This window comes from Kitasatospora sp. NPDC001175, from assembly GCF_053598215.1.
Genome location: NZ_JBSFJU010000002.1, coordinates 56,979 through 113,813, shown reverse-complemented (window position 1 = coordinate 113,813; position 56,835 = coordinate 56,979). Strand labels below are relative to the sequence as shown.

52 protein-coding genes (1 of these 52 cut by a window edge) are annotated in these 56,835 nt (G+C 71.8%); 10 read left to right on the top strand and 42 right to left on the bottom strand.

All coding sequences use genetic code 11. From position 1 onward, the window contains the following. Positions 1–213: 213 nt before the first annotated feature. The gene (locus ACWDAK_RS02455) at positions 214–477 is read right to left on the bottom strand and encodes a hypothetical protein (RefSeq protein WP_427393176.1); all 264 of its coding nucleotides are present in this window, start codon (positions 475–477) and stop codon (positions 214–216) included. 51 nt (positions 478–528) lie between these two features. Beyond that, positions 529–825, bottom strand: a complete 297-nt coding sequence (locus ACWDAK_RS02450; protein WP_427393177.1) for a hypothetical protein — start codon at positions 823–825, stop codon at positions 529–531. Positions 826–1,173: 348 nt separating this feature from the next. Here ACWDAK_RS02450 and ACWDAK_RS02445 point away from each other — a divergent pair, with 348 nt between their 5' ends. Then, entirely contained in the window at positions 1,174–1,839 is a 666-nt protein-coding gene (locus tag ACWDAK_RS02445) for a rhomboid-like protein (RefSeq protein WP_344634024.1), read from the top strand. 224 nt (positions 1,840–2,063) lie between these two features. Here ACWDAK_RS02445 and ACWDAK_RS02440 read toward each other — a convergent pair whose 3' ends face one another. The 18 genes from ACWDAK_RS02440 to hisI all read right to left on the bottom strand — a co-directional run bounded on the left by ACWDAK_RS02440 (position 2,064) and on the right by hisI (position 22,098). Continuing rightward, complete coding sequence (locus ACWDAK_RS02440) at positions 2,064–3,521, bottom strand: aldehyde dehydrogenase family protein (RefSeq protein WP_344634025.1); 1,458 nt, start codon at positions 3,519–3,521, stop codon at positions 2,064–2,066. A 315-nt stretch (positions 3,522–3,836) separates the two neighbouring features. Continuing rightward, positions 3,837–5,297 carry a glutamate synthase subunit beta gene (locus tag ACWDAK_RS02435; protein ID WP_344634026.1) on the bottom strand — a complete coding sequence of 487 codons (1,461 nt, stop codon included), beginning with the start codon at positions 5,295–5,297 and terminating at the stop codon, positions 3,837–3,839. Further along, the gene (gltB, locus tag ACWDAK_RS02430; RefSeq protein ID WP_427393178.1) at positions 5,290–9,900 is read right to left on the bottom strand and encodes a glutamate synthase large subunit; all 4,611 of its coding nucleotides are present in this window, start codon (positions 9,898–9,900) and stop codon (positions 5,290–5,292) included. The genes ACWDAK_RS02435 and gltB overlap by 8 nt, the downstream gene beginning before the upstream one ends. Positions 9,901–10,504: 604 nt before the next feature. Beyond that, positions 10,505–11,248: a VIT1/CCC1 transporter family protein gene (locus ACWDAK_RS02425; RefSeq protein ID WP_344634028.1), complete on the bottom strand. Its 744-nt coding sequence runs from the start codon at positions 11,246–11,248 to the stop codon at positions 10,505–10,507. Between the two features lie 168 nt (positions 11,249–11,416). Beyond that, positions 11,417–12,394 carry a prolipoprotein diacylglyceryl transferase gene (lgt, locus tag ACWDAK_RS02420; protein WP_344634029.1) on the bottom strand — a complete coding sequence of 326 codons (978 nt, stop codon included), beginning with the start codon at positions 12,392–12,394 and terminating at the stop codon, positions 11,417–11,419. A gap of 104 nt (positions 12,395–12,498) precedes the next feature. Then, on the bottom strand, positions 12,499–13,356 hold the full coding sequence (locus ACWDAK_RS02415; protein ID WP_344634030.1) for a DsbA family protein: 858 nt from the start codon (positions 13,354–13,356) through the stop codon (positions 12,499–12,501). A 63-nt stretch (positions 13,357–13,419) separates the two neighbouring features. Beyond that, complete coding sequence (locus ACWDAK_RS02410; RefSeq protein WP_344634031.1) at positions 13,420–13,938, bottom strand: MauE/DoxX family redox-associated membrane protein; 519 nt, start codon at positions 13,936–13,938, stop codon at positions 13,420–13,422. Positions 13,939–14,095: 157 nt separating this feature from the next. After that, on the bottom strand, positions 14,096–14,365 hold the full coding sequence (locus tag ACWDAK_RS02405) for a hypothetical protein (RefSeq protein WP_427393179.1): 270 nt from the start codon (positions 14,363–14,365) through the stop codon (positions 14,096–14,098). Between the two features lie 214 nt (positions 14,366–14,579). After that, positions 14,580–15,389, bottom strand: coding sequence for a tryptophan synthase subunit alpha (gene trpA / locus ACWDAK_RS02400; protein WP_344634033.1), 810 nt, complete (start codon positions 15,387–15,389; stop codon positions 14,580–14,582). A 2-nt stretch (positions 15,390–15,391) separates the two neighbouring features. Beyond that, the gene (trpB, locus tag ACWDAK_RS02395; RefSeq protein ID WP_344634034.1) at positions 15,392–16,621 is read right to left on the bottom strand and encodes a tryptophan synthase subunit beta; all 1,230 of its coding nucleotides are present in this window, start codon (positions 16,619–16,621) and stop codon (positions 15,392–15,394) included. 55 nt (positions 16,622–16,676) lie between these two features. Further along, positions 16,677–16,826, bottom strand: a complete 150-nt coding sequence (gene trpM, locus ACWDAK_RS02390; protein ID WP_425557496.1) for a tryptophan biosynthesis modulator TrpM — start codon at positions 16,824–16,826, stop codon at positions 16,677–16,679. A gap of 9 nt (positions 16,827–16,835) precedes the next feature. Next, on the bottom strand, positions 16,836–17,648 hold the full coding sequence (trpC, locus tag ACWDAK_RS02385; protein WP_344634035.1) for an indole-3-glycerol phosphate synthase TrpC: 813 nt from the start codon (positions 17,646–17,648) through the stop codon (positions 16,836–16,838). 288 nt (positions 17,649–17,936) lie between these two features. Continuing rightward, positions 17,937–18,389, bottom strand: coding sequence for a DUF2752 domain-containing protein (locus ACWDAK_RS02380; RefSeq protein ID WP_427393180.1), 453 nt, complete (start codon positions 18,387–18,389; stop codon positions 17,937–17,939). A gap of 115 nt (positions 18,390–18,504) precedes the next feature. Beyond that, a complete protein-coding gene (locus tag ACWDAK_RS02375; RefSeq protein ID WP_344634037.1) occupies positions 18,505–18,762 on the bottom strand; it encodes an HGxxPAAW family protein in 258 nt (85 codons plus the stop codon). A 139-nt stretch (positions 18,763–18,901) separates the two neighbouring features. After that, positions 18,902–19,528: a TIGR02234 family membrane protein gene (locus ACWDAK_RS02370; RefSeq protein ID WP_427393181.1), complete on the bottom strand. Its 627-nt coding sequence runs from the start codon at positions 19,526–19,528 to the stop codon at positions 18,902–18,904. A gap of 34 nt (positions 19,529–19,562) precedes the next feature. Next, the gene (locus tag ACWDAK_RS02365) at positions 19,563–20,123 is read right to left on the bottom strand and encodes a Uma2 family endonuclease (RefSeq protein ID WP_344634039.1); all 561 of its coding nucleotides are present in this window, start codon (positions 20,121–20,123) and stop codon (positions 19,563–19,565) included. 39 nt (positions 20,124–20,162) lie between these two features. Then, on the bottom strand, positions 20,163–21,680 hold the full coding sequence (locus tag ACWDAK_RS02360) for an anthranilate synthase component I (RefSeq protein ID WP_427393182.1): 1,518 nt from the start codon (positions 21,678–21,680) through the stop codon (positions 20,163–20,165). A gap of 43 nt (positions 21,681–21,723) precedes the next feature. Then, positions 21,724–22,098 carry a phosphoribosyl-AMP cyclohydrolase gene (hisI, locus tag ACWDAK_RS02355; protein WP_344634041.1) on the bottom strand — a complete coding sequence of 125 codons (375 nt, stop codon included), beginning with the start codon at positions 22,096–22,098 and terminating at the stop codon, positions 21,724–21,726. 470 nt (positions 22,099–22,568) lie between these two features. Here hisI and ACWDAK_RS02350 point away from each other — a divergent pair, with 470 nt between their 5' ends. Continuing rightward, positions 22,569–23,138 carry a hypothetical protein gene (locus ACWDAK_RS02350; RefSeq protein ID WP_344634042.1) on the top strand — a complete coding sequence of 190 codons (570 nt, stop codon included), beginning with the start codon at positions 22,569–22,571 and terminating at the stop codon, positions 23,136–23,138. A gap of 47 nt (positions 23,139–23,185) precedes the next feature. Next, the gene (locus ACWDAK_RS02345; protein ID WP_344634043.1) at positions 23,186–23,827 is read left to right on the top strand and encodes a TIGR03085 family metal-binding protein; all 642 of its coding nucleotides are present in this window, start codon (positions 23,186–23,188) and stop codon (positions 23,825–23,827) included. A gap of 149 nt (positions 23,828–23,976) precedes the next feature. Here the strand turns inward: ACWDAK_RS02345 and hisF are convergent, their stop codons facing one another. Genes hisF through hisD form a run of 8 tightly spaced genes read right to left on the bottom strand, consistent with a single transcriptional unit; the run spans position 23,977 to position 29,862 of the window. After that, entirely contained in the window at positions 23,977–24,771 is a 795-nt protein-coding gene (hisF, locus tag ACWDAK_RS02340) for an imidazole glycerol phosphate synthase subunit HisF (protein WP_344634044.1), read from the bottom strand. Next, a complete protein-coding gene (locus tag ACWDAK_RS02335) occupies positions 24,768–25,202 on the bottom strand; it encodes a RidA family protein (RefSeq protein ID WP_344634045.1) in 435 nt (144 codons plus the stop codon). The genes hisF and ACWDAK_RS02335 overlap by 4 nt, the downstream gene beginning before the upstream one ends. Next, positions 25,199–25,924 carry a bifunctional 1-(5-phosphoribosyl)-5-((5-phosphoribosylamino)methylideneamino)imidazole-4-carboxamide isomerase/phosphoribosylanthranilate isomerase PriA gene (gene priA / locus ACWDAK_RS02330; RefSeq protein ID WP_344634046.1) on the bottom strand — a complete coding sequence of 242 codons (726 nt, stop codon included), beginning with the start codon at positions 25,922–25,924 and terminating at the stop codon, positions 25,199–25,201. The genes ACWDAK_RS02335 and priA overlap by 4 nt, the downstream gene beginning before the upstream one ends. 20 nt (positions 25,925–25,944) lie before the next feature. Further along, a complete protein-coding gene (gene hisH / locus ACWDAK_RS02325; RefSeq protein WP_344634047.1) occupies positions 25,945–26,580 on the bottom strand; it encodes an imidazole glycerol phosphate synthase subunit HisH in 636 nt (211 codons plus the stop codon). Between the two features lie 16 nt (positions 26,581–26,596). Further along, on the bottom strand, positions 26,597–26,749 hold the full coding sequence (locus ACWDAK_RS02320; protein ID WP_344634048.1) for a hypothetical protein: 153 nt from the start codon (positions 26,747–26,749) through the stop codon (positions 26,597–26,599). Then, positions 26,746–27,339, bottom strand: coding sequence for an imidazoleglycerol-phosphate dehydratase HisB (gene hisB, locus ACWDAK_RS02315; protein WP_344634049.1), 594 nt, complete (start codon positions 27,337–27,339; stop codon positions 26,746–26,748). Before hisB ends, ACWDAK_RS02320 begins: the two co-directional genes overlap by 4 nt. A gap of 7 nt (positions 27,340–27,346) precedes the next feature. After that, complete coding sequence (locus ACWDAK_RS02310; protein ID WP_344634050.1) at positions 27,347–28,555, bottom strand: histidinol-phosphate transaminase; 1,209 nt, start codon at positions 28,553–28,555, stop codon at positions 27,347–27,349. After that, entirely contained in the window at positions 28,552–29,862 is a 1,311-nt protein-coding gene (gene hisD / locus ACWDAK_RS02305; RefSeq protein WP_344634051.1) for a histidinol dehydrogenase, read from the bottom strand. The genes ACWDAK_RS02310 and hisD overlap by 4 nt, the downstream gene beginning before the upstream one ends. Before the next feature lie 92 nt (positions 29,863–29,954). Between hisD and ACWDAK_RS02300 the strand changes: the two genes are divergently transcribed. From ACWDAK_RS02300 to ybaK, 3 genes are all read left to right on the top strand, one after another. Further along, entirely contained in the window at positions 29,955–31,604 is a 1,650-nt protein-coding gene (locus tag ACWDAK_RS02300; RefSeq protein WP_427393183.1) for an oxidoreductase, read from the top strand. Between the two features lie 98 nt (positions 31,605–31,702). Then, the gene (locus ACWDAK_RS02295) at positions 31,703–32,431 is read left to right on the top strand and encodes an LON peptidase substrate-binding domain-containing protein (RefSeq protein WP_344634053.1); all 729 of its coding nucleotides are present in this window, start codon (positions 31,703–31,705) and stop codon (positions 32,429–32,431) included. 35 nt (positions 32,432–32,466) lie between these two features. Further along, entirely contained in the window at positions 32,467–32,958 is a 492-nt protein-coding gene (ybaK, locus tag ACWDAK_RS02290) for a Cys-tRNA(Pro) deacylase (protein ID WP_344634054.1), read from the top strand. A 12-nt stretch (positions 32,959–32,970) separates the two neighbouring features. On the opposite strand, the gene ACWDAK_RS02285 is transcribed toward ybaK, so the two are convergent. From ACWDAK_RS02285 to ACWDAK_RS02270, 4 genes are all read right to left on the bottom strand, one after another. Then, positions 32,971–33,726: a hypothetical protein gene (locus ACWDAK_RS02285; protein ID WP_344634055.1), complete on the bottom strand. Its 756-nt coding sequence runs from the start codon at positions 33,724–33,726 to the stop codon at positions 32,971–32,973. Between the two features lie 70 nt (positions 33,727–33,796). Then, positions 33,797–34,597 (bottom strand): ABC transporter permease, encoded by an 801-nt coding sequence (locus tag ACWDAK_RS02280; protein ID WP_344634056.1) that lies wholly within the window; start codon positions 34,595–34,597, stop codon positions 33,797–33,799. A gap of 79 nt (positions 34,598–34,676) precedes the next feature. Further along, on the bottom strand, positions 34,677–35,633 hold the full coding sequence (locus tag ACWDAK_RS02275) for an ABC transporter ATP-binding protein (protein WP_344634394.1): 957 nt from the start codon (positions 35,631–35,633) through the stop codon (positions 34,677–34,679). 215 nt (positions 35,634–35,848) lie between these two features. After that, positions 35,849–37,051 (bottom strand): NYN domain-containing protein, encoded by a 1,203-nt coding sequence (locus ACWDAK_RS02270; protein ID WP_344634057.1) that lies wholly within the window; start codon positions 37,049–37,051, stop codon positions 35,849–35,851. 186 nt (positions 37,052–37,237) lie between these two features. Here ACWDAK_RS02270 and ACWDAK_RS02265 point away from each other — a divergent pair, with 186 nt between their 5' ends. Next, entirely contained in the window at positions 37,238–38,014 is a 777-nt protein-coding gene (locus ACWDAK_RS02265; protein WP_427393184.1) for a hypothetical protein, read from the top strand. A 58-nt stretch (positions 38,015–38,072) separates the two neighbouring features. Here ACWDAK_RS02265 and ACWDAK_RS02260 read toward each other — a convergent pair whose 3' ends face one another. Beyond that, on the bottom strand, positions 38,073–39,104 hold the full coding sequence (locus ACWDAK_RS02260; RefSeq protein ID WP_344634059.1) for an aspartate-semialdehyde dehydrogenase: 1,032 nt from the start codon (positions 39,102–39,104) through the stop codon (positions 38,073–38,075). A gap of 188 nt (positions 39,105–39,292) precedes the next feature. Beyond that, entirely contained in the window at positions 39,293–40,165 is an 873-nt protein-coding gene (locus ACWDAK_RS02255) for a dihydrodipicolinate synthase family protein (RefSeq protein WP_427393185.1), read from the bottom strand. A 72-nt stretch (positions 40,166–40,237) separates the two neighbouring features. Between ACWDAK_RS02255 and ACWDAK_RS02250 the strand changes: the two genes are divergently transcribed. Continuing rightward, positions 40,238–41,131, top strand: coding sequence for a LysR family transcriptional regulator (locus ACWDAK_RS02250; RefSeq protein ID WP_344634061.1), 894 nt, complete (start codon positions 40,238–40,240; stop codon positions 41,129–41,131). A 90-nt stretch (positions 41,132–41,221) separates the two neighbouring features. On the opposite strand, the gene dnaE is transcribed toward ACWDAK_RS02250, so the two are convergent. The 4 genes from dnaE to ACWDAK_RS02230 form a co-directional block, all read right to left on the bottom strand. Then, positions 41,222–44,755, bottom strand: a complete 3,534-nt coding sequence (gene dnaE / locus ACWDAK_RS02245) for a DNA polymerase III subunit alpha (RefSeq protein ID WP_344634062.1) — start codon at positions 44,753–44,755, stop codon at positions 41,222–41,224. A 185-nt stretch (positions 44,756–44,940) separates the two neighbouring features. After that, positions 44,941–45,564, bottom strand: coding sequence for a dienelactone hydrolase family protein (locus tag ACWDAK_RS02240; protein ID WP_344634063.1), 624 nt, complete (start codon positions 45,562–45,564; stop codon positions 44,941–44,943). Between the two features lie 64 nt (positions 45,565–45,628). After that, positions 45,629–46,501 carry an ABC transporter permease gene (locus tag ACWDAK_RS02235; protein WP_344634064.1) on the bottom strand — a complete coding sequence of 291 codons (873 nt, stop codon included), beginning with the start codon at positions 46,499–46,501 and terminating at the stop codon, positions 45,629–45,631. After that, complete coding sequence (locus ACWDAK_RS02230; protein ID WP_427393186.1) at positions 46,498–49,275, bottom strand: alpha/beta fold hydrolase; 2,778 nt, start codon at positions 49,273–49,275, stop codon at positions 46,498–46,500. Before ACWDAK_RS02230 ends, ACWDAK_RS02235 begins: the two co-directional genes overlap by 4 nt. Before the next feature lie 272 nt (positions 49,276–49,547). Between ACWDAK_RS02230 and ACWDAK_RS02225 the strand changes: the two genes are divergently transcribed. After that, complete coding sequence (locus tag ACWDAK_RS02225; RefSeq protein ID WP_344634066.1) at positions 49,548–50,567, top strand: mechanosensitive ion channel family protein; 1,020 nt, start codon at positions 49,548–49,550, stop codon at positions 50,565–50,567. 37 nt (positions 50,568–50,604) lie between these two features. On the opposite strand, the gene ACWDAK_RS02220 is transcribed toward ACWDAK_RS02225, so the two are convergent. The 4 genes from ACWDAK_RS02220 to ACWDAK_RS02205 all read right to left on the bottom strand — a co-directional run bounded on the left by ACWDAK_RS02220 (position 50,605) and on the right by ACWDAK_RS02205 (position 53,348). Then, positions 50,605–51,060 (bottom strand): GNAT family N-acetyltransferase, encoded by a 456-nt coding sequence (locus tag ACWDAK_RS02220; RefSeq protein ID WP_344634067.1) that lies wholly within the window; start codon positions 51,058–51,060, stop codon positions 50,605–50,607. A gap of 1 nt (position 51,061) precedes the next feature. Beyond that, positions 51,062–52,000 (bottom strand): RluA family pseudouridine synthase, encoded by a 939-nt coding sequence (locus tag ACWDAK_RS02215; protein WP_344634068.1) that lies wholly within the window; start codon positions 51,998–52,000, stop codon positions 51,062–51,064. A 76-nt stretch (positions 52,001–52,076) separates the two neighbouring features. Then, positions 52,077–52,694, bottom strand: a complete 618-nt coding sequence (gene lspA, locus ACWDAK_RS02210; protein ID WP_425557507.1) for a signal peptidase II — start codon at positions 52,692–52,694, stop codon at positions 52,077–52,079. Between the two features lie 147 nt (positions 52,695–52,841). Beyond that, a complete protein-coding gene (locus ACWDAK_RS02205) occupies positions 52,842–53,348 on the bottom strand; it encodes a TraR/DksA family transcriptional regulator (protein ID WP_344634070.1) in 507 nt (168 codons plus the stop codon). Between the two features lie 666 nt (positions 53,349–54,014). Between ACWDAK_RS02205 and ileS the strand changes: the two genes are divergently transcribed. Further along, positions 54,015–56,835: the 5' portion of an isoleucine--tRNA ligase gene (gene ileS, locus ACWDAK_RS02200; RefSeq protein ID WP_344634071.1), read on the top strand. The gene runs 380 nt beyond the window's last position; 2,821 of the gene's 3,201 nt are visible here — the first part of the coding sequence; the start codon lies at positions 54,015–54,017; its stop codon lies off the right edge, out of view.

Genomic DNA, 56,835 nt, shown 5'->3' with positions numbered 1-56,835 from the left:
TGAGGGCATACAACAGCGACAACGGGGCCTCCTGGCGTGCTCAAGGTCTCGACAACCCCGAGTTGCACCAGAGGCCCTGCCTTCATGCCCGGCGGGCGGCAAGATCACCCGACCGAGCCACCGCAATCGAACTCACGCTCACCGCGATCGGCACGACAACGGCCGGCCAGCTCAGCGAGCCGGAGCCGGCCGTTGACAGTGCTCGCGGGTTCACTACCGGAGCTGCTTCGACCAGTCACCTCGAGGGCGATAGGCACGGCCGTCACCGACCTGCTTCATCCCGCCGGGAACGACGTCCCCGTGGTACGGGTACTGCTCCGTCACCGCCGCCAGCAGGAACTCCAGGAAGCCGCCCTCGAACAGGTCCCATTTCAGCATTGAGTCGAACTTGGCAGCGACCGGCCACCGGTCCGGGTTCGGGCCCCGCATCAGCCAGAAGAACTGGTCGGAGTTCCAGTTGTTGGCCCACTTCAGCAATCCGCCCTCGGCCGGGAACAGCGGGTACGGGCACTCGTCGTAGTCCCCGTCCTAGTAGGCCTGGGCCAGCATGCCGCAGTACCCGTAGGGCTCCGTCGTGTAGTACAGGAACCCCTCGAAACCGAGTGGCTGCCCGATCTTGGTAGTAGGAGCTGCCGACGGTGTGAAGATGTGCAACTCGCCACTGATACTGACCGCCCCGTACCGGTCGGCGAACGCCCGGTAGTCCGCGGGTAGTTGGAAACCGAGCTCCGCGGCCCCGAGGTCCCAGGGGACCGGGATCACCCCGTCCGCAGGCGGCGGCCCGATCACCGTGCCGAGCCGGTCCAGCATCTCCTCGATGTCCACGCCCACTCCCGTCAGCCGTCCGTTCCCGCCGGAGGCTATCCGCCTGCGGTGACACCGGAAGTGGGTAGGGCCCAGCCTGACGGTGTCTTGGCGCCCGAGCCGTGTGGGAGGCTCCACTTCCATGCTCACCCGACCGGGACAACATAATCGAACTCACGATCACCAGGCTCGATTGAGCAACAGCTGCTCAGTAGGGTCGGGGACTGGCGCGGTGGCTGATGCTCCGTTTCCAGTCCCCGACCCTACTGAGAACCGGGAGCGCCCACCCTGCGTCGTAGGCTGACGATGCTGCCGGGGTCCGGCAGCGGCCCGGCAGGGTCCGAACGGAAGTCAAGGGCGACAGGCACGATGAGAGATCGCGGCGGGACGAGTACCAGCAACCGCCCCGGCGCGGTACGGCGGGCGGCGTCCAACGACCCGGCCCTCCGGGCGCTCACCCGCCTCCCGCTGACGACGGTGTACGTGCTGCTGCTGACCGCGATGGCCTGGTGGCTCGCCGGCCAGAGCAGGGCCGGGCGGGCCCGGTTCGTCCGGCACAACAGCAGCAACGTGCACCACATGGAGGTCGGCAAGTGGTGGACGCTGTTCACCAGCGGTCTTGTGGTGGACGGTGTGCCCGCCTGGGCCGGCATCGTGGCGGTCGCCGTCGTGGTCGGGCTGGCCGAGTGGCGCTGGGGAGCCGCCCGCACCGCCGTGGTCTTCCTCCTCGGGCACCTGGGCGCCACCCTGCTCACCGAGGGTGCGATGTGGGTGATGCTCAGCACCGGAATCCCGGGCGCGCTCTCCCGCGCCCGGGACGTCGGCATCAGCTACGGCCTGGTCGCCACCGGCGGCTTCCTGCTCGCCCTCGGCCCCGCCCGGCTGGGGCGGTACGGGCTACCGGCCCTCGCCGTGCTGCTGGCGGTCGCCTGGGCACTCGACCAGGAACTCGCCGACGCCGGCCACCTGATCGCCCTCGGCATCGGCGTCCTGGCCTCCCGTTCACCCTGGCTGCGCCGGCCGCGCACCGCCTAGTACTCCAGCAGGACTTCGACCCCGAGTGCCTGAAGTTGCTCGCGCTGCTCGGCGCTCAGTCCGAGTGGTTGGTGCCGTCGCCGGCCGCCTACACGGCCGCCGCCGGAAGCGGCGCAGCACCCGCCGGCCCGGCCTCAGGGCCGGGCGGGCTGACCGAGCAGGCAAAACATCGAAGTCCTGCTGCGCCGCGGCACCGCCGCCCGGCTGCCGGGGGCCGGGCTCCGTCAGAACGGGAACCGGCTCCGCCCGTGCTGGATCGAGATCCACTTCACCGTGGTGAACGCCTCGACCGTCGCCTCCCCGTTCAACCGCCCGACGCCCGAGTTCTTCTCGCCGCCGAACGGCACGATGGCCTCGTCGTGGATGGTCCCGTCATTGACGTGGACCATGCCGGTCTCGATCCGCTTGGCCACCCGCACCCCGCGCTCGACGTCGCCGGTGTGCACCGCGCCGCTCAGGCCGAACGGCGTGGCATTGGCGATCCGGATCGCCTCCTCCTCGCCGTCGAAGGGCACCAGCACGACCACGGGCCCGAACAGCTCCCGCTGCAGGATCTCCGACTCGGCCGGGACGTCCGTCAGCACCACCGGCTCCATCAGCGTCCCGGTCACGCCGCCCCGCAGCAGGACCGTCGCGCCTTCCGCGACCGCCTCGTCCACCTGTGCGCCGATCGCCTCCGCCTGGGCGCTGTTGATCAGCGGACCGAGCTGGGTCTCCGGATCCGCCGGGTCCCCGACCCGCAGGGTGCGGACCTTGGCGACGAACCGCTCGGTGAACTCCGCCGCCACGCTCCGGTCGACCAGCACCCGGTTCGCCGCCATGCAGACCTGGCCCTGGTGCGCGAAGCGGCTGAACACCGCGGCGTCCACGGCGTAGTCGAGGTCCGCGTCGTCCAGCACGACCAGCGCGCTGTTGCCGCCGAGCTCCAGCACCGTCCGCTTGAAGTGGCCCGCCGCCACCCGGGCGACGTGCCGGCCCACCTGGTCCGAGCCGGTGAAGGCGATCACCTTGGGCACGGGGTGCTCCAGGAAGGCGTCGCCGATCTCCGCGATGTCGGTGAGCAGCACGTTCAGCAGCCCGCCCGGCAGCCCGGCCTCCTCGAAGACCTTCGCGACCAGGGTGCCGCCGGTGACCGGGGCCTCCTGGTGCGGCTTGAGGACCACACCGTTGCCGAGGGCGAGCGCGGGCGCGACGGCCTTGAGCGAGAGGAAGAACGGGAAGTTGAACGGGCTGATCACGCCGATCACACCCACCGGCAGCCGGTACAGCCGGTTCTCCTTGCCGTCCACCGGCGACGGCAGGATCCGCCCCTCCGCGCGCAGCGACAGCTGCATGCACTCGCGCAGCATGTCCTTGGAGAGCGACAGCTCGAACGCCGCCTTGAGCCGGGTGCCGCCGAGCTCGGCGATGATCGCCTCGGTGATCTCCTGCTCGCGCTCCTCGATGACCCGCAGCGCCCGCTCGAACACCAGCCGCCTGCTGTACGGGTTGAGCCGGCTCCACTCCCGCTGCACCCGCTCGGCGGCCCGGTACGCCTCGTCGACCTGGGCGACCGTGGCGACGGTGAAGGAGGCCAGCTTCTCACCGTTGTAGGGGTTCAGATCGACGATGTCCCACGAACCGCTGCCGGCCTGCCACCGGCCGTCGACGTACTGCTGCGACAGTTCAGAGAAGTAGGACATCCGATCCCCTTTCCGGGTTTTCAGCACGAGAACTGACTGATCGTCATCTTACTGTCGAGTCAACTCCGGCGGCCGGGAAAGCGGAACAGCGCCTGCCCGGGCCGGAAGAGCTCAGCAGCGCACGCCCGGGCCGGAAAAGCGCAACGGCACCTGCCCCCAACTGGTCGGGGAGAGGGCAGGTGCCGTCTGAACCGCTATGCCCGGCGGCGCTGACGGGCGGGCGGGTGGTGCAGCCGGGCGGGAAGATGCCCGGCGGTTCATGAGAGGGTTGTCGGACCACCCACCGTTGTCGGGTCACATCGTCGGACCACGTTGTCAGACGACGAGCGGGCGATCGGTCGGCCGGATCGGAGCGGGCAGCGGGGTCTTGCCGCCCAGGTACCTGTCCACCGCAGCGGCCGCGGAACGGCCCTCGGCGATGGCCCAGACGATCAGCGACTGTCCGCGACCGGCGTCACCGCAGACGTACACGCCGTCCACACTGGTGCCGAACTTCCCATCACGGGCGATATTACCTCGTGCGTCCAGCTCCACGCCCAGCTGCTCGACCAGGCCGTTCTTCACGTCCGTGCCGGTGAAGCCCATGGCCAGGGTGACCAGCTGCGCCGGGATCGACCGCTCGGTGCCCGGGACTGGTGTGAGTCGGCCGTCCTTGAACTCGACCTCGACCAGGTGGAGTTCGGCCACGTTGCCGTCCGCGTCCCCGGTGAAGCGGGTGGTGCTGACCGCGTAAACCCGCTCGCCGCCCTCCTCGTGCGCCGAGGTGACCTTGTAGGTCATCGGCATGGTCGGCCAGGGCTGGTGCTCGGGGCGCTCGTCGCCCGGCCGCGGCATGATCTCCAGCTGGGTGACCGACGCCGCGCCCTGGCGGTGGGCGGTGCCCACGCAGTCCGCGCCGGTGTCGCCGCCGCCGATGACCACCACGTGCTTGCCCTTGGCGCTGATCGGCGACTCGACGAAGTCGCCCTCCTGCACCTTGTTGGCCAGCGGCAGGTACTCCATCGCCTGGTGGACGCCCTTCAACTCCCGTCCGGGAACGGGCAGGTCACGAGCGGTGGTGGCGCCGGCGGCCAGCACCACCGCGTCGAAGCGCTCGCGCAGCTGCTGGCCGGTGATGTCCTCGCCGACGTGCACCCCCGTGCGGAACCGGGTGCCCTCCGCACGCATCTGCTCGATCCGGCGGTTGATGTGGCGCTTCTCCATCTTGAACTCGGGGATGCCGTAACGCAGCAGACCGCCGATCCGGTCCGCACGCTCGTACACCACCACGGTGTGCCCGGCCCGGGTGAGCTGCTGGGCGGCGGCGAGTCCCGCCGGTCCCGAGCCGACCACCGCAACCGTCTTGCCGGAGAGGCGCTCGGGCACCTGCGGGGTGACCCCGCCCCGGTCCCAGGCCTTGTCGATGATGGTGACCTCGACGTTCTTGATGGTCACCGCGTCCTGGTTGATCCCCAGCACGCACGCCGACTCGCACGGGGCCGGGCACAGCCGGCCGGTGAACTCCGGGAAGTTGTTGGTGGCGTGCAGCCGCTCGATCGCGCCCTTCCAGTCGTCCCGCCAGGCGAGGTCGTTCCACTCGGGGATGAGGTTCCCCAGCGGGCAGCCGTTGTGGCAGAACGGGATGCCGCAGTCCATGCAGCGGCCGGCCTGCTTGGTGATGATCGGCAGCAGGCTGCGCTCGACGTAGACCTCGTTCCAGTCCCGGATCCGGACGTCGACCGGGCGCCGCTCCGCCAGCTGCTTGGGCGTGGTCAGGAAGCCCTTGGGGTCAGCCATGTGCCGCCTCCATCATCTTGCGAGTGGTCTCGGACTCGGAGAGTCCATCGCGCTCAGCGGCGTCCTTGGCGGCGAGCACAGCCTTGTAGTCGGTCGGCATGATCTTGGAGAAGCGGGATACCCCGCTGCCCCAGTCAGCCAGGAGCTCGGCGGCGACGGTCGAGCCGGTCTCCTCGTAGTGCTGCTGCACGGTCTCGCGCAGCCAGTCGCGGTCCGCCGAGTCCGGAGCCTCGATGCCGACCATGCCGCCGTTGACGTTGGCCGGGCGCAGGTCCAGGACGTACGCGGTACCGCCGGACATGCCCGCGGCCAGGTTGCGCCCGGTCTCGCCGAGGATGACGACCCGGCCGCCGGTCATGTACTCCAGGCCGTGGTCGCCCACGCCCTCGACCACCAGGGTGGCACCGGAGTTGCGGACGGCGAACCGCTCACCGGCCTTGCCGCGCAGGTGGATCCGGCCGCTGGTGGCGCCGTAGCCGATGGTGTTGCCGGCGATCACGTGGTGCTGGGCGTCGTTGCCGATCGCGGCGGCCTCGCGGGCCGGGCGGACGATCACCACACCGCCGGAGAGACCCTTTCCGACGTAGTCGTTGGCGTCGCCCTCCAACCGCAGTGTGATGCCCTTGGGCACGAAGGCCCCGAAGGACTGCCCGGCCGAGCCGGTGAAGGTGACGTCGATCGTCCCCTCCGGCAGGCCCTCGCCCTTGTACCGCTTGGTCACCTGGTGGCCGAGCATCGTGCCGACCGTGCGGTTGACGTTGCGGATCGGCAGCTGGATGCGGACCGCGTCGCCGCGCTCCAGGGCGTCCTCGGCCAGCTCGATCAGCTCGTTGTCCAGGGCCTTGTCCAGCGCGTGGTCCTGGTCGGTGGTGCGGTGCCGGGCCGCGCCCTCGGGCAGTTCGGGGACGTGGAACAGCGGGGCCAGGTCGAGCCCGGCGGCCTTCCAGTGGTCGATCGCGGCGGTGGCGTCGATGTGCTCGGCGTGGCCGACGGCTTCCTCGATCGAGCGGAAGCCCAGCTCGGCGAGGATCTCGCGGACCTCCTCGGCGATGAACTCGAAGAAGTTGACCACGAATTCGGGCTTGCCCGAGAAGCGCTCGCGCAGCACCGGGTTCTGGGTGGCCACGCCGACCGGGCAGGTGTCCAGGTGGCAGACCCGCATCATGATGCAGCCGGAGACCACCAACGGCGCGGTCGCGAAGCCGAACTCCTCGGCGCCGAGCAGCGCGGCGATCACCACGTCGCGGCCGGTCTTCAGCTGGCCGTCGGTCTGCACCACGATCCGGTCGCGCAGCCCGTTGAGCAGCAGGGTCTGCTGGGTCTCGGCGAGGCCGAGCTCCCAGGGGCCGCCCGCGTGCTTCAGCGAGGTCAGCGGCGAGGCGCCGGTACCGCCGTCGTGGCCGGAGACCAGCACCACGTCCGCGTGTGCCTTGGAGACGCCGGCGGCGACCGTGCCGACACCGACCTCGGAGACCAGCTTCACATGGATGCGGGCGTCCGGGTTGGCGTTCTTGAGGTCGTGGATCAGCTGGGCCAGGTCCTCGATGGAGTAGATGTCGTGGTGCGGCGGCGGCGAGATCAGGCCGACACCCGGGGTGGAGTGCCGGGTCTTGGCGACCCACGGGTAGACCTTGTGGCCGGGCAGCTGGCCGCCCTCACCGGGCTTGGCGCCCTGCGCCATCTTGATCTGGATGTCGTCCGCGTTGACCAGGTACTCGCTGGTGACGCCGAACCGGCCGGAGGCCACCTGCTTGATCGCCGAGCGGCGCTCCGGGTCGTACAGCCGGTCCGGGTCCTCGCCGCCCTCACCGGTGTTGGACTTGCCGCCGAGGCGGTTCATCGCGATCGCCAGCGTCTCGTGCGCCTCACGCGAGATGGAGCCGTACGACATGGCGCCGGTGGAGAAGCGCTTGACGATCTCCGAGACCGGCTCGACCTCGTCGATCGGCACCGGCGTACGGCCGAGCGCATCCAGCTCGAACAGACCGCGCAGGGTCATCAGCCGCTCGGACTGCTCGTTCACCCGGCCGGTGTACTGCTTGAAGATGTCGTACCGGCGCGAGCGGGTCGAGTGCTGCAGCCGGAAGACGGTGTCCGGGTCGAACAGGTGCGGCTCGCCCTCGCGGCGCCACTGGTACTCGCCACCGATCTCCAGTGCGCGGTGCGCGGCGGAGATCCCGGAGGCCGGGTACGCCTTGACGTGCCGGGCGGCCACCTCCTTGGCGATCTCGTCCAGGCCGATGCCGCCGAGCTTGGTGGTGGTGCCCGCGAAGTAGGAGTCCACCAGCTCCTGGGAGAGGCCGATCACCTCGAACACCTGGGCGCCGCGGTAGGAGGCGACCGTCGAGATGCCCATCTTCGACATGACCTTGAGCACGCCCTTGCCGAGCGCCTTGATCAGGTTCCTGATGGCCTTCTGCGGCTCGACACCATCGGTGCCGTGCTCGTTGACGAACGTGCCCTGGGCGACCAGGTCCTCGACCGACTCCATCGCCAGGTACGGGTTGACCGCGCCGGCGCCGTAGCCGACCAGCAGCGCCACGTGGTGCACCTCGCGGACGTCACCGGCCTCGACGACCAGCGAGACCTGGGTGCGCTGCTTGGTGCGGATCAGGTGGTGGTGGACGGCCGAGGTGAGCAGCAGCGAGGGGATCGGCGCGTGCTCGGCGTCCGAGTGCCGGTCGGAGAGGACGATGATCCGCGCACCGTCGGCGATCGCCGCGTCCGCCTCGGCCGCGATCTCGGCGAGCCGTCCGGCCAGGCCCTCGCCGCCGCCGGCGACCCGGTACAGGCCCGACAGGGTGACGGCCTTCAGGCCCGGCTGGTCGCCGTCGGCGTTGATGTGGATGAGCTTGGCCAGCTCGTCGTTGTCGATCACCGGGAAGGTGATGCCGACCGAGCGGCAGTGCGACGGGCTGGCGTCGAGCAGGTTGCCCTCGGGGCCGAGGTTGCTCAGCAGCGAGGTGACCAGTTCCTCGCGGATGGCGTCCAGCGGCGGGTTGGTGACCTGCGCGAACAGCTGGACGAAGTAGTCGAACAGCAGGCGCGGCTTCTCGGAGAGCGCGGCGATCGGCGAGTCGGTGCCCATCGAACCGAGCGCCTCGGCGCCGGTCCTGGCCATCGGCGCCAGGATGACCCGCAGCTCCTCCTCGGTGTAGCCGAAGGTCTGCTGGCGGCGCGTCACCGAGGCGTGGGTGTGGTGGATGTGCTCGCGCTCGGGCAGCTTGGCGAGCTGGATCTGCCCGGCGGCGACCCACTCCTCGTAGGGGTGCTCGGCGGCGAGCGCGGACTTGATCTCCTCGTCCTCGACGATCCGGCCCTCGGCCGTGTCGATCAGGAACATCCGGCCGGGCTGCAGCCGGCCCTTCCTGACCACCTTCGTGGGCGCGACGTCCAGCACGCCGACCTCGGAGGAGAGCACGACCAGGCCGTCCTCGGTGACCCAGTACCGGGCGGGGCGCAGGCCGTTGCGGTCCAGGACCGCGCCGATCTGGGTACCGTCGGTGAAGGTGACGCAGGCCGGACCGTCCCAGGGCTCCATCAGGTTGGAGTGGTACTGGTAGAAGGCGCGCCGGGCCGGGCTCATCGTGGCGTGGTTCTCCCACGCCTCCGGGATCATCATCAGCACCGAGTGCGGTAGCGAACGCCCGCCGAGGTGCAGCAGCTCCAGGACCTCGTCGAAGGACGCCGAGTCGGAGTGGTCGGGGGTGCAGATCGGGAAGATCCGGCTCAGGTCGCCCTGGATGAGGTCGGTGGCGAGCTGGGACTCGCGGGCCGTCATCCAGTTGCGGTTGCCCTTGACCGTGTTGATCTCGCCGTTGTGCGCGACGAAGCGGTACGGGTGGGCGAGCGGCCAGCTCGGGAAGGTGTTGGTGGAGAACCGCGAGTGCACCAGACCGATCGCGGAGGCGTAGAGCCGGTCCGACAGGTCGGGGAAGAACGGCTCCAGCTGGCCGGTGGTCAGCATGCCCTTGTAGACGATGGTGCGCGCGGACAGTGAGGGGAAGTACACCCCGGCCTCACGCTCAGCCCGCTTGCGCAGCACGAAGGCGACCCGGTCCAGCTCGATTCCGGTCTTCTCGCCGTGGCTGACGAACAACTGCCTGAACCGCGGCATCACGCTGCGCGCAGTGGCGCCCAGCAGGTCGGGGGCGACCGGGACACCGCGCCAGCCGAGGACGGTGAGGCCCTCCTCGGTCGCGATGGCCTGGATCTTCGCGACGGCGGCGAGGTCGGCCTCGTCCTCGTCCGGGAGGAAGGCGATGCCGACGGCGTACGAGCCGGCGGCGGGGAGCTCGAAGGAGACCTTGGAGCGCAGGAAGGCGTCCGGGATCTGGGTCAGGATGCCCGCACCGTCACCGGAGTCCGGCTCGGCGCCGGTGGCACCCCGGTGCTCCAGGTTGCGCAGCACGGTCAGCGCCTGCTCGACGATCGTGTGGTCGGCGGTGCCGGTCAGCGTGGCGACGAAGCCGACGCCGCAGGCGTCGTGCTCGTTGCGCGGGTCGTACAGACCCTGGGCCTTGGGGCGCGCATCCGGAACGAGCGCGTACGGGCGGCTGACCTGCCCGGGCTCGTTGGCGGAGTGCGTGGATGCAGGCAGCATCGGCTCTCCCGTCGTCGTCATTGGCAAGTTGCTGAGTGCAATAGGGACGACGTTGGCCCTGATGCGATGTCGTGCAGGTTACATAATGCTGAAGGTCCCGAGAAGTGGAATACGACGTCCACATCGCGGACAGAAGGCCCAGTTCGCGGGGGTTTCCCGACTGGCGGCCGGTGCGAGGAGAGGCGAACGCCTGTCCGCACGTTGCCACCAGTGTGCCCCCGCCCACCCGTCCCGAAACAGGGGCGAAATCCGCCGTCCACATGCCGAGAACAACACTGCCTGCGATTCCATCTCCAGCGGCGGGCCGTCGGACAGGATTCTGCGGTCCAATCCGCCCGCAGGCGGGGTTAGGCCAGGCCACACCCCCTGGCCCATGTGCGGAACATCACGCAGTCGGTGGCATATCCATGCGGTCCGTCGTACAGACCCACAGCGGAAGAGCGCGCCCGACGGGCCCCTCCCCCACCCCCGTGCAAGCCCTCCGCGAAGTCGCTACCGCAATGTCGAGAGGGGCGCGGGGAACCGCGTGAACGACCGCCCACCTCCACGGAGGGCTGGCCGGACGGTTCCCCGCGCCCCTGGTGTCACCGCCGGCAGGGCGGCCTCAGCCGACGTGCCCGCCGATCAGCGCACCGAGCAGGTACGTCACCCCCGCCGCCGCACTGCCGAGCACCAGCTGCCGCAGCCCGCTGAACCACCAGCTCCGCGCGGTCACTCGGGCGACCACCGCGCCGCACACGAACAGCCCGATCAGCGAGAGCACCAGCGCCGGCAGCAGCGAGGCGGCCCCCAGCAGGTACGGAAGCAACGGCACCAGCGCACCGACCGCGAAGCACAGGAACGACGAGGCCGCCGCGACCAGCGGCGAGGGCAGGTCGTTCGGGTCTATGCCCAGCTCCTCCCGGGCGTGGATCTCCAGCGTCTGGTCCGGGTCGGCGGACAGCTGTCGGGCGACCTCGTGGGCGAGCTCCGGCTCGACACCGCGCGCGATGTACAGCTGGGCCAGCTCGGCCAGCTCACCGTGCGGGTTGCGGCTGAGTTCCAGCCGTTCGGCCTCGATCTCGGCCTCGACCAGCTCGCGCTGGGAGGCCACCGAGGTGTACTCGCCGGCCGCCATCGAACAGGCACCGGCGGCGAGGCCCGCGAGGCCGGTGAGGACGACCGTGCTGCTGCCGACGGCGCCACCGACCACGCCGGTCATCAGAGCGAAGTTGGAGACCAGTCCATCCATCGCGCCGAACACCGCCGGACGGAGCCAGCCGCCGTTGACATCGCGGTGGTGGCCCTCCGCCGGGATGCGCGGCTTGGGCTGGTCGTCCAGGTTCGGCTGGGCGATGGTCGCGGTCATGGTCGGTCGGCCTCCGTTCGAACACTTCTCCCGGCCCGGCCGGGTCTCACCTTTCCTAAACTAGTCCGAACTTTAGACGGATTCCAGGAAAGTAAGGCTGTCCGAACACGGCTCCAGCCGCCCACCACCAAGACGGTGGGGGCGGCCGGAGCTCGGCGTAGGCCCAGGTCAGGACGGTTCGGTCGACTTCCTCTCGGCCACCGGTCGCGGCTCGGCCGGCACGGGGCTCGGCGAGGGCACGCTCTCCTTGCCGGACTTGGTCAGGTCCGGGCCGGACTGTGTCAGGTCCTTTCCGGACTCCGCCGGCTCCTCGGCCAGGGCCGCCGGGTCGATCGAGTCCGGAGCCTCCCGACCCGGGCGCTTCCTGCCGACGATCACCAGGTACGCGACGGCACCGAGGAAGACCACGATCGCGGTCCAGTCGTTCAGCCGCAGGCCCAGGATGTGGTGCGCCTCGTCGATCCGCAGGTACTCGATCCAGGCCCGGCCCACCGTGTAGGCGGCGACGTAGAGCGCGAAGGCCCGGCCGTGGCCGAGGGTGAACCGGCGGTCGGCCCAGAGCACCAGCAGCGCGACACCGACGCACCAGAGCGACTCGTACAGGAAGGTCGGGTGGTAGACGCCCTCCACCACCGTGCCGTCCGGCAGCACCTTGTGGATCTTCAGGCCCCAGGGCAGGGTGGTCGCCTTGCCGTAGAGCTCCTGGTTGAACCAGTTGCCCCAACGGCCGCAGGCCTGGGCCAACGCGATACCGGGAGCGATGGCGTCCGCGTACGCGGGCAGCGGGACACCTCGGCGGCGGGCACCGATCCAGGCACCGACCGCGCCCAGGGCGATGGCACCCCAGATGCCGAGGCCGCCCTCCCAGATCTTGAATGCGTTCCAGGGGTCCTTGCCGGCACCGAAGTACAGCTGGTGATCGGTGATCACGTGGTAGAGCCGGCCGCCGACCAGTCCGAACGGGACGGCCCAGACGGCGATGTCACCGACGGTGTGCTTGGCGCCGCCGCGGGCGACCCAGCGCTTGCTGCCGAGCCACACGGCCACGACGACACCGATGATGATGCAGAAGGCGTAGGCGCGCAGCGGGACGGGTCCGAGGTAGAGGACCCCCCGCGACGGGCTCGGGATGTAAGCGAGTTCCATGACAAGGTCGACGCTACCGGACCCTGCCCGGCGGATCGGCATCGGACAGGGTCACAGCTTCCGAACAGTCCTCTCTTTTCCCGTAGGGCTGCCGCTCGGCGCCGTCAGGGCGAGGGCGGCGTGTTGGGCTCGGACGCGGTGGTGGTCGGAGCCGGGCTCTCGTTGCCGGAGCCGGTGGTGCCCAGCGGCTTGCCCTGGTTGGCCGCGTCGACCCACTTGACCAGGTTCTCCGCGGTGATCGGCTCGTCACCGTTCTTCGGGTAGACCGGCGTTCCGTTGAGCAGCACGGTCGGGGTGGACTTGTAGCTGGACTTGTCGAAGTCCTGCTGCACCGCGGAGACCCAGCCGCCGTACTTGTTGTCGTTCACGCAGCTCTCGAAGGCCGGTGTGTCCAGCCCGTTGACCTGCTTGGACAGCTTGATCAGGGTCGCCTTGTTCGCGAAGGAGTCGGAGGTCTCCGCCGGCTGGTTGCGGTAGAACACGTCGTGCAGGTCGCGGAAGTGGCCCGCGTCCTGGGCGCAGGCCAGCGCGTTGGCGCCGTTCTTGGAGCCCTTGCCGCCGAGTGAGCGGTCGATGAACGAGACGATGTGGTAGTTGACGTACAGCTTGCCCTGGTCCTCCAGCCGGTCGATGGTGGGCGCGAAGCTCCGCTCGAAGGCGCCGCAGGCGGGGCACCGCGGGTCCTCGTAGACGGTGAGCACGGAGGGCGCGTTGGCCGCTCCGGACGGGATCATCAGCTTCTTGTCGCCGATCGCGCCGAGGGGCGCGGCGGCCGGGGTCTCCGGCTTGGAACGCTGGTTCTGCACCACCACGCCGGCCACCACCGCGACCGCGGCCACCGCGGCCACCACACCGCCGACGCCCAGCTTCTTGTTGCGCTTGGCGCGCGCCTCGTCGGCCGCGCGCTCCTCCAGCATCCGCTCGCGGGCGCTGCGCTTGCCTTCGCGGTTCTTCTCGCTCATACCTGCTGTGTCCAACCTGCTGTCCAAGGTGGGTTCGAGGGTCGGGGGTCTGCCGGTGCCCGGCTAGGCGGTCAGCCAGGCGTCTGCCGAGAGCCTGGTGCGCGGCCGGAGCAGCAACCAGGCGGCGAGCAGCAGGAAGCCGCAGTCGCGCAGGATCTCCTGCAGGTACTCGGTCTTCGAGACGTCGACCGCCCCGCCGCCGCCGAAGCAGCCGCAGTCGATCGAGATGCCGCGCGCCCACGCGGAGCTGATCCCGCCGATGAAGGTGAGCAGCAGCACGGCGGAGACGACGGCGACCGCGCGCACGCCCAGGCCGATCACCAGCAGCAGCGCGAGCGCCACCTCCAGGAACGGCAACCCGTAGCCGACCGGCTTGACCAGTGACTCCGGCAGGATCTCGTACGCCCGCACCGCCTGCGCCGCCTCGGCCGGATCGGCGATCTTCGCCAGCCCGGCCCAGCCCCAGACCGCCGCCAGGGCCAGCCGCACGGCCAGCCCCACCCACTGCCCCACCGGCCCGTCCACCGCCCGCCGCAGCACCGGCTCGGTGCCGGCCGGCGACTCAGCCATCTGACTGGCCATCGGGTGTCTCCCTCGGTCTCACTCCCGCTCACGCTTCCTGATGAACCGTAGGGGAAGAGTGATGGTTCCTCACAATTCGTACGTTACGCCGAATGAGTGACATCTGGAGGGCTGTTGTCCCGATCTGTTCAGTCGTTCCGCAGGGGCGCGGGGCCCGCTACCGCGTCCTGCGGCCGCCCGTACAGCTCCTCGCACCCTTGGCCGCCGCATGGCCGACGGCATGGCCGCGATGCGCCTGCGCCCGGTGGGCCCGCACCGCCGTGGCCGGCCGGGTGGCCTCCCCGCACACCACGGCGTCCCGCTCGGCCCGCTCCGCCCCTCGCGCGGCCAGCGCATGCCCGACGGCCGCCTCCAGGCCGACGGCCGCGCAGAGCGTCAGCGCGGCAGCGGCGGCCCGCAGGAGCACGGCGCGTTGGAGGCCCGGCACGGACTTGCCCCCCTCACAGCGGTCATGGACGGCGACGGTGCACGAACCACTTGGAGCGGACGGCACCGTACAGTGGTCCCTCCACTCAACGCCGGTCAATCGCCGCTGATGCGTGAGCGGCCAACACTTCACTCGTACGGATTCACCACCTTCCGCACCTGCAACGGCCCGTCACCTCCCCCGAGGAGGTGACGGGCCGCCGGGACTCGAACCGTCAGCGGCGGCGGACGCCCTCCGCCAGTTCACCGGCGAGGGCGCGGACCGCGGCCAGCGCCGCGGCCTGGTCGCCGTCCGCGTCCAGGATCCGCTGGACGAAGGCGGAGCCGACGATCACACCGTCCGCGAACCGGGCCACCTCGGCGGCCTGGGCCGCGTTGGAGACGCCGAGGCCGACGCAGACCGGCAGCTCGGTGGTGGCCCGGGTGCGGGCGACCAGGTCCTCGGCCAGGTTGCCCACCGCGGCCCGGGTGCCGGTCACGCCCATCACGGCGGCCGCGTACACGAAGCCGGAGCCCGCCGCGGTGACCTCGGCCAGGCGGGCGTCCTTGCTGCTGGGGGCGACCACGAAGACGGTGTCCAGGCCGTGCTCGCCCGCCGCCTTGCGCCACTCCTCCGACTCCTCGACCGGCAGGTCGGGCAGGATGCAGCCCGCGCCGCCCGCGGCGGCCAGGTCGGCGGCGAAGCGCGCCACGCCGTAGCGGTCGACCGGGTTCCAGTACGTCATCACCAGCACCGCGGCCTCGGGGTGGGCGGCGGCCACCTCGGCCACGGTGTGCAGCACGTCCTTGATCCGGACGCCGCCGCGCAGCGCGATGTCGTCGGCGGTCTGGATGGTGGGGCCGTCCAGCACCGGGTCGGAGTGCGGCAGGCCGACCTCGACCACGTCGCAGCCGCCCTCGATCAGCGCGCCCGCCGCCTCGATCCCGCCCGCCACGGTCGGGAAACCGGCCGGGAGGTAGCCGATCAGCGCGGCGCGGTTCTCGGCCTTGGCGGCGGCCAGGACCGCGGTGAGCTTCGAAGCCATGGTCACTTGCCCTCGCTGTCGTAGAGACCGAAGTACTCGGCGGCGGTGTGCATGTCCTTGTCGCCGCGCCCGGAGAGCGAAACCAGGATGGTCGCCTCGGGGCCGAGCTCGCGGCCCAGCTCCAGCGCGCCGGCCAGCGCGTGGGCGCTCTCGATGGCCGGGATGATGCCCTCGGTACGGGACAGCAGGCGCAGCGCCTGCATGGCCTGGTCGTCGGTGACCGGACGGTACTCGGCGCGGCCGGTGTCCTTCAGCCAGGCGTGCTCGGGGCCGACCCCGGGGTAGTCCAGGCCGGCCGAGATGGAGTGGCTCTCGATGGTCTGGCCGTCCTCGTCCTGCAGGACGTAGGTGCGCGAGCCGTGCAGCACGCCCGGGTCGCCCTTGGTCAGGGTGGCCGCGTGCTTCGGGGTGTCGGCGCCCTCGCCGGCCGCCTCGCAGCCGATCAGGCGCACGCCCGTGTCCGGGATGAACTCGTGGAAGATGCCCATCGCGTTGGAGCCGCCGCCGACGCAGGCGACCACCGCGTCCGGCAGCCGGCCGGTGCGGTCCAGCACCTGCTGACGGGCCTCGACGCCGATCACCCGGTGGAAGTCGCGGACCATCATCGGGAACGGGTGCGGACCGGCCACCGTGCCGAACAGGTAGTGGGTGGAGTCCACGTTGGCGACCCAGTCGCGGAACGCCTCGTTGATGGCGTCCTTGAGGGTGCGGCTGCCGGACTTCACCGCGACGACCTCGGCGCCGAGCATCCGCATCCGGGCGACGTTCAGTGCCTGGCGCTGGGTGTCGACCTCGCCCATGTAGATGGTGCAGTCGAAGCCGAACAGCGCGCAGGCGGTGGCGGTGGCCACGCCGTGCTGGCCGGCGCCGGTCTCGGCGATGATCCGGGTCTTGCCCATCCGCTTGGTGAGCAGCGCCTGGCCCAGCACATTGTTGATCTTGTGCGAGCCGGTGTGGTTCAGGTCCTCGCGCTTGAGCAGGATCCGCGCGCCGCCCGCCTCGGCGGAGAACCGGCGGACGTCGGTGAGCGGGCTGGGGCGGCCGGTGTAGTCCCTGAGCAGGGCGTCCAGTTCGGCGGCGAAGGCCGGGTCGGTCTTGGCCTTCTCGTACTCCTCGGCGACCTGCTCGACGGCGGCGACCAGCGCCTCCGGGATGAAGCGGCCGCCGTACGCGCCGAAGTAGCCTCGCGCGTCGGGGACTTGGGCACCCGGCAGGTAGTCGTTCTCGGACATCTCTTGATACGTCCTAAGGGGTGTGATGGCTTGCGGTGACGTCGAAGCGGCTGGTTCAGCCGGACGTCCTGCGCCATCGGCGTCCCTGTACCTGGCCGGGCTCGCAGCCGATCACGTACCGCACCCGCCGCCCCAGCACCCGGCGTGCGGGCGCGCGGCAGCCGCGCGGGCGGCAACCGGGGGCGAGGCGGATGGCGATGGACATGTCTGCGGGTCAGTCCCGTCCGGTGTTGCGCAGCGCCGGGTGGGCACCGGCCGCGACCAGGTCGGCGACGGCGGCCTTCGGGTCCTTGCCGGTCACCAGCGACTCGCCGACCAGGACCGCGTCCGCGCCGAGGTTGGCGTAGGCGATCAGGTCGTGCGGGCCGCGGACGCCGGACTCGGCCACCTTGACGACGTGGTCCGGGATGGCGTCCACCACGTTGCCGAAGGTGTTGCGGTCCACCTCGAGGGTCTTGAGGTTGCGGGCGTTGACGCCGATGATCCTCGCCCCGGCGTCCAGCGCCCGGGCGATCTCCTCCTCGTCGTGCACCTCGACCAGCGGGGTCAGCCCGATCGACTCGGCCCGCTCGATGAGCGAGACCAGAGCCGGCTGATCCAGTGCCGCCACGATCAGCAGCGCGAGGTCGGCGCCGTGGGCGCGGGCCTCCCAGAGCTGGTAGGAGGTGACGATGAAGTCCTTGCGCAGGATCGGCGTGTCCACCGCGGCCCGGACGGCGTCCAGGTCGGCCAGCGAGCCGCCGAAGCGGCGCTGCTCGGTCAGCACGCTGATCGCCGCCGCACCGCCCGCCGCGTAGTCCAGCGCCAGCGCGGCCGGGTCGGCGATCGCCGCCAGCGCGCCCTTGGACGGGCTGGAGCGCTTGACCTCGCAGATCACCCGCACGCCGTCGCCGCGCAGTGCGGCCACGCCGTCCTTGGCATCCGGCGCCTTGGCGGCCAGCTCCTTGAGCTCGTCCAGGGAGACCCTGGCCTGTCGCTCGGCGAGGTCCTCCCGGACCCCGTCGATGATCTCGTCGAGCACACTCACGAGAGCGCCCCCATCATTCTCTGCTAGGCATTCGGCCAGCCGGTACCGGAGGATGACGTCCCTCCGGCCTGGCTGGTCCAGTCAAGGCCGTGGGTGGGATTAGCTCGGAACGGTGAGGATCCTGTGCGTGTCCGGACCCATCGGCTCTTCGATGGTATCGGGCGTCGGGGGCGCGCTCCTCATCAGTCCAGCGTACGTTTCGCTGGACGGACCGGCGCACGCGCCGTCCGCGCTGGTCAGCTCCGCGCCCGGCGCACTGCGCGAGTGGCCGGCTGCCCGCGGCGCCGGTCAGAGGGCCGGCGGTGCCAGGCCCGCGCCCATCGGCAGGTTGCGCAGCACCGTGAACACCACCAGGACCAGGGTCAGCAGCACGACCCCGCGCCCGCCGATGGCGAACCCCGGCGCCGGCCCGCCCGTCAGCGCCGCCCACAGCCAGCGCAGCCAGAACACCGCCGCCACCCCGGCCAGCAGCAGCACCAGCAGGTTGTCGTGGCCCGCGGTGGTCAGATCGCCCCGGGTCAGCGCGTGCACACAGCGCAGTCCGCCGCACCCCGGGCACCACCAGCCGGTCGCCCGCAGCACCGGGCAGGTGGGGTAGTGGCCCGGCGCGTTCGGGTCCACCGCCGCGATGTACGCGGTCGGCAGGGCGACGGCCGCCAGCGCGGCCAGCGGCCGGCTCAGCCGCCGCAGCACGGAGGGCCGGGGAGCGGACGGCCCGGGCTCCACGGGAATCGCTTTCATCCGGCCGATTCTGCCGTGCGGACGCGCCCGCGCGAGCGCACCGGCGGGGTGTGGCGGGAACGCGAAACGGCGGGCGTGGTGACGCCCGCCGTTCGTCGGCTGTTACCGGGTGCCGTCAGGAGACGGAGACCGCGGCCGGCTTCTCGGCCGCGACCGCAGCAGTGTGCTTGCTCGGCTGCCTGCCCATGCCCGCCATCTGCATGGCCTTGCCGACCACACCGCCGAGCAGGACGACCGCGAGACCGGCCCAGACGAGCAGGACATTCGGAAGGATCATGGCGACGCCGCTGACCAGGAAGCCGATGAAGCTGATGGTCACGCCAGTCCAGGCGGCGGGAGTGTGACCGTGCGCCTCGCGCGCTGCTGCCGACATTGATGGTGCTCCTTGAGTCTCCGGGGCCCGGCCGTGTCCGACGTGCGCCGAGCGGGGCACCCCCGGCCGGAGGCTGGGGGAGAGTTGACGTCCTCCATTGTGCCGGGCCCTCACAGACGGACCCAAGCGGGGGCGGCAATCAACCGGTGGGATCCTCGCCACGGTCCAGCGCCTGCCACAGCTCGGCCGGCGTCCCGGCGGGCTTCGGCCGCTTCCCCGCGCCCGGCGCCTGGCCGGCCGGGGCCTCGTACCGGGCCCCCATCGCGGGCCAGTCCCGCCCGGACCGCACGGTGATCAGCCCCGCCAGTGCCAGCAGCACGCCGCCCGCCACCGCGACCCAGGGCCAGGCGGTGTGGCTGGGGAGCTCGGCCTGCGCGCTCACCAGCGCCAGCTTGCGGGCCGCCTCCGCGTCCAGCGCGGAGGTGTCCGAGGCCCCGAGCGCGGAGGTCACCGCCACCCCGGCCCCGGCCAACGCCGCCAGGGCGCCGACCACGATCCGTCCGGTGCCGCGCACGGCGAACACCGCCACGGCCGCGGCCATCACCGCGAGCGTCAGCCCGGTCGGCAGTCCGGAGACCGCGCTGCCGGTGACCGAGACCGCCATCTTGGCCGGAAGCGTTCCCTCGGCCCAGGTGCGCCCCACCGCGGTCAGCACCAGCACCGCCCCCAGAGCGGTCAGCAGCAGCATCACGCCGAGGCTGCGCCGCCCGCCCCTGCGCTCGGCGGGGACGGGTGCGGCGGACTCGGACGACGTAGTAGCACTCACCCGTCCACTATCCCCGACCGCACACCCGCTCGGGTCAGCCGGGGTCCTTCGGGAACTCGTCGGTGCGGATCACCAGCGTGCGGCCCTCCAGCGGGACGTGCAGGTCCTCACCGAACGGCACCTTCTGCTGATCGGCGTACGTGCCCGACCGCTGCGGGCCGGTGTGCACGGTACAGACCGCCTCCGACGGATCGATCACCACGTAGACCGGGATGCCGCACTCGGCGTACAGGCGGAACTTCTTGACGAAGTCGTTGTCCTGGTTCGACCTGGATACCACCTCCAGCACGGCCTCCAGGTCGTGCCACTCGTAGCGGCCCCGGCTGTTGAGTTCGGCGTTGGGGGACACGACCGCCAGATCGGGCGCGTAGCCGTAGAGGCTGGACGGGAAGTCGACCATCACGTCCGACAGGAAGTCACCCCGGCCCGCCAGCTGGTCCTCGATCTGCCGGGCGGCCTTGTAGATGACCTTCCACTGGCCCATGCCCCGAGGGGTCATGATGATCTTCCCGTCCGTGATCTCGACCCGGTAGCCGCCCGGCAGGTTGACGCCCTCAAGCACGTCCCAGGCACTCTCGGTGGACATCGCGGTCATTCCGGCCGCCTCCCTCCGTGACTCAACGCCTCGACGCCATCACGACAGCGGCGCACGGAGGGTGTTCGCCGTGGCGACGGCCCGCAACACGGCCGCCGCCTTGTTGCGGCACTCGGTGTCCTCACCCTCCGGGGTGGAGTCGGCGACCACGCCCGCGCCCGCCTGGACGTAGGCGACGCCGTCCCGGAGCACGGCGGTCCGGATCGCGATCGCGGCGTCGGCGTCGCCCGCGAAGTCCAGGTAGCCGACGCAGCCGCCGTAAAGGCCGCGGCGGGTGGGCTCGAGCTCCTCGATGATCTGCATCGCGCGCGGCTTGGGCGCCCCCGAGAGCGTCCCGGCCGGGAAGCAGGCGGTGAGCACGTCGAAGGCGGTCTTCCCCTCCGCCACCTCGCCGGTGACGGTGGAGACGATGTGCATGACGTGGCTGTAGCGCTCGATCGCCATGAAGTCGACCACCTCGACACTGCCCGGCGTGCAGACCCGCCCCAGGTCGTTGCGGCCGAGGTCGACCAGCATCAGGTGCTCGGCCCGCTCCTTGGGGTCGGCCAGCAGTTCGGCGGCGAGCTCGGCGTCCTCCTGCGGGGTGGCACCGCGCGGCCTGGTGCCGGCGATGGGGTGCAGCAGCGCCTCGCCCTCCGTCACCTTGACCAGCGCCTCCGGGCTGGAGCCGACCACGTCGAAGCCGCCCTGCTCGGTGCCGTCGGGGCCGGGGAAGCGGAACAGGTACATGTACGGGCTGGGGTTGGTGGTGCGCAGCACCCGGTAGACGTCCAGCGCGCTGGCCGGGCAGGGCGTCTCGAAGCGCTGCGAGACGACCACCTGGAAGGCCTCGCCGGCCCGGATCCGCTCCTTGATCTCCTCCACGGCCCGCCCGTACGGCTCACCGCCGAACGGCGAGTGGGCGTCCACGGCGGTCGGGGTGAAGATGGCGAGCCCCGAGTCGACCGGCTTCCGCAGATCGGCCTCCATCGCGTCGAGCCGGGCCACCGCGTCCGTGTAGGCCTCGTCCACACCGCTGGCCAGGTCGTTGTGGTTGACCGCGTTGGCGATCAGCACCACCGAGCCGTCCCAGTGGTCGAGCACCGCGAGGTCGGTGGCGAGCAGCATGGTCAGCTCGGGCAGCTCGAGGTCGTCCGGGGTGCGGTCGGGCAGCTTCTCCAGCCGGCGGACGACGTCGTAGCCGAGATAGCCGACCAGGCCGCCGGTGAGCGGCGGCAGGCCGTCGTCGGCGCCGCGCGGGGTGTGCAGCGTGGCGAGCGCGGCCCGCAGCACCTCCAGCGGGTCGCCGGTGGTGGGGATGCCGACCGGCGGGGTGCCGTGCCAGTGCGCGTTGCCGTCCTGGTCGGCGGTGAGCGCGGCGGCGCTGCGCACCCCGACGAACGAGTACCGGGACCAACTCCGGCCCTGCTCGGCCGACTCCAGCAGGAAGGTGCCGGGGCGCTCGGCGGCCAGGCTGCGGTACAGACCGATGGGCGTGAGCCCGTCCGCGAGGAGCCGGCGGGTGACCGGGATGACCCGGGTGTCTACGGCGAGCTTGCGGAAGGCCTCAAGGTCCATGGGGTACTTCACCGTTCGTGAGCAGGGGCTGACGGTGGAAAGACTAGCGAGCGAGCGGCAGGACGTCGGTGTCGAAGCAGGTACGCGTGCCGGTGTGGCAGGCCGCGCCCACCTGGTCGACCCGGACCAGCAGGGTGTCGGCGTCGCAGTCCAGCGCAACGGACTTGACGTGCTGGAAGTGCCCGGAGGTGTCGCCCTTGACCCAGTACTCCTGGCGGCTGCGGCTCCAGTAGGTGCAGCGGCCGGTGGTCAGCGTGCGGTGCAGCGCCTCGTCGTCCATCCATCCGAGCATCAACACCTCGCCGGTGTCGTACTGCTGGGCGATGGCGGGGATCAGGCCGTCGGGCGTGCGCTTGAGCCGGTCGGCGATGTCAGCGGCCAGGGCGGTGCTGCCGGGGGCGGCGGGAGTGGTGGACATACCGCCATTCTCGCAGGTACCCGGGGTGGCTCGACGGTGATACCGGGCGGCACCTCGGGCAAAGGGGCGGCCGGTCGCGGGCCCGGGTGGAACCGCGGGGACGCGGCCCTACCGGTTCCCGCCGGGGCTCTCCCGGCCGTCCGCCAGATCGCCCGACGTGCAGCCCCGCCCGCCGGGCCCCTCCGACCACCCTGGCGGGTTCGCTGCCGGGTCGTCCGGCCCGGACCACGGGCAGCTCGTCGACCATGCCGACTGGGGCCTGTCCGGCGGATCTCCCCGGGCGTGCGGCGTTGGGCGCCCGGCTGGGGCCCTGGTGCCCGATGATCCCGACTCGCATCGAACACCTCGTGGTCCGGGCCGTGCCGCCGCCGGCGCAGTGCCCGGTGCCGTCCGACTCGGACCGTTGTTGTCAATCCTCTGCCAAGCCGCTGTCCGCGCGGCCACAATGGCTGCGAGCCAAGGGGGTTGAGGTGGACAAGGGACCCGTGGGGGGCGTGCCGCCGCAGGACGGCCGGGCGCGCGGACGGCGGTGGTGGATGGTGCTGCCGGCCGCGGTCGTGGTGGCGGCACTGGGCGGTCTGTTCCTGTGGCCGCAGCGGCATCGGGTGGCTCTGCCGCCACCCGTGGTGCCGACCGCGTACAGTCCGTCCGCAAGCCCGTCGAAGGTGCTGCCGTACCCCTACTTCCTGCCGGGGACGTGCTTCGACCACCAGCAGCTGAGCACCGGGATCACCAAACCCGAACAGCGCCCGTGCGCCCAGCCTCACGACGGCGAGGCGATCGCCGACATCGTGCTGCCGGACGGGCTGACCGACGACCTGGTGATCGGCCGCACGCTGCGCGAGCTGTGCCGGGCGCCGCTGGCCGAATGGGAGCAGCAGCAGGACGGCGGGCAGTACTACGGCTTCCCCGTCGGGCCGTACCTGCGGTACTACCAGCAGGGTTACCGGGACGCGACGTGCACCATGACGGTGAGCGACCACCAGGGCGGCCCGAAGACGACCGGGCACTTCCACTCGCACGTCCCCGCTGACGGCTGATCACCCGGGGTCGGGCGGCCGCCCTAGGGCAGCGTAGGCTGAGGCGCATGTCGAACTCTGCACGTACGGAGCGCCAGCGGCTTGCCGAGCTGCTGACAGCGGCCGGCCCCGATGCCCCTACGCTGTGCGAGGGGTGGACCACCCGCGATCTGGCCGCTCACCTGGTCCTGCGGGAGCGCCGGGCGGACGCGGCGCCCGGAATCCGGGTGCAGGCGCTGGCCGGCTGGACGGCACGGGTGCAGGCTGGCTACGCGGAGCGGCCGTACGAGGAGCTGGTGCAGCTGTTCCGTTCGGGGCCGCCGCGGTTGTCGCCGTTCGCGCTGCCCGGGGTGGACGAGGCCGCCAACACGGTCGAGTACTTCGTGCACGCCGAGGACGTCCGGCGCGCGGTCGAGTGGGAACCGCAGGAGGTCTCAACCGAGTTGGCCCAGGCCCTGTGGCGGCGCCTGCCGATGCTCACCCGGCTGGAGGCCGGCCGCAAGACCCCGGTACGGCTGTCGCTGCGCTGGCCGGGCACGGGCAGCCTCGAGTTCGGCCCCCGCGGCACCGACCAGGTCGAACTCACCGGCTCCCCGGCCGAGTTGACCCTCTTCACGTTCGGCCGCGGTGCCCGGACCACCCTCCAGGTCGAGGGCCCGGCCCAGGCGGTCGAGGCCTTGGGTGCCGTGCTCCCGTTGCCGCGGGACTGACCCTCCCGGAAGCCTCTCCGCGGTAACCCCTCGGGGGCCGCGCGGTGGTCCCGTACGGACCCGGGCTCGCACCGTCACGGGGTGCGGGGCGCTGAACTGCCGCCCCGCGCCCCGTGTTCGCATTCAGTGCCCACCGGGTGCGCCCCGCACTACCGCACCGGGTGTCCGGCCTCCCGCAGGGCGTTCTTGACCTCGCCGATCCGCAGGTCGCCGAAGTGGAACACGCTGGCGGCCAGCACCGCGTCGGCGCCCGCCTCCACCGCGGGGGCGAAGTCGGCGAGCTTCCCCGCCCCGCCGGAGGCGATCACCGGGATGGAGACCGCCTTGCGGACGGCCCGGATCATCTCCAGGTCGTAGCCGTCCTTCGTCCCGTCGGCGTCCATCGAGTTGAGCAGGATCTCCCCCGCTCCCAGCTCGGCCGCCCGGACCGCCCACTCGACCGCATCCAGCCCGGTGCCGCGGCGCCCCCCGTGCGTGGTGACCTCGAAGCGACAGTTGGCGGCTCCACCGCGGGCAGAGGCGGTCTCCGTCCCCTCCGGGCAGCGGCGGGCGTCGACCGACAGCACCAGCACCTGCCGGCCGAACCGCTGGGCGATCTCCCGGATCAGCTCCGGACGGGCGATCGCCGCCGTGTTGACGCCGACCTTGTCGGCGCCGGCCCGCAGCAGCCGGTCGACGTCCTCCACGGTGCGGATGCCGCCGCCCACGGTGAGCGGGATGAAGACCTGCTCGGCGGTGCGGCGGACCACGTCGTAGGTGGTCTCCCGGTCGCCGGAGGAGGCAGTGATGTCGAGGAAGGTCAGCTCGTCGGCGCCCTCGGCGTCGTAGAGCTTGGCCATCTCCACCGGGTCGCCCGCGTCGCGCAGGTTCTGGAAGTTGACTCCCTTGACCACTCGTCCGGCGTCGACGTCAAGACAGGGGATGACACGTACTGCGAGGGTCACTGCTTGCCTTCCAGGGAGGTTGCGAGCCCGGGACGGTAGGCGTCGACTTCGACCTCGACCATCATCCGGGAGTCGATCAGGCCCTCCACCACGACCATGCTCGCCACCGGGCGGATCGCGTCGAAGAGCTTCTTGTGTGCCCGGCCGACCTCTTCGGAGTCCCGGACGTGGGTGATGTACATCCGGGTGCGGACCACGTCCGCCGCGTCGAGGCCGTACCGGGCCAGGGCTTTGAGTGCCACACCGAAAGCGGCGAGGGTCTGCTGGTAGGGGTCGCCCTCACTCTGGACGACCCCGTTGTCGTAGGCGGTGCTGCCGGCCACCAGAACGAAGTCCCCGGCCCGCACGGCACGCGAGTAGCCGAACTCCTCCTCCCAGGGAGAAGCGCCGGAGATTCTCAACGAGCTTTGCGTGGCCGGGATTTCGGTCATCGGGACACAGCCTCCAGCGCCTCTTCGAGAGTGAACTTCTGCTCGTAGAGGGCCTTGCCCACAATCGCGCCCTCGACACCTTCGGGGACCAGACCGGCGATGGCGCGCAGGTCGTCCAGCGAGGAGACCCCGCCGCTGGCGACCACCGGCTTGTCGGTGGCGGCGCAGACGTTCCGCAGCAGCTCCAGGTTGGGGCCGGTCAGGGTGCCGTCGCGGTTGACGTCGGTGACCACGTAGCGGGCGCAGCCCTCGGAGTCGAGGCGGGCCAGCACCTCGTACAGGTTGCCGCCGTCGCGGGTCCAGCCGCGGCCGCGCAGGGTGGTGCCGACCACGTCCAGGCCGACCGCGATCTTGTCGCCGTGCTCGGCGATGACCTTGGCGACCCACTCGGGGCTCTCCAGGGCGGCGGTGCCGAGGTTGACCCGGGTGCAGCCGGTGGCCAGGGCGGCGGCCAGCGACTCGTCGTCGCGGATGCCGCCGGAGAGCTCGACCTTGATGTCGAGGGCGCCGGTGACCTCGCGCAGCAGCTCACGGTTGCTGCCGGTGCCGAAGGCGGCGTCCAGGTCGACCAGGTGCAGCCACTCGGCGCCGGCGTTCTGCCAGGCGAGGGCGGCGGCGAGCGGCTCGCCGAAGGAGGTCTCGGTACCGGAGGCGCCCTTGACCAGCCGGACGGCCTGACCGTCGCGGACGTCGACGGCGGGAAGGAGTTCCAAGCGGGACATCGTAAGCAACTTTCCAGGCTTCAGAGGGTGTTGACCCAGTTGGTCAGCAGGGCGGCGCCGGCGTCACCGGACTTCTCGGGGTGGAACTGGGTGGCCCAGAGCGGGCCGTTCTCCACGGCGGCGACGAACGGCTGTCCGTGCGTGGCCCAGGTGACCATCGGGGCGTTGATCCGCTGGCTGTGGGTCTCCAGCTCCCAGCGGCGCACGCCGTAGGAGTGCACGAAGTAGAACCGGGTGTCCGGGTCGAGGCCGGCGAACAGGCGGCTGCCCTCGGGGGCCTGGACGGTGTTCCAGCCCATGTGCGGGACGATCGGCGCGTCCAGCGGCTCGACGGTGCCGGGCCACTCGTCGCAGCCGGCCGTCTCCACGCCGTGCTCGACGCCGCGCTCGAACAGGATCTGCATTCCGACGCAGATTCCGAGCACCGGGCGGCCGCCGGACAGCCGGCGGCCGATGATCTGCTCGCCGCGCACCGCCTTCAGCCCGCGCATGCACGCCTCGAAGGCGCCGACGCCGGGGACCAGCAGGCCGTCCGCGTCCATCGCCTGCTGGAAGTCCGAGGTGACGGTGACGTGCGCGCCGGTGCGCTCGAGGGCGCGCTGGGCGGAGCGGAGGTTACCGGAGCCGTAGTCCAGCACCACAACATTCTTGGACATGTCAGTCTTCCGGTCTCTAGAGGCGCATGATGCCGGAGGCGAGGCACAGCGCCGCACCGATCGCGAGCACCGCGATCACGCTCTTGGACTGCTTCTGCTTCCAGAACGAGTACACGCCGCCGGACAGGAACAGCCCGGCGATGATCAGCAGCGTGGCGGACTTGCTCACAGCGCGCCCTTCGTCGAGGGGAGGATGCCCGCCGCGCGCGGGTCACGTTCACTGGCGTACCGCAGCGCCCGCGCCAGGGCCTTGAACTGGCACTCCACGATGTGGTGCGCGTTGCGCCCGTACGGGACGTGGACGTGCAGCGCGATCTGTGCCTGGGCGACGAACGACTCGAGTATGTGCCGGGTCATCGTGGTGTCGTAGCTGCCGATCATCGGCGCGATGCCCTCGGGCTCGGTGTGCACCAGGTAGGGGCGGCCCGAGAGGTCCACGGTCACCTGGGCGAGCGACTCGTCCAGCGGCACGGTGCAGTTGCCGAAGCGGTAGATGCCGACCTTGTCGCCGAGCGCCTGCCGGAATGCGGCACCCAGGGCGAGGGCGGTGTCCTCGATGGTGTGGTGGGTGTCGATGTGCAGGTCGCCGTCGGTCTTGACGGTCAGGTCGAACAGACCGTGCCGGCCCAGCTGGTCGAGCATGTGGTCGTAGAACCCGACGCCCGTGGAGATGTCGGTCCTTCCGGTGCCGTCGAGGTCGATCTCGACCAGGACCGAGGTCTCCTTGGTGGTGCGTTCGACGCGTCCGATACGGGACATGAGGTTGCTACAGCTCCTGACTGGCCGCGCGCGCGGGGCGCGCTCCGGCAAGGGTGGGGGTGGGTTCGGGCCCCGCACCCCCAGCCTTCGGCTGGGGGTGCCCCCGCCCGATGGCGGGCGAGGAGGGCGGGAGGACCAGCCGGACGGCGTCCAGGAAGGCGTCGTTCTCGGCGGGGGTGCCGGCGGTGACGCGCAGCCATCCGGGCACACCGTTGTCGCGGACCAGGACGCCCCGGTCGAGAATCGCCTGCCAGACCGCACGGGTGTCGGTGAAGCGGCCGAACTGGATGAAGTTGGCGTCGGAGTCGGTGACTTCGAGCCCGAGCTCGCGCAGCGAGTCCACCACCCGGTCCCGCTCGCCCTTCAGCTGCTGGACGTAACCGAGCAGGGTGTCGGTGTACTCCAGGCAGGCCAGCGCGGTGGCCTGGGTGACGGCCGACAGGTGGTACGGCAGCCGGACCAGCTGCACCGCGTCCACCACGGCGGCGTCGGCGGCCAGGTAGCCCAGGCGCAGCCCGGCGGCGCCGAAGGCCTTGGACATGGTGCGGCTGACCACCAGGTTGGGGCGGCCCTCCAGCAGCGACAGCAGCGAGGGCCGGTGCGAGAACTCGACGTACGCCTCGTCGACGACCACCAGGCTGGGCCGGGCGGCCTGCGCCGCCTCGTACAGGGCGAGCACGGTGTCGGCGGCGACCGCGGTGCCGGTCGGGTTGTTCGGCGAGCAGATGAACACCACGTTGGGGCGGTGCTCGGCGATCGCCGCCCTGGCTGCCGCCAGGTCGATGGTGAAGTCGTCGTTGCGCGGGCCGGAGATCCAACCGGTTCCGGTGCCACGGGAGATGAGTGCGTGCATCGAGTACGAGGGCTCGAAGCCGAGCGCGGTGCGGCCGGGGCCGCCGAAGGTCTGCAGCAGCTGCTGGAGGATCTCGTTGGAGCCGTTGGCGGCCCAGACCTGCTCGCGGCCGCGCCGGAAGCCGGTGGTCCTGGTCAGGTACGCGGCCAGCGCCTCGCGCAGCTCGACGGCATCCCGGTCGGGGTAGCGGTTGAGGTGGCGGGCGGCCTCGGCGACCCGCTCGGCGATCCGGGCGACCAGCGGCTCGGGCAGCGGGTACGGGTTCTCGTTGGTGTTCAGCTGGACGGGCACGTCCAGCTGCGGTGCGCCGTACGGGGACTGGCCGCGCAGCTCGTCACGGATGGGGAGGTCGTCGATCTTCACTGTCCCGGTACCGTCCAGTCGAAGCGGGCCAAGATCGCGTCGCCGTGCCCCGGCAGGTCCTCGGCGTCGGCCAGGTTGACCACGTGCGCGGCGACGCCGGCCAGCGCCTCGCGCGAGTAGTCCACGACGTGGATGCCGCGCAGGAAGGACTGCACCGACAGACCGGAGGAGTGGCAGGCGCAGCCGCCGGTCGGCAGCACGTGGTTGGAGCCGGCCGCGTAGTCGCCGAGCGAGACCGGCGCGAACGGGCCGATGAAGATCGCGCCCGCGTTGCGCACCCGGGCGGCGACCGCGCGGGCGTCCCGGGTCTGGATCTCCAGGTGCTCGGCGGCGTAGGCGTTGACCACCGCGAGGCCCTGCTCGACGTCGTCCACCAGCACGATGCCGGACTGCTTGCCGCCCAGCGCGGTGGTGACCCGCTCGCGGTGCTTGGTCCGGGCGACCTGCTCCTTGAGTTCCAGCTCCACCGCCTCGGCCAGCGCGACCGAGTCGGTGACCAGCACCGAGGCGGCCATCGGGTCGTGCTCGGCCTGGCTGATCAGGTCGGCGGCCACCTCGCGCGCCGAGGCGCTGTCGTCGGCCAGGACCGCGATCTCGGTCGGGCCCGCCTCGGCGTCGATGCCGATCCGGCCCTTGAGCAGGCGCTTGGCGGCGGCCACGTAGATGTTGCCGGGGCCGGTCACCAGGTTGACCGGGCGGCACTCCTCGGTGCCGTACGCGAACATCGCGATCGCCTGGGCGCCGCCGGCCGCGTACACCTCGGTGACGCCGAGCAGCGCGCAGGCCGCCAGGATCGTCGGGTGCACCGAGCCGCCGAAGGCCTTCTGCGGCGGCGAGGTGACCGCGATGCCCTCGACCCCGGCCTCCTGCGCCGGGACGACGTTCATCACCACGGAGGACGGGTAGACGGCCAGGCCGCCCGGCACGTACAGGCCGACCCGGTCGACCGGCACCCAGCGCTCGGACACCGTGCCGCCGGGCACCACCTGGGTGGTGTGGTCGGTGCGGCGCTGCTCGCGGTGGACCAGCCGGGCGCGGCGGATCGACTCCTCCAGCGCGGCCCGCACCTTCGGGTCCAGGCCGACCAGCGCCGCGTCGATCCGCTCCTGCGGGACCCGGGTGGTCTCCAGCCGGACGCCGTCGAAGCGCTCGGTGATCTCGATCAGTGCCGCGACACCGCGATGGCGTACGTCCTCGCAGATCGGCCGCACCTTCTCCAGGGCGGCTTCCACGTCGAACTCGGCACGGGGCAGCACGTCGCGCAGGTCCATGAGGTCGGAGCCGCGCAGGTCAATTCGGGAGATCACAGAAGCAAGTGTAAGGAGTGGCCAGAAGCGGCGGCCGCGCAGTTCAGTCCGTGATACGAAAGCCGAGACAAACGAAGATCACGGGGGAAACCATGACGGAACAGCCACCGAGCGACTGGACTGCGGTCGAAGCGGGCCTGTGGGAAGCCTTCCGCAACGGGGAGACGTATGACCTCCGGGCCTTTCCCGACCGGGGTGACGGCGCCTTCCTACCCACCGCCGAGCAGGATGGACGCAGTGGTGGACCGGACTCGGAAGACACCGAGGTGGACGACCCCTTTTCGGAGCATTCCTGGGGGCCCGAGCGGACCATCAGGGCCGAGGTGATCGCCCGTTTGCTGCTCGCCGGTCCTTCCGCACAGCCCGGGCGTGTCGCGTCCCTCAAACTCGTCGGCGCGCTGATCAGCGGCCGGCTCACCCTGGCCGGTGCCGACGTCACGCACTACCTCGAACTGCGCTGGTGCCGCTTCACCGGGAAGGTCCTGATCTCCGAGGCCACCGCGGGCACCGTCCGCTTGGTCGGCTGCCAGCTGGGCCGTCTCGAAGCCTCCCGGCTGACCACCACCGGCGACCTGCACCTCGCCCGCTGCCGGATCGACCGCGGCATCCGGCTCACCGACGCGCGGATAGGCACCGACCTGCTGCTCAACCAGACCCGGCTCGGCCACGACGGCTACGGCCGCGCCATGGCCGCCGACGGGCTCTCGGTCAGCCACGACCTGGAGGCCGACCGGCTGGAGGCCCACGGCGAGCTCAGCCTGCGCTCCGCCCGTGTCGGCGGCCGGCTCTCGCTGCGCGGCGCCCGGCTGCGCGGCACCGCCGACGGCTACTCGCTCAACGCCCCGCGCATCACCGTCGGCCACACGCTCTACCTGAGCGGTTCGAACGACAGCGGCTGGGTGAACTCCTCCGCCGTCTACGGCTCCGGGTACGGCGACGCCGCCGTCGTCAGCACCTCGACCACCCCGTTCCGCTCCCACGGACGGGTGCGGATCTCCGACGGCCGCTTCGACAACGCCTGCCTGATCTCCGACGCCGAGTTCCACCTCGGCCCCGACCAGGACCTCTCGCTCAACCGGATCCAGACCCCCGAGCTGCGCTTCACCTGCCGCACCCCGCCCACCGGCCGGGTCACCCTGACCCGCGCCCGGGTCGGCAACCTGGTCGACGCCCCCGGCGCCTGGCCCGCGGCCGCCGGAGTCGGCCTCACCGGCTTCACCTACGAGTCCCTGCGCCCCGCCGGGACCTTCACCGTCCAGCAGCGGATCACCTGGCTGGAGAACTCCCTCGGCGAGTTCCAGCCCGAACCGTACGAGCAGCTGGCCGCCGCCCTGCGCCGGGACGGCCGGGACGAGGACGCCCGCGAGGTCCAGTACGCCAAGCAGCGCCGGCGCCGCGCCACCCTGCCGCTGCCGGGACGCCTCTGGGGCCTGCTCCAGGACGCCACCGTCGGCTACGGCTACCGTCCCGGCCGGGCCGCGCTCTGGCTGCTCGTCACCTGGGCGCTCGGCACCCTGTACTTCCTCGGCCACCACCCGGCCCCGCTGAAGGCCGACGAGCGGCCGACCTGGAACCCCGCCCTGTTCGCGCTCAGCAAGGTGCTCCCGGTGGTCGACCTCAGCCAGGACGGCTGGAACCCGGACCTGGCCGGCCAGTGGGTGGTGGCCGGCCTGGTGATTTCCGGCTGGCTGCTGGCCACCACCGTGGTCACCAGCGCCACCCGGATGCTCCAGCGCGGCTGAGCTCCCGGGCGGAGCCTGGCCAGGTGCCGGGCCCCGTTCCGCCCCCGGGGGTGAAAGCCCTGCGCACGGCGGGCCGTCGGCCGTCTAGTCTGTCCGCCGTGACTGAACGGCTCCCGATCTTCCCGCTCAACACGGTCCTGTACCCGGGGCTCGTCCTGCCCCTGCGCGTCTTCGAGGAGCGCTACCGGCGGCTGGTCGCCGACCTGATGGCCCAGCCGGAGGACCCGCCGCGCCGGTTCGGGGTGGTGGCGATCCGGGACGGCCGGGAGGTCGCACCGGTCCGCGAGCCGGACGGCCCGGCCGGTCCGCTGGACGGCCTGGGCACCGTGACCGGCGAGCCGCTGGAGGCCCTGCACCGGGTCGGCTGCGTGGCCTCGATCGCCTCCGCGAAGGAGCTCCCCGGCGGCCAGTACGAACTGCTGGTCACCGGCACCACCCGGTTCCGGCTGCACGACGTGGACCCGAGCGGCCCCTACCTGGTCGGCGAGACCGAACCGATCGAGGAGCAGCCGGGCGACGGGGCCGGCGCCCTCGCGGCCGGCGTGGAGCGGGCCTTCTTCGCCTACCGCAAGCGGCTGGCGGGCGCACGGGAGGCCAGCCTGGCCGGGGAGCAGGAGCTGCCGACCGACCCGCAGGTGCTCTCGTACCTGGTCGCGGCGGCCTCCGTGCTGCCCACTCCCGTCAAGCAGCAACTGCTCGCCTGCACCGACACCGCGCAGCGGCTCACCATCGAGCTGGAACTGCTGCGCCGGGAGACCGCACTGATCGCCCGGCTGCCGTCGCTGCCCGCGGCGGACCTGACCCGCCAGGCGTTCAGCCCGAACTGACCGAACCGACAGAGCCGAGGGCCGAGGGGTCGACTGTGGCGAAGAGGACGAAGGGCGGGCAGGGCACGCCCGCGACGGTGACGCTGGAGGCGGCCGGGGTCGCCTTCACCGTGCACGCCTACGAGCACGATCCGGCGGCCGCCTCCTACGGCGGCGAGGCCGCCGAGGCCCTGGGCGTGGACGGCGGCCGGGTCTTCAAGACCCTGGTCGCCGACGTGGACGGCACCCTGACGGTCGGCATCGTCCCGGTGTCCAAGCAGCTTGACCTCAAGGCGCTGGCCGCCGCCGTCGGCGGGAAGCGGGCGGCGATGGCCGACCCGGCGGCCGCCGAGCGCAGCAGCGGCTACGTCCGGGGCGGCATCTCCCCGCTCGGCCAGCGCCGTCCACTGCGCACCGTCCTGGACGCCGGCGCCCTCGACCACCCGACCGTCTACGTGTCGGCCGGCCGCCGCGGCCTCGAGGTCGAGCTCTCCCCCGCCGACCTCGCCGCCCTCACCGGCGCCCGTACGGCCCCCATCAGCCGCTAGGGCCTGCCTGGCCTACGCGGGCGGCGTGGGCCCCTGTCCGGTCGGGGGCTTCGGGTTCTCCTCGGGCTGCTCCGCGCTCTCCGCGGGCGCGGGAGCGTTCCCGTCCTCGGGGTGGACGGCCGGCTCACCGGGGCCGGTCCACTCCGGGCCCGCCCAGTACGGCGGCGGGTCCTCCTCCCGCTTGCCGAAGGCGGCCGACAGGATCAGCAGCACCACCAGCGCGGTCATCGGCCACACCATCAGCGCGCCCTTCGCGCCGAGCTGGAGCGCGGCGCTGAACTGCACGCCCATCCCGGCCGCCTTGGCGTTCGCGACCACGTCCGTACTCGGCCCGAGCCGGACCCCGAGCTGCCAGGCGAGCAGCGACCCGAGCACACCGCCCGCGGTCAGGCCGGCCGCGACGGCGACGCCGCCGCCCCGCGCCCGGGTGAGCAGGAAGGCGGCCAGCGCACTGACCGCCCCGGCGGCCAGCCCGAGCAGCGCGAAGAGGCTGTCCGCGCCGGCCCGCTGCTCCCCTTCGGGATCGACGTACCGGATGGCGTCGCTGGCCGCTACGAGCATCACCCGGGGTGCCAGCCATAGCCAGAGCAGACCGACGACGACGCCCAGCAGCACCCCGGCCACCGTCAGCACCGCGGCGATCTTCACCTCCGGCAGCAGCGGCCGCCGTTCCCGCGGCGGCTCGCGGAGGTCCAGATCGGCTGCGTACGGGTCGGCGTCGGGCACCTGCTCGGCGCCCGGCTCCGCAGGTGTGTTCGGTACGGTCACGGGGCCATCGTTTCACGACTCGCCGGATCCGGACGGGTCCGCCCTCGTCGCAGGCCCCGCTCCGCCCGGCTCAGCGGGTGGTCGCCCGGCGGTACGCCCAGGTCGCCAGGGTCAACGAGGCAAGGCCGACCGCCGCACAGACCGCCAGGTCGCCGGCCACGGCCGCCCAGTCGGGCCCGGGGCCGAAGGTGCGGGCGAACGCCTCGACTCCGTACGTCGAGGGCAGCAGGTCGCGCAGCCAGCGCACTGCCTGCGGCAGGTGGTCCACCGGCAGGACGCCCAGCAGCAGGGCGGCGGACATCCCGAGCTGGCCCAGCAGGGTGGCGATCTCCTGGCGTGGTGCGAGCAGCCCGCAGGCCGCGCCGAGACCGGACAGCGCGGCGCCGGCGAGCGGGACGACCGCCAGCAGCACCCACAGATTGGCCAGCGGCAGCGAGAACATCACCGCGCCCACCGCGGCCGTCACCAGCGCACCGGGCACGGTGAACGAGGCGTACGCGCCGGCCGCGCCGAGCACCACGGCGGCGGGCGGGACGGGCAGCGTCGCGTAGTGGTCCAGTCCGCCGGTGGCCCGGAGCTTGCCGAAGTACTGGGCGAGCAGGTTGAGCGCCACGAAGGCGACCACGAGCACGCTGGAGCCCGCGACCACGGCGCGCGCGGCGGAGTTCTCCCCGGCGTCCACCACCCCGCGCATCATGACCAGGATGCCGAGCGACTGGAAGGTCGCCACGAAGAGCAGCGGGATCCGGGCCACCCTGGCCCGGGCCAGCTGGGCCCGGTAGACGGCGGCCAGCGCGGGCAGCAGCCGCGCGGCGGGCGCGAGCGGAGCGGCGGTCTCGGTCACCGCCGCCGGACGGTCGAGCAGGGTCACCGGTCCACCTCGAAAGAAACGATCATCACTCTTCCGTCACCGATAGCCGCCCCCTCGCCCCCGTGCGGATGCCCCGGCCTCACTTCGCCAGCCCTCCGCCTCGGCCGCCCAGCTTGAGGTAGGCGTCCTCCAGGCTTGGGGTGGCCAGGGTGAAGTCGTCCAGGGCCGCGAAGGCGGGGCCGGTGGTCACCGCGGTGACCAGCTCCCGGGCCTGCTCGGGGCTGGTTCGGACGGTCCAGCGGCGGCCAGAGCGCTCGGCCTGCTCGGCGATCCGGGCGACGGCGGGGACGTCGGTCGGGGCCTCGGTCCGCCAGACCAGGTCCAGCCGGACGTCACCGTCGACCAGTGCCTTCAGGCCGCCGGGCGTGTCACAGGCGATCACCCGGCCGCGGTCGACCACGGCGACCCGGTCCAGGACGGTCTCCGCCTCGATCACGTTGTGGGTGACCAGCAGCACGGTGGTGCCGCGCTCGGCGCGGCGGCGGTCCACCGCCGACCAGACGGCACGGCGGGCGACCGGGTCCATACCGGTGGTGGGCTCGTCCAGGACGAGCAGCGGCCGCTCGCCCACCAGGGCGGCGGCGAAGCAGGCCAGCCGGCGCTGGCCGCCGGAGAGCTTGGCGAGCGGGCGGTGCGCGATCGGTTCGAGGCCGAGCTCGGCCAGTACGTCGGCCGTCTCACCGCGGGCCCGCGCCGGGGTGAGCCCGCGCAGCCGGCCGGTGGTCTCGGCGGCCAGGGCCACCGTCAGCTCGTCCAGCGCCGTGGACTCCTGCCCGAGGTAGGCGAGCAGCCGGGCGGCCCGTTCGGGATGGCGGACGATGTCGTGGCCGAGGATGTGCACACTGCCCCGGTCGGGGCGCAGCAGCCCGGTGAGCTGGCGGACCAGGGTGGACTTCCCGGCGCCGTTCGGGCCGAGCAGTCCGAAGATCTCGCCGCACCGGACGTCCAGGTCGATGCCGTCGTTGGCCCGGACCTCGCCCGTGGCGCCGCGCTCGGCGCCCGCGGCGGCGGCGTCACGGCTGCGGCCTCGGCCCAGGCCCCGGCTCGGGCTGCGGTAGGTCTTGGCAAGGTCTCGTACGGTGCAGCACTGCCCGGTGTATCGCCCGGTACCGCCGAGGTCGCCTTGCGGCCCGGCCTGCGGGGCCGGCCGGTCGGTGTCGCTCACGGTCGAAGACTCTACGCGCCCGCAGAGCAGATCAGGACAAGGGGGCTGCAATCACCAACGCCGTCCCGGCCCGGCGCCCGGTGGGCTCACCCGTCGGCGGGACCGTCGGTACCCAGCGCCTCGCCGCCGGGCACCCGGGCGGCGAGCTCCTTCCAGAAGCCGGCCCGGATCGCGTAGCGGTCGTGCTCGTCGATCTGGTCGTCCTTGTGCGCGAGCAGTCCGAACCGGGCGGCGTAGCGCAGCAGCTCGCCGTCCAGGCGGTGCGGGATGCGCGGGTAGTCGGCCCACAGCGGGGTGAGCCGGGACGGCGAGCCGAGGCGGTCGATCCAGCGCCGGGCGAAGACCTGCCCGACCTCGTGGGCGTCACCGCCGATCTTGGTGATGTCCTCCTCGCGATCGGCCCAGCGCTGCTCGGCGGTGGTGAGCTGGGCGAGTATCGGCAGGCTGTCGCCAGTGCCGTGGTGCTCCGTTCCGGGCCGGTCCACCCAGCCGCGTTCGGAGGACCAGCGCAGCACGATCGAGGCCGGCGCGGCGGCGGGGGCGGGTGCCCGGTGGGCGAGGTCCCTGGGGGTCGGCACCACCTTGAGCGCGGCGGCCTGCCGGGTCTCGTCGGCGAGGGCGGCCGGCTGCTCCGGGCCGGGCCGGGCAACCGGGTGCCCGGGGTGGCCCGCGGCGGGCGGGGCGGCGAGCAGTTGGGCGATCTCGGGGCGGGGCTCGCCGAGCGGATGGGCGGGCGCGGCCTCGCGCAGCCGTACCCAGGCCTCGATCCACTCGCGGTCCAGCACCCGGCGCTCGTCGGCCTCGCCGACCAGGTCCTCGGACTGGTTGAAGTCGCCGTCGGCGGCCTGCAGCGCCCACAGGTGGACGACCACACCGTGCTCCTTGGCGGACATCATGCCGGGCAGCAGGTCGCCGTCCCCGGTGACCAGCACCACATCGGCGCAGGCGCGGTTGCGGGCGAGTTCGGCGAGTTCGGCGTGCATCACGGCGTCCACGCCCTTCTGCACCCAGCGGCCCTCGGCGCGGGTGAGCGCGCCCAGGCGTACGGTGACCCGGGGCAGCACCCGGAGCCTGCGGTGTTCGGGCAGCGGACGGCGGTCCGGGGCGGCGTCGAACCAGTAGATCCGCAGCAGCGGAAGCCCGGTCTCGGCCTCGGCCCGGGCCCGCAGCGCGGCGATCAGAGCGGTATGGTCCACCGACACCCGGGAACGGGAGGGCTCTCCGGCCAGTAGGCTGGCGGCTGCTCCCAACAGGTATCCGGCGTCCACGAGGACGGCGCAGCGGTCCATGATTCGCACCTCTTCTCCGGGTCGGCCACCGGTGACCGGAGGTGCGCCGGTGCACCCTGCGGGGGCGCCGGACCCCGGACCGCACTACCGTTGCGCACTTCTTTACCCTCCGATCGGGCGGTGAACCGTCCGATCGGATCATGTGTGGCAAGAGCGGGCCCGGCCACTGGCAATGCTGAGGGACTGATGCGGAAGAGAATCGCGGTTCTGTGCGCGGCGAGCGTGCTGGCGGCAGGAGCGGTACTGCTGGTGCCCACCGTCACCACCGACACCTCGCAGGGCGACACCCGGGTGCTCGGGATCACCGTCAACAAGGGTCATACGATCCTGGTCGGCCCGACCGACCCGATCACCTTCCCGGTGGAGGTGACTGCGCAGGACGACTCCGGTATCCGCTCGGTGAGTCCGATCGGTGTCTGGGGGCCCTCGTACGGCGTGCTGAAGGTCAGCCCGATGACGTGCGAACCGACCTCGCACACCGTCTCGGTCTGCCGGGGCACGGCGACGGTGGACCCGTCCAGGAAGGACGTCTACAACGACGAGGCCGGCACCTGGTTCGTGGACCTCAAGGTGAACGCCAATGACGGCGACCGGTTCGTCGGCCAGACCGCGGGCGGCTTCTCGCTCAAGCGTGCGGCCCGGATCTCCGGCTACGACGTGCCCTCGCACGCCACCGCCGGGCAGGAGCTGACGGTCAAGGGCTGGCTGAACCGGGCGTTCTGGAGCGACAACAAGTACCACGGCTACGAGGGCGGGACGGCCTACCTCCAGTTCCGCGCGCACGGCAGCGCGCGCTGGAGCACGGTCGCCACCGCCGTCTCGGACGCCACCGGAACCGTCACGGCGCACGTGAGGGCCACGGCCTCGGGCGAGTACGAGTGGTACTCCCCCGGCGACAAGTGGACGGGCGGCGCGGTCTCGTCCCCGCTCACGGTCACCGTCGCGGCGCATCCGCAGCCCTGACCTGAGGAGCGGGGTGCCGGGCCTCCCCAGGAGGCCCGGCACCGGCAAAAGGGACCGGTCAGCGGCCCTTGAGCTCGGCGGCGACCAGCTCGGCCACCTGGACGGCGTTGAGCGCCGCGCCCTTGCGCAGGTTGTCGCTGGACAGGAAGAGCGACAGACCGTGCTCGACCGTCTCGTCCACCCGGATCCGGCCGACGTAGGTCGGGTCCTGACCGGCCGCCTGCAGCGGGGTCGGGATCTCGGACAGCTCGACGCCGGGCGCCTCGGCCAGCAGTTCGGACGCGCGCTGCGGGGTGATCCCGGCCGCGAAGCGGGCGTTGACCTGCAGCGAGTGGCCGGTGAACACCGGGACCCGGACGCAGGTGCCGGAGACCTTCAGCCCGGGGATCTCCAGGATCTTGCGGCTCTCGTGGCGGAGCTTCTGCTCCTCGTCGGTCTCGAACGAGCCGTCGTCCACGATCGAGCCGGCCAGCGGCACCACGTTGAAGGCGATCGGGCGCTTGTAGACCTGCGGCTCGGGGTACTCGACGGCCGACCCGTCGTGCACCAGTGCCTGGGCGCCGTCCACCACCTTGCCCGCCTGCTGCTGCAGCTCGGCCACACCGGCCAGGCCGCTGCCGGAGACCGCCTGGTAGGTGGTGACCACCAGGGAGACCAGGCCGGCCTCCTGGTGCAGCGGACGCAGCACCGGCATGGCCGCCATGGTGGTGCAGTTCGGGTTGGCGATGATGCCCTTGGGGCGGTCGGCGATCGCGTGCGGGTTGACCTCCGCGACCACCAGCGGCACCTCGGGATCGCGGCGCCAGGCCGAGGAGTTGTCGATCACGACCGCGCCGGCCGCGGCGACCTCGGGCGCCAGCGCCTTGGAGGTGGCACCGCCGGCAGAGAAGAGCACGATGTCCAGACCGCTGTAGTCGGCCGTGGCGGCGTCCTCGACCGTGATCGCACTGCCCTGCCACTCCAGGGTCTGACCGGCCGAACGGGCCGAGGCGAAGAGCCTCAGCTGCTCCACCGGGAAGTTGCGCTCGGCCAGTACGCGGCGCATCACGCCGCCGACCTGGCCGGTGGCTCCTACGATGCCGATCCTCATCGGACTCCTCCTGTTGTTCTGCTGTGCTCGTTCTGGCCCCGCACCTGGCCATCATGCCTGGTCGACGGCCGGATCCGGGATCTCGTCCCAAGCTGTGGTCACCGCCCGCCGGCCGCCGGGGGCGCCCGGTGGGCCGGGCGCGAACCCCGCAGAGCGCGCGGGGCGCCCCTCGCCCCGGGTACCGTCCGTCAGTCGTCGAGCGCCGCGAGCAGCTCCAGCGCCCGCGCCACCGACACCTCATCTGCCGGGAGCAGCGGCAACCGCACCGCCGGCGTGGGAATCACCCCTCGGGCGTGCAGCACCCCCTTGGTCACGGTCGGGTTGGGCTCCGCGAAGCAGGCTGCCGAGAGCGCGGCGAGTCGGGCGCCCAGCTCCCTGGCCCTCACCGCGTCGCCCTTGCGCCAGGCGTCCGCCAGCTCCACGAACCTCTCGGTGGCCAGGTGTGCCGAGGCCAGGATGCCTCCGCACGCGCCCAGTGCGAGCAGCGGCGAGATCACCGTGTCGTCCCCGCCCAGCACCCCGCCGCCGCCACCGGCGAGCAGTCCCACGGTGCTCTCGTCGATCCCACCCGCCGCGTACTTGACCCCGGCGATCCCCGGCAGCGACAGCAGCCTGCGCAGGGTGGCGGCGCCGAGCGCCTGCCCGGTGCGGTACGGGATGTGGTAAATGACCAGCGGTACGGCACTCCGCTCGGCCAGGTACTCGAAGTGCGCCAGCACTCCCGCCTCGCCCGGACGGGTGAAGGCCGGGACGGTGACCAGCGCCGCGTCCACCCCGGTCAGCGCGGCGAGCTGCTCGGCGCTGCGCCTGGTGTCGTTGCCGCCCGCGCCGACGATCAGCGTGGCGCCGCGCTCCCGGCAGACCCGGGCGCAGACCTCGGTGACGGCGCGCCGCTCGTCCTCGTCCAGGGTGGCGGGCTCGCCGGTGGTGCCGAGCGCGACCAGCCCGGCGGCACCCTGGTCCAGCACCGAGTGCGCCAGTCGCTCCAGTGCCTCGGTGGCGATGGCGCCGTCCTCGTCGAACGGCGTGATCAGCGGTACGTAGATCCCCTGAAGTTCCATGCCTCAGAGCCTGCGGCCTGGACACCGTGCAGGTCCAGTTCACGTTTCCGACGCTTCTCGTAAGGTGGCCTGATGCTCGATGTCCGTCGTCTGCGCCTGCTGCGCGAACTCGCCCATCTCGGCACCATCGCCGCGGTCGCCGACTCGCTCTCGTTCTCCCCGTCCGCGGTTTCCCAGCAGCTGTCAGCGCTGGAGCGGGAGGCCGGGGTGCCGCTGCTGGAGCGCACCGGGCGCCGGGTCGCACTCACTCCGGCCGGGCGGAACCTGGTCCGGCACGCGGAGGCGGTGCTGGAGCGGCTGGAGCAGGCGGGCGCGGAACTGGCGCACGCCCGCCAGGGGTTGGCCGGTCCGCTGCGGATCGGGACGTATCCGTCGGCCGCCCGCGCGATCATCCCGGCCGCACTGGCCGAACTGGCCGGCCGCCACCCGGGGTTGGTGCCGATGGTGACCGAGGTGGATCCGGCCGGGGTGGCCGCCGCGGTGCGGGCGGGCGAGCTGGACGTGGCGCTGGTCCACGAGTACGACCTGGTCCCGGTCGAGCCGGAGCCGGGGCTGGCGGTGACCGCGCCGCTGTTCACCGAGCCGATGTACCTCGCCGCGCTCTCCCCTGGCGGCCTCGCCGAGCAGCGGGAAGCGCCGTGGATCATGGCCCCGCTCGGCACGCTCTGCCACACCATGGCCCAACGCGCCTGCGAGGCAGCCGGGTTCACTCCGCAGGTCAGGCATTGGATCGACGACTTCACCACGGTGCTGGCCCTGGTGGCGGTCGGCCAGGGGGTGGCGCTGGTCCCGCACCTCGGGGTGACTGCGGGTGCGCATCCGGGCGTGGTGCTCACCCGGCTGCCGATGTACCGGCGCACCCGTACCGCGTTCCGCGCCGGAGCCGGTACCCACCCGGCCGTGGCCGCGTTCATCGCCGCCCTGCACACCGCCGTCCCGGCCGGGCTCGGCAACCGGGCCGGCTGACCGGTGCCCGGCGGCGGACGGGGAACCGCGCGGGCCGGCCGAGCGCCCCGGGCCCGGCCAGGCCCGCGCGGTTCCCCGCGGACAACTCCGCTAGCTCGCCAGGCAGCTGGGCCCGAGCAACTGCTTGAGGTCCCCGAACAGCGCCGGGTCCGACTTCACCCGGTGCCGGTCCAACCGGAGCACCGTGGTCTGCCGGGCCCCCTCCAGCCGCAGCCGCACCTCCGTGGTGCCCTTGTGGTGGGCGAGCACCTCTCCGAGCCGGGCCACCAGCGGCGGGGTGATCTTCACGCTCGGGATCGAGATGACGATCGGCGCCTCGGCGTGCGCGTTGGAGAGGTCCGGTACGGACAGCTCCATGCCCATCAGCCGCGGTACGTCCTCCCGCTTGTCCAGCTTGCCGCGGACGAACACCACGGCGTCCTCGACCAGTTGGGAGGAGACCAGCTGGTAGCTGGCCGGGAAGAACATGCAGTCGATCGAACCGGCCAGGTCCTCCACCGTGGCGATGGCCCAGGCGTTGCCCTGCTTGGTCATCTTCCGCTGGAGGCCCGAGATGATGCCGCCGATGGTGATGATGGTGCCGTCGGGGCGCTCGGCGAGGTCGGCGACCGCGCAGTCCGCCTTCTCGGCGAGGACGTGCTCGATGCCGTGCAGCGGGTGCGAGGAGACGTAGAGGCCGAGCATCTCCCGTTCCTGGGTGAGCAGGAAGCCCTTGTCCCACTCCTCCTCGGAGAACACCACGTCGAGGCCGAAGCTCGGTTCGTCACTGGTGTCGCCCCCGCCGAACAGGTCGAACTGCCCCTCGGCCTCCTTGCGCTTGATCCCGACCACGTTGTCGATCATCGGCTCGAACTGGGCGGTCAGGCCCTTGCGGGTGTGCCCGAGCGAGTCGAACGCGCCCGCCTTGATGAGGGATTCGACCGTCCGCTTGTTGCAGACCACCGATTCGACCTTGTCCAGGAAGTCCGGGAACGAGGTGTACTTCCCCTTGGCCCTCCGGGTGCGGATCATCGAATCCACCACCGGGCCACCGACGTTGCGCACCGCGGTGAGACCGAACCGGACGGTGTCGCTGCCGTGCGGGGTGAAGTCCGAGTCCGACTCGTTCACGTCCGGCGGGAGCACCTGGATGCCCATCTTGCGGCACTCGTTGAGGTAGACCGCGGACTTGTCCTTGTCGTCCTTGACCGAGGTGAGCAGGCCGGACATGTACTCGGCCGGATAGTTGGCCTTGAGGTACGCGGTCCAGTACGAGACCAGTCCGTACCCGGCGGTGTGCGCTTTGTTGAACGCGTAGCCGGAGAAGGGGACCAGGACGTCCCAGACCGCCTGGATGGCCGCGTCCGAGTAGCCGCGCTCGCGGCAGCCCTTCTGGAACGGGACGAACTCCGCCTCCAGGATCTCCTTCTTCTTCTTGCCCATCGCCCGCCGCAGCAGGTCGGCCTGGCCGAGCGAGTAGCCGGCCAGGATCTGCGCGGCCTTCTGCACCTGCTCCTGGTAGACGATCAGGCCGTAGGTCGGCCGGAGCACCTCCTCCAGCGGCTTCTCCAGCTCCGGGTGGATCGGGGTGATCTCCTGCTGGCCGTTCTTGCGCAGGGCGTAGTTGGTGTGCGAGTTGACGCCCATCGGGCCCGGGCGGTACAGCGCGAGGACGGCGGAGATGTCCTCGAAGTTGTCGGGCTTCATCAGCCGCAGCAGCGAGCGCATCGGCCCGCCGTCGAGCTGGAAGACGCCGAGCGTGTCACCGCGGGCGAGCAGTTCGTAGGTGGGCTTGTCGTCCAGGGGCAGATCAAGCAGGTTGATCTTGATGCCCTTGTTCCGCTCGATCGCCTTGACGGCGTCGTCCATGATCGTGAGGTTGCGCAGGCCGAGGAAGTCCATCTTGAGAAGGCCGAGGCCCTCACAGGTCGGATAGTCGAACTGCGTGATGGTCACACCGTCGGTGTGCCGGGTCCAGACCGGGATGTGGTCGGTCAGCGGCTCGGCGGACATGATGACACCGGCCGCGTGCACACCGGGCTGGCGGATCAGGCCCTCGATACCGCGTGCGGTGTCGATCACCTTCCTGACGTCCGGATCGGTCTCGTACAGGCCGCGGATCTCGCCCGCCTCGCTGTAGCGGGGGTGCGAGGAGTCGGTGATGCCGGACAGCGGGATGCCCTTGCCCATCACGTCCGGCGGCATCGCCTTGGTGATCCGGTCGCCCATCGCGTACGGGTAGCCGAGGACGCGCGAGGAGTCCTTGATGGCGGCCTTCGCCTTGATGGTGCCGTACGTGACGATCATCGCGACCTTGTCGGAGCCCCACTTCTCCGTCACGTAGCGGATCACGTCACCGCGCCGGCGCTCGTCGAAGTCGATGTCGACATCGGGCATCGAGATGCGCTCGGGGTTGAGGAACCGCTCGAAGATCAGACCGTGCGGGATCGGGTCGAGGTCGGTGATGCCCATCGCGTACGCGACCAGCGAACCGGCCGCCGAACCACGGCCCGGCCCCACCGCGATGCCCTGGCTCTTCGCCCACATGATGAAGTCGGCGACCACGAGGAAGTACGCCGGGAACCCCATCTGGATGATGGTGTCCATCTCGTACTCGGCGAGCTTGCGGTGCTCCTCGTCGTAGCCGTTCGGGAAGCGCCAGTCCATGCCCTCCCAGACCTTGGACTTGAAGAAGTCCGCCTCGGACTCGAAGCCCTCCGGGATCGGAAAGCGCGGCATGAGGTTCTTGAACTCGAACATGCCGGTGGTGTCGACCCGCTGGGCGACCAGCAGCTGACTGTTGCGGCAGCCCTCCTGCCAGGCGTCCGAGGAGTCCAGGGCGTACATCTCCGCGGCCGACTTGATGTAGTAGCCGGTGCCGTCGAACCGGAAGCGGTCCGGGTCGGAGAGGTTCTTGCCGGTCTGCACGCACAGCAGCAGGTCGTGCGCCCCCGCGTCGGCCTCGGTGGTGTAGTGCGAGTCGTTGGTGACCACCGGCGGGATGTTCAGCTTCCTGCTGATCTCCAGCAGCCCGTCGCGGACCCGCTTCTCGATGTCCAGGCCGTGGTCCATCAGCTCCAGGAAGTAGTTCTCCTTGCCGAAGATCTCCCGGTAGTCGGCGGCGGACTTCAGCGCCTCGTCGAACTGGCCGAGCCTCAGCCGGGTCTGCACCTCACCCGAGGGGCAGCCGGTGGTGGCCATCAGGCCGGCGGCGTGCTCGGCGATGATCTCCTTGTCCATCCGGGGCCACTTCACCAGCCAGCCCTCGGCGTAGGAGCGCGAGGTCAGCTTGAAGAGGTTGTGCAGGCCCTCCTTGTTCCGGGCCCAGATGGTCTTGTGGGTGTAGGCGCCGGACGCCGAGACGTCGTCCTTCTTCTGGTGCGGCTGGCCCCACAGGATGCGCTTGGTGTTGGACCGGGACTCCGGCGCGACGTACGCCTCGATGCCGATCACCGGGGTGATCCCGGCGGCCTTGGCCTGCTTGTGGAACTCGGCCGCGCCGTACATGTTGCCGTGGTCGGTCATCGCGACATGGGTCTGCCCGAGCCGCTCGACCTCCTTGAACAGCTGCTTCAGCCGCGCGGCACCGTCCAGCATCGAGTACTCGGTGTGGACGTGCAGATGCGCGTACGGCTGGTCGCTCAACGCGGGGCCTCCGGGGTCTCGGTACTGGATCACGGAGCGGTGAAACACGTAAGGCCCGAGCCACCCTCACGGCCCGGACCACGGCTTTCGCATCCGCGCGACCGAGTCTAGTCCTTCACCCTGCTTCCCGGACGCATCACCCGGAGGGGGCCCGGCCGCACCGCCGGGCCCCGGTCCCGCTGGTGTCAGCCGTCCAGTTCCGCCAGGAAGTCCAGCGCGGCGGCCCAGGTCCGCTCGGCCGCCTCGGCGTCGTAGTCCGGCAGCTCGGGGTCGGTGTAGAGGTGCCCGGCGCCGTGGTAGCGGTGGATCTCCACGTCGGCACCGGCCCGCGACATCAGCAGGTACCAGGTGTTCAGCCAGTCCTCGGACTCGAACGGGTCGGGCTCGGCGACGTGCAGCTGGACCGGGATCCCGGTCTGCGTGTCCTCCCGGATGTCCGAGGTGCCGTGCAGGAGCAGCAGGCCCCGGGCCCGCTCGTCCGCCAGCGCCAGGTTCTGCGCCAGCGCCCCACCGAGCGAGAACCCGGCGTACACCAGCCCCTGCTCGGCGCCCTCACCCGAGCTCAGCAGCGGCGCGACCGCCCGGACGGCGCGCCGCAGCAGCTCGTCGTTGGTGACCTTGTCCCGGTGGGCCATCCCGGCCTCGATGTCGTCGAAGACCTGCCCCTCGTACAGGTCCGGCGTGTGCACCGCGTGCCCGGCCGCACGCAGTCGCTCGGCTGCGGCCGACACCGCCGGGCGCAGTCCGTAGGCGGAATGGAGGAGCACGATCTGGGCCACGGATTCGATCCTTCGCTGTACAGACGCCATGGTCCCGACCATCATCACCCATCACCCCGCCCCGGGCCGGACGGCCAGGTCCGGTCCGGCCGCCTCAGGACACCACGTCCTTGCGGGCGAAACCGCGGAAGGCGAGCGCGAGCAGCACGATCGCGTAGCTGACCGAGAGTGAGACGCCCTGGAGCATGCCGCCCCACTCCAGCTGGGGTTGCAGCGCGTCCGCCCAGGAGTACTGCCAGTGTGCGGGCAGCCACTCGCGCAACGACCCGAGCGCGGTGACCGCGTCCAGCACGCCGGTGATGATCGTGAAGAACACCGCCCCGCCGACCGCGCCGAGCGGGGCGTCCGTCGCCGTGGACAGCCAGAACGCCAGTGCGGCGACGACCAGTTCGCTGAGGATGACGAAGGCCACCGCGATCGCCAGCCGGGGCAGCACGGCCGACGCGGGCAGGCTGGCCCCGGTCGGCAGCTTGAGGTCGCCCCAGCCGTACGCGGCGGTGCCCACCGCCAGTCCGAGCAGCGGCAGCAGCACGACGGTGGCCGCCGAGAAGAGCAGCCCGACCGTGAACTTGCGCAGCAGCAGCCTGGCCCTGGGCACCGGCGCGGCCAACAGGTAGCGCAGCGAGGACCAGTTGGCCTCGGCGGCCACGGTGTCCCCGCAGTACAGCGCGACCGGGATGACCAGCATGAAGCCGGTGCCCATGAAGAGCATGGTGGCGGCGAAGTTCGGCCCGGAGGCGGTGGCCAGCTCGATGAAGGTGGTCCGGTTCACCCGGTCCGGCGTGCCGCCGATCTGGAACGCCGCCAGGATGACCAGCGGCATCGCCGCCAGCACCCCGGTCATCACCAGGGTGCGCCGTCGCCGCAGCTGGCGGACGATCTCCACCCGCAGTGGCAGGGTCCGGCCCGCCCGGTACCCCGCCGCGTGGTCGGCCGTCGCCGTGGGGTCAGCCGTCGACGTGCTCACGCCGAGCCTCCGATCAGGGACAGGAACGCGTCCTCCAGCCGCCGGTGCGGCCCGACCCGTTCGACGGGGACGTCCAGCGCGACCAGCTCGGCCACCAGGCGGCCGGCCGTCATGCCGTCCAGCCGGACCAGCAGGCCCCGATCCACCGCCGAGACCGCGCCGATGCCGGCCAGCGCGGCCGCCTTCTCGGCGGCCAGCGCCAGCTCGTTCGCCGGGAAGTCGGCCGGAGTGCCGACCAGCAGCAGCTCGCCCTCGCCGACGATCTCGCCGACGGCGCCCGCGCTGACCAGCCGGCCGCGGTCCATCACCACCAGGTGGGTGCAGCTCTGCTCCACCTCCGAGAGCAGGTGGCTGGAGACGATGACGGTGCGCCCGGCGGCGGCGTACCGGATCATCACCTCGCGCATCTCGCGGATCTGCGGCGGGTCGAGACCGTTGGTGGGCTCGTCCAGGATCAGCAGGTCCGGCAGCCCGAGCATGGCCTGGGCGATGGCCAGCCGCTGGCGCATGCCCTGGGAGTAGGTGCGCACCGCGCGGTCCAGCGCCTCGCCCAGGTCGGCGATCGCCAGGGCCTCCTCGAAGTGCGCGTCCTCGGCCGGTCGTCCGGTGGCCCGCCAGTACAGGTGCAGGTTGGCCCGGCCGGTGAGGTGCGGCAGGAAGCCCGCGCCCTCCACGAAGGAGCCCACCCGGGAGAGCACGGGCGCACCGGGCCGCACCGCGTGCCCGAAGACCCGGATCTCCCCGGCGTCCGGCCGGATCAGGCCCATCAGCATCCGCAGCGTGGTGGTCTTCCCGGCACCGTTCGGACCGAGCAGTCCGAGCACCTGGCCCTGCTCCACCCTGAAGCTCAGGTCCCGCACCGCGTACCGGTCCGCCGCGCCGTGGTAGCGCTTGCTCAATCCGCTGATCTGCAGCGGGACTTCGGCCAGCGCCGGGTCGGGCAGCACCTTCCGGTCCCGGTGCGGGCGCAGCCGGCGGCCGAACAGCAGCAGCGCGGCGAGCAGTACGGCACCCAGCGGCAGCAACCAGGTCCGCGCGGGCAGCGGGGCCGCCTCGGTGCGCAGTCCGGCCACGGTGGGAACGGTCAGCGGCGACGCCACCGAGACCTGGTAGGTGGCCGGCTGGGCGGGCGAGGCGTACGCCAGGTCGGTGGAGGAGAGCACCAGCCTGAGCCGGTGCCCGACCTCGAAGCCGTGGTCCACGGCGGGCAGCGCGATCTCGACGGTGCGTCCGCCGGGCGCGTCCGCGCCGGTCACCCGCAGCGGGGCGACCAGTTGCTGGGGCAGTTGCTTGCCACCGTCCGGTGCGACGTCGTACAGCTTGGCGAACAGCACCGCTTCGGGCTGGTCGGCCCGGACGTGGACGGAGATCCTGGGCGCTCCGGTCAGGTGCAGGCTGGTGTCCAGCGGCGCGGAGTCGAAGGCGGCGAACTGGCCCGGGAAGTCCAGCGAGAGGCCGCCGCCGACGGAGGCGAACTGGGTGAGCGCACCGATCCCCGGCAGGGTGGAGATGTTCGGCGGCGCGCCGCCGGGTGGGTTGGCGACGTCCTGGGGCCGGCCGGTGAGTTCGATGCCGCGCGAGCCGGTGCCGGACAGGCCGGGGTAGCTGTCGGCGTCGGCGCCGCGCAGCACCGCCTGGAAACCGGTGGAGTCGACCCCGCCGGTGCGGGTGACCCGGAAGGCCGGGCCGGTGTCGTTTCCGGCGCCCTTCAGATAGTGGTTGAACCAGCCGGTCACCCGGGCGTCCGTCCGGACGCTGCCCTCGGTGCCGCCGTCGTGTCCCCCGGCGAACCAGTCCACCCCGACCGGTGCGCCGTTCGCGGCGACCGCCCGGGCGATGGCGTCGCCCTGGTCCAGCGGGAAGAGCGAGTCCTGCTGCCCCTGCACCACCAGCGTGGGCACCTTGATCCGCGAGGCCACCGAGGACGGGCTGGACCGCTCCAGGGTGGCGATCGCGTCGGCGTCCGCGTGGCCGGCGGTGGCGACCCGGTCGTACATCGCGCAGAGCGAGTCCAGGAACCGGCCACAGCCCACCGGACCGGCGGCCGCACCCCCCGACCGCTTGCCCTGGGGGCCGCCGAGATCGCCGGCCGAGCCGGTGGTGAAGAAGATCCCGGCCCAGAGCTTCTTGAACACCCCGTCGGCAGCGCCGCTCCCCCGCACCCCCTGCGGGAAGAGCGCGTCGGCCAGGTTCCACCAGGTGATCTCGCTGGCCACGGCGTCGATCCGGGGGTCGTACGCGGCGGCCAGCAGCGCGGCGCCACCACCGTACGAGGCGCCGGTGATCCCGACCCTGGGGTCGCCGGGGGAGTCCAGCTGCACCTCGGGCCGCTTGGCGAGCCAGTCCACCAGGTGCCTGACGTCCTCGATCTCCCGGTCCGGCGCGTCCAGGCCGATCTTCCCTCCGGAGGCCCCGAAACCGCGGGCCGACCAGGTCAGTACGGCGTACCCGGAACGGGCCAGCTGCCGGGCGCGGTCCCGCTCGCCGTCCTTGCTGCCGCCGAAGCCGTGGGCCAGCAGGACGGCCGGGCGCGGGCTGCCGCCGGTGGTGAAGAAGGAGGTGTCCAGCCGGACGGTCTGCTCGCTGCCCGGCGTCTCGGGCATATCGAGAAAATGATCCTCCTGGTGCACCGCGGCCTCGCCGGACCCGGCCGCCACCGCAGCCGTACCGGCCCCGGCCAGCAGTACCAGCGCCACCGAGCCGGCCAGCACCCTCCGGGCCGTCGGCCCGCTGCGCCAGCGGCGCCAGCGGCGCCATGCCCCACCGAAGCTCATGGGTACCGATCCTATCCGTTTCTCCGGTAGGGAATCCGTAAGCCCCCGAAGGGATCCGGCCCACCCGGCACGCCCCGCGCTCCTACCCTGCCCGCCTCCCCGGTACGACCCGCCGCCGACCGGGCCGACCCGGCATTCCCCGCGCTCCGGGAGCAGGACCGCTCCCCTCACCCGACGCCAATCACCCGGCTCGTGAAACCGGCGGGATATGGTGCGAACCACCCCGGAATCCCAGCTGGGGACCCCCGGTGCCGACCTCGTCGAGGTGCCCCGTGCTGCTCTGGCCGCTCGCCACACTGCTCGCTGTCCTCGCCGTCACCCTGGCGGTCGGCTGGATCGTCGACCAGCTGCTGCAACGGGTCGCCACGCGCCACCCGGAGGCGCCCGTCTGGCCGTTGCTGCGCCGCTGCCGGATCCCCCTCCAACTGGTGGTCGCCGCCGGGCTGCTGCTGACCGGACGGCCGCTGGAGCGGCTCCTCGACGTACGCGACGGCAGCCTGCACCACGGCGTCCTGCTGCTGCTGATCGCCTGCCTCGGCTGGCTGGCCGTCAGAATCGTGGCGGCGGCACTGGAGGCGGTGCTCGGCCGCTACGAGAGCGTCACCGACGACGCGGCCAGGATCCAGCGGGTCAGGACCCAGATCAGCATGCTCCGCCGAGTGGTCTGCGCAGTGATCGCGGTGGTCACGGCGGCGGTGATGCTGCTGACCTTCCAGGCGATGCGCACCGTCGGCGCCAGCCTGCTGGCCTCGGCCGGGCTGCTGGGCATCGTCGCCGGCATCGCCGCCCAGAGCGCCCTGGGCAACTTCTTCGCCGGGCTGCAGATCGCCTTCGGCGACACCGTGCGCATCGGCGACACCGTCCTGGTGGACGGCCAGCAGGGCACGGTGGAGGAGATCACCCTCTCCTACCTGGTGGTACGGCTCTGGGACTACCGCCGCCTGATCGTCCCGGTCTCGTACTTCGTCAGCAGGCCGTTCGAGAACTGGACCCGCAAGGACCCCGGCATGCTCGCCTGGGTGCTGCTCCACGTCGACCACACCGCCCCGGTCGGCCAACTCCGCGCCGCCCTGCACCGGTTCCTGGTGGACTCACCCCTCTGGGACGGCATGGAGTGGTCCCTCCAGGTCACCGACTCCACCCCGAGCACCCTGGTGGTGCGGGCCGCCATGACCGCCCGCACCCCGGACGACACGGCTGCCCTCCGCTTCGATGTGCGCGAGCACCTGTTCGCCTACCTCCGCGACGAGCACCCGTACGCCCTCCCCCGTGTCCGCACCGGCGAGGACTGAGCCCTCCGCCCGCCCGGGGCAGCGCCCCGGAGGCCGCTCAGAGCACCCGGGTCATCGTCCGGTGCGGTATCCCCGCGTCGTCGTACACCGGTCCCTCGGCGACATAGCCGAGCCGCTCGTAGAACCCCAGCGCCTGCACCTGGGCGTGCAGTTCGAGCTCCACTCCGCCGTTCTCCCGCCCCGCCCGCTCGATCGCGCGGACCAGCTCGGCCCCCAGCCCCGTCCCCCGGGCGGCCTTGACCACGGCGAGTCGCCCGAGCAGCACCCGTCCCTGGCGGCCGGTCAGCGCCAACGCCTGCTCACCGTGGATCAGCCGGCCGGTGCCGAGCGGCGAGCCGTCCTCGGCGAGCGCCAGCAGGTGCACCGAGGTCGCGTCGAGCTCGTCGTACTCCAGTTCCGCGGGTACGTTCTGCTCCTCGACGAAGACCTCGCGCCGGATGTCGTAGGCCAGCGCCAGCTCGTCCTCGGACGCGACGACCCCGATCCGTGCCATCTCAGCTCTCCGAGGCGATGATGTCGAGCGCCTTCTGCAGGTCGGCCGGGTAGGGGCTGCTGAATTCGACCCACTGCCCGTCCGCCGGGTGCTCGAAGCCGAGCGAGACGGCGTGCAGCCACTGCCGGGTCAGCCCGAGGCGCCTGGCCAGCGTCGGGTCGGCGCCGTACGTGATGTCACCGACGCACGGGTGGCGCAGCGCCGACATGTGCACCCGGATCTGGTGGGTGCGGCCGGTCTCCAGCTTGATGTCCAGCAGCGAGGCCGCGCGGTAGGCCTCGATCAGGTCGTAGTGGGTGACCGAGGGCTTGCCGTCCCTGGTCACCGCCCACTTCCAGTCCGAGCTGGGGTGGCGGCCGATCGGTGCGTCCACGGTGCCGCTCAGCGGGTCGGGGTGGCCCTGGACCAGGGTGTTGTAGCGCTTCGCGGTGATCCGGTCGTGGAACTGCCGCTTGAGGTCGGTGTACGCGCGCTCGGACTTGGCGACCACCATCAGTCCGGAGGTGCCGACGTCCAGCCGGTGCACGATTCCCTGCCGCTCGGCCGCACCGGAGGTGGAGATCCGGTACCCGGCGGCGGCCAGACCACCGATCACGGTGGGCCCGCTCCAGCCCGGGCTCGGGTGCGCGGCCACCCCGACCGGCTTGTCGACCAGCACGATGTCGTCGTCGTCGTGGACGATCCGCATGCCCTCGACGGGCTCGGCGACGATCTGCACGGGCGCGGCGGGAGCGGGGATCTCGACCTCCAGCCAGCTGCCGGCCATCACCCGGTCCGACTTGCCTGCCCTCGCCCCGTCGATCGTGACCTTGCCCTCGGCGGCCAGCTCGGCGGCCTTGGTCCGGGAGAAGCCGAACATCCGGGCGAGGGCGGCGTCGAGTCGCTCGCCCTCCAGGCCGTCGGGTACGGGGAGGCTGCGGGTCTGCGCTGCGGTACTCACCCGTACGAGTATGCCGGAACACGGAGCCCGCCAGGACCGGCCGCGGGCCGGGCCCGCCCCGCGGACCGGGCCGGCCCTACTCCCCCTTGCCCGCCTGGTGGACGGTGCCGTCCGGGTTGCTGCCCCGGAAGGAGAGCAGGACCACCAGGATGCCGCCGCAGACGATGGCCGAGTCGGCCAGGTTGAAGACCGCGAAGTGCTGCACCGAGATGAAGTCCACCACGTGGCCGCGGAAGACCTCGGGAGTCCGGAACAGCCGGTCGGTGAGGTTGCCGAGCGCGCCGCCGAGCAGCAGGCCGAGTGCGATCGCCCAGGGCAGGCTGTAGAGCCTGCGGGCGATCCGCCAGATCACCACGATCACGGCAGTTGCGATCATGGTGAAGACGATCGTCATCGCCTGGCCCATGCCGAAGGCGGCGCCCCCGTTGCGGATCACCTGCAGGGTGACCACGTCACCGATCACCTGGATCGCCTGGTGGCCTTCGAGCCGGGCCACCACGAGCAGCTTGCTGCCCAGGTCGATCAGGTAGGCGAGCACCGCGATGAGCAGCAGCACACCGATCCGGCGGCGGCGGGCCGTGCCCGGCGCCGCACCGGCGGCGGTGGCACCGGCCGGTCCGTCCACGGCGGCCTCCACGGGCGCGGTCGGGACGGAGTCGTCCTGGGTCTGGGGGGAACCTGGCGTGCTGATGATCCGCTCCGCTGCCTAGGGGACCCCCGGCCGAAGGCTGGGGGAAATCGGGCCGACGTTACGGGGTCGAGCGTACGGCAACGCCCGACCCCCAGGTCCACTTCGACCCGTCCGACACAGTGATCCGACCGAGCGGACCCCACCCGTCGGCTACCTGCGCTCCTGCTTCGCCTTGCAGCTGACGCAGAGGGTGGCCCGCGGGAAGGCCTGCAGTCTGGCCTTGCCCACCGCCTGACCGCAGGACTCGCACACGCCGAAGCCGACCCCTTCGAGGCGGGCCAGCGCGCGCTCGGCCTGGGCGAGGCTGTCGCGGGCGTTGTTGGCGAGCGCGAGCTCACTCTCCCGGTTGATGTTCTTGGTACCGGCGTCGACCTGGTCGTCCCCCGCGCCGTCGTTGGAGTCGCGCATCAGGCCGGTGATCGCGGCCTCGGCGGCCTCGATCTCCGCTCGCAGCCGTTCCAGCTCGTCGTTCAGCTCAGCGTGCAGTTCGGCGACCTCGGCCGATGTCCAGGGGTCCTCACCGGGGCGGACGGGCAGCTCCGCCGGGTCCACCGACTCGGCGCCACCCCGGGCGCCGGTGCCCACCGGGGTGTGGCTGCGGCTGGTGGCGGCAGCGTGGCCGGTCGTGGTGCTGGTCTTGTGCCGTGCAGTGGTCACGGTCCCCTCCCCTGAGTCGCCCGCCACGGCCTTGCGTCCCCGCTTCGTGGCGGTACCGCCGATTGCCTTGTCAGCCATGGCTTCGACCTCATCTACGAACGAAACGAACCGCCGGTTCCCGGCGGCCTCCAGTGCCGGAACGATAATCCCCTACGAATCCGGCCACAACGGGACATACCGATGCCTCGTTTTCAACCCACCCGAGCAGCCGCCGCTGCCGCCCCACCGAGTTGCTGACCAAGTTGTGCCCAGATCGTCATCCGCTAACCGCACCGCCTGCAGCCCCCGGAACGAGGCAGGAGCAGGCGGGCGGAGCGGGCGGGCGGCGGTCCGCAGGGCCACGGGCGCCCGGGCGAGTTACCGGAAATTCGACTTGTGAGGCCGGATACACTGGGCCTGCAAGGCGCTGACGGGACGAGTACCGACGTAAGCAGCCACCAGCGACCCGGGGATGGTGCGAGCCCGGGGGTGTGCGCGACGGGAAGATCACCCCTGAGCCGCCGGAAGAACGGCCTCCGGGCCAAGTAGAACCGGCAGCAGAACCCAAACAAGAGGGCCGCGAGCAGAGCAGTACCGCGGTCAAGGAGGGTGGTACCGCGGGACGGCTCGCCGTCTCGTCCCTCCGGAGGATCCAGTCCAAGCATCCGCCGGAGGTAGACGCCCGCGATGAGCTCCCAACCCGTCACCCACCACGACGCCGCTGACGACGCGCTCCGCGCGGCCCGCGCTTACAACCCCGTCCCCGCCCAGGTCGACCTGCCCGCCCTCGAGCACCAGATCCTCAGCTTCTGGCGCGACAACAAAGTCTTCCAGCGCAGCCTGGAGCAGTCCGAGGGTCGCCCCGAGTGGGTCTTCTACGAGGGCCCGCCGACCGCGAACGGCATGCCCGGCGCCCACCACATCGAGGCCCGCGTCTTCAAGGACGTCTTCCCGCGCTACCGGACGATGAAGGGTTACCACGTCGCCCGCAAGGCCGGCTGGGACTGCCACGGCCTCCCGGTCGAGCTGGCCGTCGAGAAGGAGCTGGGCTTCTCCGGCAAGCAGGACATCGAGCACTACGGCATCGCCGAGTTCAACGCCAAGTGCCGCGAGTCGGTCACCCGGCACACCGACGAGTTCACCAAGCTCACCGAGCGGATGGGCTACTGGGTCGACCTCGACGAGGCGTACCGGACCATGGACCCCTCCTACATCCAGTCGGTCTGGTGGTCGCTCAAGCAGATCTTCGACAAGGGCCTGCTGGTCCAGGACCACCGGGTCGCCCCCTGGTGCCCGCGCTGCGGCACCGGCCTGTCCGACCACGAGCTGGCCCAGGGCTACGAGACCGTGGTCGACCCCTCGGTCTTCGTCCGCTTCCCGCTGACCAGCGGCCCGCTGGCCGGCCAGGCCGCGCTGCTGGTCTGGACCACCACCCCGTGGACCCTGGTCTCCAACACCGCCGCCGCCGTCCACCCCGAGGTCACCTACGTGGTGGCCACCGACGGCAACGAGAAGCTGGTCGTCGCCGAGCAGCTGGTCGGCAAGGCGCTCGGCGAGGGCTGGGAGGCCACCGACCAGCGCTTCACCGGCGCGGAGATGGAGCGCTGGGCCTACCGGCGTCCGTTCGACCTGGTCGAGATCGAGGGCGCGCACTTCGTCCTGAACGCCGACTACGTCACCACCGAGGACGGCACCGGTATCGTCCACCAGGCCCCGGCCTTCGGTGCGGACGACCTCGCGACCTGCCGCAAGTACGGCCTGCCGGTGGTCAACCCGGTCGAGGCGGACGGCACCTTCGCCACCGGTGTCCCGCTGGTCGGCGGCGTCTTCTTCAAGAAGGCCGACGAGACCCTGGTCGCCGACCTCGCCGACCGCGGCCTGCTCTTCCGCCACCTCCCGTACGAGCACAGCTACCCGCACTGCTGGCGCTGCCACACCGCGCTGCTGTACTACGCGCAGCCGTCCTGGTACATCCGCACCACCGCGGTCAAGGACGCGCTGATCCGGGAGAACGAGAACACCAACTGGTTCCCGGAGAACGTCAAGCACGGCCGCTTCGGCGACTGGCTGAACAACAACATCGACTGGGCGCTCTCCCGCAACCGCTACTGGGGCACCCCGCTGCCGATCTGGCGCTGCGAGGAGGGCCACCTCACCTGCGTCGGCTCGCTGGCCGAGCTCTCCGAGCTGACCGGCACCGACCAGAGCGGCCTAGACCCGCACCGCCCGTACATCGACGACGTCACCTTCGGCTGCCCGCAGTGCTCCGCCACGGCGGTCCGGGTACCCGAGGTGATCGACGCCTGGTACGACTCGGGCTCGATGCCCTTCGCCCAGTACGGCTACCCGTACCGGAACAAGGAACTGTTCGAGAGCCGCTACCCGGCCCAGTTCATCTCCGAGGCGATCGACCAGACCCGCGGCTGGTTCTACACGCTGATGGCGGTCGGCACCCTGGTCTTCGACAAGTCCTCGTACGAGAACGTGGTCTGCCTCGGCCACATCCTCGCCGAGGACGGCCGCAAGATGTCCAAGCACCTGGGCAACATCCTGCAGCCGATCCCGCTGATGGACCAGCACGGCGCCGACGCGGTCCGCTGGTTCATGGCGGCCGGCGGCTCGCCCTGGTCGGCCCGCCGGGTCGGCCACGGCACCATCCAGGAGGTGGTGCGCAAGACGCTGCTCACCTACTGGAACACCGTCGCCTTCCAGGCCCTGTACGCCCGCACCTCCGGCTGGGCCCCCTCGGGAGGTGACCCGGCCCCGGCCGCGCGTCCGCTGCTGGACCGCTGGGTGCTCTCCGAACTGAACACCCTGGTCCGCGAGGTGGACGCGGCGCTGGAGTCGTACGACACCCAGCGGGCCGGCAAGCTGCTCTCCGGCTTCGTCGACGACCTGTCCAACTGGTACGTCCGGCGCGGACGCCGCCGCTTCTGGCAGGGCGACGCCGCCGCGCTCGCCACCCTGCACGAGGCGCTGGAGACCGTCACCAGGCTGATGGCCCCGCTCACCCCGTTCATCACCGAGCGGGTCTGGCAGGACCTGGTCGCCCCGGTCGACCCCCAGGCCCCGGTCTCGGTGCACCTGGCCGAGTGGCCGGTCGCCGACGAGTCTCTGATCGACGCCGACCTCTCCCGGCACATGGCCCTGGTCCGCCGCCTGGTCGAGCTGGGCCGCGCCACCCGCGCCGAGTCGGGTGTGAAGACCCGTCAGCCGCTGTCCCGCGCGCTGATCGCCGCCCAGGGCTGGGAGGAACTCCCCGAGGACCTGCGCGCGCAGATCGCCGAGGAGCTCAACGTCTCGGCGCTCGAGTCGCTCTCTGCGTCCTCCCCATCCGGGGCGGGCGGCGGCTCGCTGGTGGACACCACCGCCAAGGCGAACTTCCGCGCGCTGGGCAAGCGCTTCGGCAAGGGCGTCCAGGACGTGGCCAAGGTCATCGCCGCCGCGGACGCCGCCGCCCTCGCCGCCTCGCTGCGCGCCAGCGGCAGTGCGACCGTCGAACTGAACG

Bases quoted from the DNA above. Each gene is read 5' to 3' on its own strand.
- ACWDAK_RS02375 (WP_344634037.1), bottom strand. From the start codon at position 18,762: ATGTCGGCAGCAGCGCGCGAGGCGCACGGTCACACTCCCGCCGCCTGG.
- ACWDAK_RS02220 (WP_344634067.1), bottom strand. From the start codon at position 51,060: ATGGCACGGATCGGGGTCGTCGCGTCCGAGGACGAGCTGGCGCTGGCC.
- trpM (WP_425557496.1), bottom strand. From the start codon at position 16,826: ATGTCCATCGCCATCCGCCTCGCCCCCGGTTGCCGCCCGCGCGGCTGC.
- ACWDAK_RS02255 (WP_427393185.1), bottom strand. From the start codon at position 40,165: ATGGAACTTCAGGGGATCTACGTACCGCTGATCACGCCGTTCGACGAG.
- hisB (WP_344634049.1), bottom strand. From the start codon at position 27,339: ATGTCCCGTATCGGACGCGTCGAACGCACCACCAAGGAGACCTCGGTC.
- ACWDAK_RS02425 (WP_344634028.1), bottom strand. From the start codon at position 11,248: ATGACCGCGACCATCGCCCAGCCGAACCTGGACGACCAGCCCAAGCCG.
- ACWDAK_RS02410 (WP_344634031.1), bottom strand. From the start codon at position 13,938: ATGGCCAGTCAGATGGCTGAGTCGCCGGCCGGCACCGAGCCGGTGCTG.
- lgt (WP_344634029.1), bottom strand. From the start codon at position 12,394: ATGGAACTCGCTTACATCCCGAGCCCGTCGCGGGGGGTCCTCTACCTC.
- ACWDAK_RS02240 (WP_344634063.1), bottom strand. From the start codon at position 45,564: ATGGCGTCTGTACAGCGAAGGATCGAATCCGTGGCCCAGATCGTGCTC.
- ACWDAK_RS02260 (WP_344634059.1), bottom strand. From the start codon at position 39,104: ATGAGGATCGGCATCGTAGGAGCCACCGGCCAGGTCGGCGGCGTGATG.
- ACWDAK_RS02435 (WP_344634026.1), bottom strand. From the start codon at position 5,297: ATGGCTGACCCCAAGGGCTTCCTGACCACGCCCAAGCAGCTGGCGGAG.
- hisI (WP_344634041.1), bottom strand. From the start codon at position 22,098: ATGTCCACCACTCCCGCCGCCCCCGGCAGCACCGCCCTGGCCGCTGAC.
- ACWDAK_RS02300 (WP_427393183.1), top strand. From the start codon at position 29,955: ATGACGGAACAGCCACCGAGCGACTGGACTGCGGTCGAAGCGGGCCTG.
- ACWDAK_RS02250 (WP_344634061.1), top strand. From the start codon at position 40,238: ATGCTCGATGTCCGTCGTCTGCGCCTGCTGCGCGAACTCGCCCATCTC.
- ACWDAK_RS02445 (WP_344634024.1), top strand. From the start codon at position 1,174: ATGAGAGATCGCGGCGGGACGAGTACCAGCAACCGCCCCGGCGCGGTA.
- trpB (WP_344634034.1), bottom strand. From the start codon at position 16,621: ATGTCCGAGAACGACTACCTGCCGGGTGCCCAAGTCCCCGACGCGCGA.
- ACWDAK_RS02270 (WP_344634057.1), bottom strand. From the start codon at position 37,051: ATGGACCGCTGCGCCGTCCTCGTGGACGCCGGATACCTGTTGGGAGCA.
- ACWDAK_RS02380 (WP_427393180.1), bottom strand. From the start codon at position 18,389: ATGAAAGCGATTCCCGTGGAGCCCGGGCCGTCCGCTCCCCGGCCCTCC.
- ACWDAK_RS02360 (WP_427393182.1), bottom strand. From the start codon at position 21,680: ATGGACCTTGAGGCCTTCCGCAAGCTCGCCGTAGACACCCGGGTCATC.
- ACWDAK_RS02265 (WP_427393184.1), top strand. From the start codon at position 37,238: ATGCGGAAGAGAATCGCGGTTCTGTGCGCGGCGAGCGTGCTGGCGGCA.
- ACWDAK_RS02415 (WP_344634030.1), bottom strand. From the start codon at position 13,356: ATGAGCGAGAAGAACCGCGAAGGCAAGCGCAGCGCCCGCGAGCGGATG.
- ACWDAK_RS02440 (WP_344634025.1), bottom strand. From the start codon at position 3,521: ATGTCCTACTTCTCTGAACTGTCGCAGCAGTACGTCGACGGCCGGTGG.
- priA (WP_344634046.1), bottom strand. From the start codon at position 25,924: ATGTCCCGCTTGGAACTCCTTCCCGCCGTCGACGTCCGCGACGGTCAG.
- gltB (WP_427393178.1), bottom strand. From the start codon at position 9,900: ATGCTGCCTGCATCCACGCACTCCGCCAACGAGCCCGGGCAGGTCAGC.
- trpA (WP_344634033.1), bottom strand. From the start codon at position 15,389: ATGGCTTCGAAGCTCACCGCGGTCCTGGCCGCCGCCAAGGCCGAGAAC.
- ACWDAK_RS02345 (WP_344634043.1), top strand. From the start codon at position 23,186: ATGTCGAACTCTGCACGTACGGAGCGCCAGCGGCTTGCCGAGCTGCTG.
- ACWDAK_RS02365 (WP_344634039.1), bottom strand. From the start codon at position 20,123: ATGACCGCGATGTCCACCGAGAGTGCCTGGGACGTGCTTGAGGGCGTC.
- hisH (WP_344634047.1), bottom strand. From the start codon at position 26,580: ATGTCCAAGAATGTTGTGGTGCTGGACTACGGCTCCGGTAACCTCCGC.
- ACWDAK_RS02230 (WP_427393186.1), bottom strand. From the start codon at position 49,275: ATGAGCTTCGGTGGGGCATGGCGCCGCTGGCGCCGCTGGCGCAGCGGG.
- ACWDAK_RS02335 (WP_344634045.1), bottom strand. From the start codon at position 25,202: ATGACCGAAATCCCGGCCACGCAAAGCTCGTTGAGAATCTCCGGCGCT.